Origin of the sequence: Janthinobacterium sp. JC611 (genome assembly GCF_018682595.1) — a bacterium.
Classification (GTDB): Bacteria; Pseudomonadota; Gammaproteobacteria; order Burkholderiales; family Burkholderiaceae_D; genus Janthinobacterium.
The window spans coordinates 57672-109030 of sequence record NZ_JAFLJN010000017.1 but is presented as its reverse complement, the minus strand read 5'-3'; the positions used below and the strand labels follow the sequence as shown (position 1 = coordinate 109030).

The 51359-nt window shown below is 64.6% G+C and carries 32 protein-coding genes (1 of these 32 only partly in view); 19 read left to right on the top strand and 13 right to left on the bottom strand.

Annotation, left to right across the window (positions count from 1 at the left end; all coding sequences use genetic code 11):
* Positions 1–179: 179 nt before the first annotated feature.
* Positions 180–1682, bottom strand: coding sequence for a D-alanyl-D-alanine carboxypeptidase/D-alanyl-D-alanine endopeptidase (gene dacB, locus J0O65_RS12460; protein WP_215407152.1), 1503 nt, complete (start codon positions 1680–1682; stop codon positions 180–182).
* A gap of 8 nt (positions 1683–1690) precedes the next feature.
* The gene (locus tag J0O65_RS12455) at positions 1691–2929 is read right to left on the bottom strand and encodes a spore maturation protein (protein ID WP_034753725.1); all 1239 of its coding nucleotides are present in this window, start codon (positions 2927–2929) and stop codon (positions 1691–1693) included.
* 213 nt (positions 2930–3142) lie between these two features.
* Between J0O65_RS12455 and J0O65_RS12450 the strand changes: the two genes are divergently transcribed.
* The 4 genes from J0O65_RS12450 to J0O65_RS12435 all read left to right on the top strand — a co-directional run bounded on the left by J0O65_RS12450 (position 3143) and on the right by J0O65_RS12435 (position 10121).
* Complete coding sequence (locus J0O65_RS12450; RefSeq protein WP_215407150.1) at positions 3143–4948, top strand: ABC transporter substrate-binding protein; 1806 nt, start codon at positions 3143–3145, stop codon at positions 4946–4948.
* Between the two features lie 218 nt (positions 4949–5166).
* The gene (locus J0O65_RS12445; RefSeq protein ID WP_353056189.1) at positions 5167–7959 is read left to right on the top strand and encodes a TonB-dependent receptor; all 2793 of its coding nucleotides are present in this window, start codon (positions 5167–5169) and stop codon (positions 7957–7959) included.
* An 88-nt stretch (positions 7960–8047) separates the two neighbouring features.
* A complete protein-coding gene (locus tag J0O65_RS12440) occupies positions 8048–9127 on the top strand; it encodes a S66 peptidase family protein (protein ID WP_215407148.1) in 1080 nt (359 codons plus the stop codon).
* Positions 9128–9200: 73 nt separating this feature from the next.
* A complete protein-coding gene (locus tag J0O65_RS12435) occupies positions 9201–10121 on the top strand; it encodes a YihY/virulence factor BrkB family protein (RefSeq protein ID WP_251373707.1) in 921 nt (306 codons plus the stop codon).
* Between the two features lie 377 nt (positions 10122–10498).
* Here J0O65_RS12435 and J0O65_RS12430 read toward each other — a convergent pair whose 3' ends face one another.
* The 6 genes from J0O65_RS12430 to J0O65_RS12405 form a co-directional block, all read right to left on the bottom strand.
* The gene (locus J0O65_RS12430; RefSeq protein ID WP_215407146.1) at positions 10499–11626 is read right to left on the bottom strand and encodes an acyl-CoA dehydrogenase family protein; all 1128 of its coding nucleotides are present in this window, start codon (positions 11624–11626) and stop codon (positions 10499–10501) included.
* 39 nt (positions 11627–11665) lie between these two features.
* A complete protein-coding gene (locus J0O65_RS12425) occupies positions 11666–12334 on the bottom strand; it encodes an SDR family oxidoreductase (protein WP_215407144.1) in 669 nt (222 codons plus the stop codon).
* A 74-nt stretch (positions 12335–12408) separates the two neighbouring features.
* Positions 12409–13605, bottom strand: a complete 1197-nt coding sequence (locus tag J0O65_RS12420) for an acetyl-CoA C-acyltransferase (protein ID WP_215407142.1) — start codon at positions 13603–13605, stop codon at positions 12409–12411.
* Positions 13602–15401 (bottom strand): bifunctional isocitrate dehydrogenase kinase/phosphatase, encoded by a 1800-nt coding sequence (gene aceK / locus J0O65_RS12415; RefSeq protein ID WP_215407140.1) that lies wholly within the window; start codon positions 15399–15401, stop codon positions 13602–13604. The genes J0O65_RS12420 and aceK overlap by 4 nt, the downstream gene beginning before the upstream one ends.
* Before the next feature lie 53 nt (positions 15402–15454).
* Positions 15455–16639: an isovaleryl-CoA dehydrogenase gene (locus tag J0O65_RS12410; RefSeq protein WP_215407138.1), complete on the bottom strand. Its 1185-nt coding sequence runs from the start codon at positions 16637–16639 to the stop codon at positions 15455–15457.
* Between the two features lie 122 nt (positions 16640–16761).
* Positions 16762–17166, bottom strand: coding sequence for a MerR family transcriptional regulator (locus J0O65_RS12405; protein WP_071074963.1), 405 nt, complete (start codon positions 17164–17166; stop codon positions 16762–16764).
* Between the two features lie 706 nt (positions 17167–17872).
* On the opposite strand from J0O65_RS12405, the gene J0O65_RS12400 reads away from it, so the two are divergent.
* Together J0O65_RS12400 and J0O65_RS12395 are read left to right on the top strand one after the other, a co-directional pair.
* Positions 17873–18280, top strand: coding sequence for a hypothetical protein (locus tag J0O65_RS12400; protein WP_034753756.1), 408 nt, complete (start codon positions 17873–17875; stop codon positions 18278–18280).
* Between the two features lie 89 nt (positions 18281–18369).
* Positions 18370–18696, top strand: a complete 327-nt coding sequence (locus tag J0O65_RS12395) for a hypothetical protein (protein ID WP_215407158.1) — start codon at positions 18370–18372, stop codon at positions 18694–18696.
* A 167-nt stretch (positions 18697–18863) separates the two neighbouring features.
* Here J0O65_RS12395 and J0O65_RS12390 read toward each other — a convergent pair whose 3' ends face one another.
* The 5 genes from J0O65_RS12390 to J0O65_RS12370 all read right to left on the bottom strand — a co-directional run bounded on the left by J0O65_RS12390 (position 18864) and on the right by J0O65_RS12370 (position 23177).
* Positions 18864–19478, bottom strand: coding sequence for a UbiX family flavin prenyltransferase (locus tag J0O65_RS12390; protein ID WP_215407136.1), 615 nt, complete (start codon positions 19476–19478; stop codon positions 18864–18866).
* Complete coding sequence (gene grxD, locus J0O65_RS12385) at positions 19471–19782, bottom strand: Grx4 family monothiol glutaredoxin (protein ID WP_034753766.1); 312 nt, start codon at positions 19780–19782, stop codon at positions 19471–19473. The genes J0O65_RS12390 and grxD overlap by 8 nt, the downstream gene beginning before the upstream one ends.
* Before the next feature lie 105 nt (positions 19783–19887).
* A complete protein-coding gene (locus tag J0O65_RS12380; RefSeq protein WP_251373705.1) occupies positions 19888–20364 on the bottom strand; it encodes a GNAT family N-acetyltransferase in 477 nt (158 codons plus the stop codon).
* A gap of 4 nt (positions 20365–20368) precedes the next feature.
* The gene (locus tag J0O65_RS12375; RefSeq protein ID WP_215407132.1) at positions 20369–22717 is read right to left on the bottom strand and encodes a Tex family protein; all 2349 of its coding nucleotides are present in this window, start codon (positions 22715–22717) and stop codon (positions 20369–20371) included.
* A gap of 94 nt (positions 22718–22811) precedes the next feature.
* The gene (locus J0O65_RS12370) at positions 22812–23177 is read right to left on the bottom strand and encodes a hypothetical protein (RefSeq protein ID WP_215407130.1); all 366 of its coding nucleotides are present in this window, start codon (positions 23175–23177) and stop codon (positions 22812–22814) included.
* A gap of 194 nt (positions 23178–23371) precedes the next feature.
* Here J0O65_RS12370 and J0O65_RS12365 point away from each other — a divergent pair, with 194 nt between their 5' ends.
* From J0O65_RS12365 to J0O65_RS12305, 13 genes are all read left to right on the top strand, one after another.
* Positions 23372–24097, top strand: coding sequence for a secretin and TonB N-terminal domain-containing protein (locus tag J0O65_RS12365; RefSeq protein WP_215407129.1), 726 nt, complete (start codon positions 23372–23374; stop codon positions 24095–24097).
* Positions 24098–24099: 2 nt separating this feature from the next.
* On the top strand, positions 24100–24657 hold the full coding sequence (locus J0O65_RS12360) for an RNA polymerase sigma factor (RefSeq protein WP_215407128.1): 558 nt from the start codon (positions 24100–24102) through the stop codon (positions 24655–24657).
* Positions 24650–25597 (top strand): FecR family protein, encoded by a 948-nt coding sequence (locus J0O65_RS12355; RefSeq protein WP_215407127.1) that lies wholly within the window; start codon positions 24650–24652, stop codon positions 25595–25597. The genes J0O65_RS12360 and J0O65_RS12355 overlap by 8 nt, the downstream gene beginning before the upstream one ends.
* 180 nt (positions 25598–25777) lie before the next feature.
* Complete coding sequence (locus J0O65_RS12350) at positions 25778–39427, top strand: filamentous hemagglutinin family protein (RefSeq protein ID WP_215407126.1); 13650 nt, start codon at positions 25778–25780, stop codon at positions 39425–39427.
* Between the two features lie 141 nt (positions 39428–39568).
* Positions 39569–41200, top strand: a complete 1632-nt coding sequence (locus J0O65_RS12345; protein ID WP_215407125.1) for a ShlB/FhaC/HecB family hemolysin secretion/activation protein — start codon at positions 39569–39571, stop codon at positions 41198–41200.
* A gap of 56 nt (positions 41201–41256) precedes the next feature.
* The gene (locus J0O65_RS12340) at positions 41257–43047 is read left to right on the top strand and encodes a DUF2341 domain-containing protein (RefSeq protein ID WP_215407124.1); all 1791 of its coding nucleotides are present in this window, start codon (positions 41257–41259) and stop codon (positions 43045–43047) included.
* A gap of 13 nt (positions 43048–43060) precedes the next feature.
* Positions 43061–43471, top strand: a complete 411-nt coding sequence (locus tag J0O65_RS12335) for an ExbD/TolR family protein (protein WP_034753784.1) — start codon at positions 43061–43063, stop codon at positions 43469–43471.
* A gap of 10 nt (positions 43472–43481) precedes the next feature.
* A complete protein-coding gene (locus J0O65_RS12330) occupies positions 43482–44198 on the top strand; it encodes an energy transducer TonB family protein (protein ID WP_353056188.1) in 717 nt (238 codons plus the stop codon).
* A 36-nt stretch (positions 44199–44234) separates the two neighbouring features.
* Entirely contained in the window at positions 44235–45968 is a 1734-nt protein-coding gene (locus J0O65_RS12325) for a putative porin (protein ID WP_215407123.1), read from the top strand.
* A gap of 9 nt (positions 45969–45977) precedes the next feature.
* Positions 45978–46664, top strand: a complete 687-nt coding sequence (locus tag J0O65_RS12320) for a hypothetical protein (protein WP_215407121.1) — start codon at positions 45978–45980, stop codon at positions 46662–46664.
* A gap of 29 nt (positions 46665–46693) precedes the next feature.
* A complete protein-coding gene (locus J0O65_RS12315) occupies positions 46694–47185 on the top strand; it encodes a YbjN domain-containing protein (protein ID WP_251373704.1) in 492 nt (163 codons plus the stop codon).
* Between the two features lie 209 nt (positions 47186–47394).
* Positions 47395–50499 (top strand): DEAD/DEAH box helicase, encoded by a 3105-nt coding sequence (locus tag J0O65_RS12310; RefSeq protein WP_215407117.1) that lies wholly within the window; start codon positions 47395–47397, stop codon positions 50497–50499.
* 49 nt (positions 50500–50548) lie between these two features.
* Positions 50549–51359: the 5' portion of a PAS domain-containing sensor histidine kinase gene (locus tag J0O65_RS12305; protein WP_215407115.1), read on the top strand. 317 nt of this gene lie beyond the right edge of the window; the window shows 811 of its 1128 coding nt (coding positions 1–811); the start codon lies at positions 50549–50551; its stop codon lies off the right edge, out of view.

Below are 51359 nucleotides of genomic sequence, written 5' to 3'. Positions count from 1 at the left end.
TTTGCGCCGATGATAGTGCTGCAACCAGTGTGAAAGTAGGTTATCGTCAGGCTTGTTATTCGCAGTAAGAGAAAAACCCGATCAGCGATGACCGGGTTTTTTTTCGTCTGCTGGTTTTGTCGGCAGACAGGCGAAAAAAAAGCAGCGCTGCGCGCTGCCTTTCTGTCTTTGCGCCCCTTTTATTGGCCAGCCACCACCGGCGTGACGCCGCTCCTGGCGACCCATTCGATCAGCGCATCGACGGCGGCGCGGCCATTGCCATTGCCCACCAGGTCGCTATTGATCATGGCGACCACCACACACAGCTGGTTATTGGCGTCGGGCACATAGCCGGCGATGGCCACCACATTCTTTAATGTGCCCGTCTTGATGCGGGCGCGCGCGGCGGCAGGACTGTTCAGCAGGCGCTTGCGCATGGTGCCGTCCAGCGCCACGATGGGCAGGCTGGACTGGAACTCGGGCGCCCACGGGCTTTGCTGCATCGCTTGCAAGACGCCTGCCAGTTGCGCCGGCGCAATCCGTCCCGTGCGCGACAAGCCTGAACCGTTGTCGACCAGCATGCCCTGGGTATCGATACGGTGCCGCTGGAACCATTCCTGGATCACTTGCCGTGCGCGCGTGGCCGTATCTTCCGGCGCCGCCATGGCGACGGGGCGGCTGCCCAGCCAGCCATCGCTTTGCAAGCTGCCCAGGCTCAGGAACAAGGTGCGGGCCAGGGTATTGTCGGACGTCTTGTTGATATCGCGCAGCACCTCCGGCAAGGCCCTGGCTACGTGGTCGGCCAGCATGCGCGTGCCGACCGGTTCGGCCGTCGGCGGCAAGCCCGTAAACGGTGCTTCGCGCACCGCGCCCGTGATTGTGCCGCCCAGGCGTTTCCAGGTGGCGCGGAACAAACGGTCCGCATAATCGTTGCGATCAAGCACATTGATACTGGTGGCCTTGCTGCAGTTTTGCGGGAAGGTGCCATGCAGGATCACCTGCAGCTTGCCGCTCGCATCGCGCCGGTATTCGGGCGGGCGCCAGCCGTCTTCCCAGCGGGCGCAGCTGCCCTTGACGAGTTTCATGTCGCTCGTGATGCTGACGTTCTCGAGCGGCGGCTGCATGAGGATGCTCAATTGCCGATCCGTCGAGTTCATGTTGATATCGAGCAGATTGGTGTTCAGCAATAAGGCATCGGGAATGACGTTGTAACGGAATTCGGCCGACTCGTCGAAGGGCGGCGCGCCGATGTCGGGCCGGGCCGGCTGGAACAGCTGGCGGTCGAGAATTAAATCTCCCTTGATCTTATGGATGCCCTGGGTGCGCAGGGTTTGCAGCATGTGCGCGAGCACGTCCGCATTGAAATCCGTGTCGGCGCCGCCGCGCAGGATCAAATCACCCTTCAGTACGCCATTGATGACGTCGGCGCTGGTGCGCAACTCCGTGCGGCCGCGGAAGATGGGACCGAGCTGCTCCAGGCCCACGGCCGTCGTTACCAGCTTCATGGTGGAGGCGGGCTGCATGCTGCGCTCGGCACCATGCGACAGCACGGTGGTGTTGCCGCGCAAAACGATGGCGCCCATGGCTTCGTCGGGAATATTCGCGCTGCGCAGCAGCAGGCTGACGGATTCGGGCAATTGCGCGTGGGCCGTCGACAGGCCGAGACCAGCCAACAGCGCAGCCATCAGGACAGGACGTAACATGGTGCTCCTTAGTGGAAAAAGACGTAGGCAACGAAGACGGCGGTGATCACGCCAGCCAGATCGGCGATCAGGCCGGCCGTGATGGCATAGCGCGTCTTGCGGATGCCGACGGAACCGAAATACAGGGCCACGATATAGAAGGTGGTGTCGGCCGAGCCCTGGAAGACGCAGGCCAGGCGGCCGACGAAGGAGTCGACGCCGTAGGTATTCATGGCGTCGATCATCATGGCTTTTGAGCCGGAACCGCTGAGCGGCTTCATCATTGCCGTCGGCAGGGCGGGCACGAAGTCCGTATTGATGCCCAGGTTGGCGAAGAACCAGTTCATGCCGCTCATCAGGAAATTGAATACGCCCGCGTTGCGGATCACGCTGATGGCCACCAGCATGCCGACCAGGTAGGGAATCACAGTGATCGAGGTCTGGATGCCGCCCTTCGCCCCCTCGATGAAGGCGTCATACACATTCACCTTCTTGCGCAGGGCGCCGATGATGAAGATGGCGATGACGCTGATCAACACCAGGTTGCTGACCACTTTGGAGACCAGTTCGATTTCCTGCTTCGTCAGGTATTGCGTGAAGTACCAGATCATGGCGACGATGGCGCTCGTCATGCCGCCCATCCAGCCCAGCACGACCCGGTTGAGCAAGTTGATGCGTTGCTTGATGGAGACCGTGATGATGCCGACCATGGTGGCCACATAGGTGGCGATCATGCACGGGATAAAGATGTCGGACGGATCGGCGGCGCCGAGGATCGAGCGCTGCGCCATGATGGCCAGCGGAATCAGGGTCAGGCCCGAGGTGTGCAGCACCAGGAACATGATCTGCGCATTCGTCGCCTCTTCCTTGTTCGGATTCAAGGTTTGCAGGCTCTCCATGGCTTTCAAGCCGAACGGCGTGGCCGCATTGTCCAGTCCCAGCAGGTTGGCCGAGAAATTCATCACCATGTGGCCCGTGGCCGGATGGTCTTTCGGAATTTCCGGGAAGATGCGCGAAAAGAAGGGCGCGATCACTTTCGCCAGCCAGCCGACGATGCCCGCCTTCTCGCCGATGTTCATGATACCCAGCCACAAGGTCATCACGCCGGCCAGCGGCAGGGCGATATCCATCACGCCCATGCGCGCCGTTTCGAACGTGCCATCGATGATGCGCTTGAAGATATCGGTATCGCCGAGAAACAGCCACTGCAGCACCGCAGCCAGGAAGCCAACGAGGAAAAAGCCGGACCAGATGTAATTAAGTGCCATATGCGATCAGTTCTGTGTGTCGGGAGTGAAAAATGTCTGCAAACAAAGTATAGGGGCAGCCCGATACGAGTTGATGAAAGAATGCAGCAATCGCATGCCAAAAAGTTATAAGCTGGCAGCCTGTTTTCATTGGCGCCCCGTCGCTTGCCCGCGTAGTGTGGGGGATGCCTGTCGCTTAGCGCCGTTCGTTACCTTGTCTGTACTGGATCACTGATGATGTTTTTACGCAAAACCGCCTGCGCCGCCGGCCTGGCTCTGTTGACGCTGTTCACTGTAGCGGCCCATGCCGCCACCGATGCCCGCGCGAACAAGACCCTGCACTTGTTTTTGAGTACCAGCGAGACGGGCCTGGACCCGGCCGTGGCGTCGGACCTGGCCAGCCTGAACTTGATGGAAAACATCTTTGACCCGCTGCTGCGCTATGACTACCTGGCGCGCCCCGTGCAATTGCAGGGCAATACGGCGCGCGGCATGCCGACGGTCGAAGATGGCGGCCGCACGTATATCTTTCAGATACAGCCCGGTATTTTCTTCACACCCGATCCCGCCTTCAAGGGCAAGCCGCGCGAAGTGACGGCGCAGGATTATGTGTACAGCCTGACGCGGCTGTACGACCCGGCGCTGAAGTCGCCGTGGTTGTTCTTGTTGGAAGATAAGCTCGTCGGCGATGCCGCCCTGAAAAGCCGTTTCAGCTACGACACGCCGATCGCCGGCTTGCAGGCGCTGGACAAATACACCTTGCGCATCCGCCTGAACGGCGTCGACCCGAACTTCCTGTTTTACCTGGCCATGCCGGCGACAGCCGTGGTGGCGCGCGAAGTGGCCGAAGCGTATGCGGCGCCGGGGCAGATCGGCAATCACCCTGTGGGCACGGGGCCGTTCCTCGTCAAGGAGTGGAAGCGCAGCGACAAGATCGTGCTGCAGGCCAATCCGACTTTCCGTCCCACCGTGTTCCATACGGAAGCCAAGGCGCTGGCCGCCTTGCCGGTTGACGCGCGCGCCATCGCCACCGCGCTGGAAGGCCAGCGCTTGCCCCTGGTCGAGCGCATCGAGGTGCGCATCGTCGAGGAGTATCAATCGCGCATGCTGGGCTTTTTGAAGGGCGAATTCGATTACCTGGAGCAAGTGCCCGAATCGATGACGGATATGGTGCTGGAAAACGGCGCCCTGAAACCGGCGCTGGCCGCCAAGGGCTTGCAACTGACGCGCTTTCCCGTGCTGCAGACGTATTACATGTGGATGAACATGGACGACCCCGTGCTGGGCGGCTATACGAAAGACAGGCTGGCCCTGCGGCGCGCCATCGCCCTCAGCTACAACAGCCGCGAAGATATCGCCTTGCTGAAAAAAGGCCTGGCCTTGCCGGCGCAGTCACCGCTGCCGCCGAATGTGCTCGGTTACGACAAGAGCTATCGCAGTCCCGTCGGCTACGATCCCGCGCTGGCGCGCGCCTTGCTGGAGCGCTTCGGCTACAAGGCGGGCGTTGACGGTTTCCGCACACAGCCCGATGGCACGCCCCTGATCCTGACCATGCATACGGAACCGAGCACGGTGGGGCGCCTGCGCGATGAATTATGGCGCCGCAACCTGAACGCCATCGGCTTGCGCGTGGAGTTTAAAAGCGACAAGAAGACGGAAATCATCAAGGCTTCGCGCCTGGGCAAGGTGCAGATGTTCGAGACCAACTGGATCGCCGACTTCCCCGACGGCGATAACTTTATGCAATTGTTGTATGGCGGCAACGTTGGCCGCGCCAACTATGCCCGCTTCAACTTGCCCGATTACAATAAACGCTATGAGGAGGCGCGCCTGCTATCCGATACGCCGCGCCGACGCAGTCTGTACTTCGACCTGTTTCAGCTGATCCACGCTTACACGCCGTGGGTGCTGCTGACGCATCCCATCTCTGCCGACCTGCAGCAACCGTGGCTAAAAAACTACAGGCGCCACCCCGTGGAATTCACGTCCTGGCGCTACCTGGACGTCGATCCCGCCAAGGGGCGCCCCGCAGGCAAGTGACCACGCCGCTGAAAAGGGCATTCATTCCAAAAAGTTATGGTTAGGAAAGCATTTTTCATTGGCTGGGCCCGGATGCATCGCGCTACTCTGAAAATGAAAACAAATAAAGTCATGCGCAAATGTCATAAAAAAATGTACCGCGAGACAGACAGCTGCGACGTGAAAAAACAGCCTGACTTGATAACTCAAGTTTCGATTGCCCAACAAGGAGAAGACCTGTGAAATTGAAGAAGCTAGCGCAGTTGGTGGCATTGATGGGGGTGGTGGGGCCGGTGATGGCACAGGAAGCGGCGGCGCCAGCGATGCAACGGGTTGAAGTGACGGGCAGCAGCATCAAGCGCGTGGCCAAGGAAGGTGCGCTGCCGGTGCAAGTCATCTCGTTTGACCAGATCGAAAAGCAGGGCATCACGACGACCGAACAGCTGGTGCGCACCCTGTCGGCGAACGGTACGGGCGCCGATAACATGACTTCCGGCAATAACGTGTTTGGCGCCGATGCCGACCGGGTCAGCGGCGGCGCCTCGTTCGCCTCGCTGCGCGGCCTGGGACCGTCGAGCACCCTGGTGCTGCTGAACGGTCGCCGCATCGCCACGCACGGCGCCAGCGGCAAGTCGGTCGACCTGAACTCGATCCCGCTGGGCGCGATTTCGCGCGTGGAAATCCTCAAGGATGGCGCCTCGGCCATCTACGGCACGGACGCCATCGGCGGCGTGATCAATTTCATTCTGAAAACCAATTACAGCGGCGTGGAAGCGTCCGTCTCGACCAACGACACGCAGGCCGGCGGCGGCGCCACGCGCCGCGCTTCCCTGCTGGCCGGCACGGGTTCGCTGGACACGGACCGCTACAACATCATGGCCAGCCTGACCGTCGACAAGGCGCAGCAGCTCAATGGCCGCGACCGCTCCTTCGTCAACGGCTACCAGCCGGGCCGCGGCCTGTCGCCCGATACCACGGGCACGCCGTTTGCCAACCAGATGTCGGGGCCGGACACGGCACTGCAAATCCCCAATCCTGATCCGAAAAAACCAGGGACGTTTATTGGCGGTTACACCTTGCCTGGCGACCCGACGGTGTATTTGCAAGCCAATCCCCTGAGCTTCCAGGGCAAGTGCGACAGCATCGCCGGCATGTCGCAGTATCAGACGGAACTGTGGAAAGACGTGACCTCACCGCGCAGCACCACGCATTCGTGTGCGTATGACTACGGCGCCGACTATGTGCTGCAATTCCCTGTGGAACGGGTCAATTTCCTGTCGCGCGGCACCTTCAAGCTGGCGCCCGACCACCGCATGTTTGTCGAAGTGCTCGGTTCGCGCACCAAGGCCACGGCGATCCTGACGCCGATGCAGGTGCAGACGAGCATTGCCAACAAGGCCGTGTATCCGGTGGGCGGCGCGTATTACCAGGATTTGTCGGCCTACATCCCCACGTTCGACAAGAGCAAGCCGATTTCCTACAAATGGCGCGCCAATGACGTGGGCAACCGCACGCAGGAAAATACCACCGACAATGCCCGCGTGCTGGTGGGCTTTGAGGGGAACTTCGGCAAGTGGGATTACAAGGCCGGCATTTCGCGCGCCGAAAGCAGCACCAAGACCAAGCTGACGGATGGCTATTCCTATACGGACAAGCTGTACGCGGCGCTGGCCAGCGGCATCATCAATCCGTGGGTGGGCGCCGGCCAGAGCCAGACGGAAGCGGCCAAGCAATTGATCGAATCGACCAAGTTCCGTGGCGACTTCCAGCACGGCAAGACGACCCTGACGCAGATCGACGGTTCCGTTTCGGGCGAGCTGTTCCAGCTGCCGGCCGGTGCGCTGGCCATGGCGGCCGGCTTTGACTTGCGCCGCGAAGGCTACAGCTTTGGACAGGACGTCGACGCCACGCAGATCCTGCTGGCGCCGGGCAATGCCGCATTGAAAGATGCCAGCCGTACCGTCAAGGCCGTGTATGCGGAATTGCTGGTGCCGGTCACGAAGGACCTGGAAATGCAGCTGGCCATCCGCCGCGACGATTACAGCCTGGTGGGCGCGACGACGAATCCGAAGGTGGCCTTCCGCTACCAGCCGACCGACTTCCTGCTGTTCCGCGGTTCGGCCAGCAAGGGTTTTCTCGCGCCTAGCTTCCAGCAGCTGTATTCCGGTTCGCTGAGCCAGGAATTGCCGAACGGCGTGGTCGACCAGGAAGGTTGCGCCAAGCATCCGGGCGTGCCCGAATATTGCGCCATCGACCGCCTCGACTACAAGACGGGCGGCAATACCAACTTGAAACCGGAAACGTCGAAGCAAGGCAGCGTCGGTTTTGTCATCGAACCGGTGAAGGGCTATTCGGCTTCGTTCGACTACTGGGCCATCAATACCAAGGACCGCATCCTGAACCGCACGCCGCAAATCGTGCTGGCCAACTATCAGGCGCTGAACCAGTACATCCACCGCAATCCGGACGGCACCATCGACTACGTGCAGGCGGGCTGGATCAATGCGGCAGGCAGCCGCGTGCGCGGCCTCGACGTGGGCTTGCGCGGCGAAGGCAAGGTCCAGGACGTGAAATGGACGGCGACCCTGGACGGCACGTATATGGACAGCTTCAAGTTTGCGGAATATCAAGGCCAGGAATACCAGGAGCTGGTCGGCAAGTTTTATACGCGCGATCTGTACCTGCGCTGGAAACACAATGCCAGCTTCGGCGTGTCGCGCGGCGACTGGAGCGGCTTGCTGATCCAGAGTTTCTCGTCGGGCTACAAGGACCAGTTGCCGAACGGCGGCAAGGGCGCGCCGCCACCTGGCTTCAAGCCGGACGTGTCCAGCTACACCACGTATAACTTGTCTGGCACGTACACGGGCTTCAAAAATACCACCATCACCGTGGGTATCCAGAACCTGTTCGACCGCGATCCGCCGTTCACCGCGCACAACGTGGATGAAGTGGTGGGCGCCGGCTGGGACCCGCGCGTGGCCGACCCGCGCGGCCGTTCGCTGTCGTTCCAGCTGAAGTACAAGTTCATGTAAGGCAACCATGCCGGCGGTGATCCCGCCAGCATGCTAACCTCGTGCGGCGGCGCCTGGCGTCGCCGTTTTTATTCCAGGAAAGGGCCGCATGTCCAGTCAGACCAATCTCAGCCGGCGCCGCTTCGGCGGCTTGCTGGCCGCCACTGTGGGGGCGGCAGGCACACCGGCATGGGCGGCGGCCGCGCAAGGGAAGGGCAAACGCATGCAACAGCAACACGCATTGATCAAACCGGCGCGCCTGCGCCAGGGCGACTTGGTCGCCATCATCGCGCCGGGCGGTTTTACGGATGACGACGCCATCGCCAAGGCCCAGCGCAATATCGAATCGCTGGGTTTGCGCGCCAGCCTGGGCAGCAACATTCGCGCCGTGCATGGCAACTATGCGGGCACGGTGCAGCAGCGCCTCGACGACTTGCACGCGGCTTTTTCCGACCCGGAAGTCAAGGCCATCTGGGCCATCCGTGGCGGTTCCGGCTGCATCTCGCTGCTGGCGCTGCTCGACTATGCCTTGATCCGGCGCCATCCGAAGGTGCTGATCGGCTATTCCGACATCACGGCCCTGCACCTGGCCATCGCCAGCCAGACCGGGCTGGTGACCTTCCACGGCCCCGTGGCTTCATCGACGTTTTCCGATTACACGGTGACGCAGCTGCAAAACGTGCTGATGACGCCGCAAGACAGTTACACGATCCCGATGGCGCTGGAGAATCACCGCCGCGCGCAGACGCAGCCGAATTTCGCCATCCGCACCGTGCATGGCGGCCAGGCGACGGGACGCTTGACGGGCGGCAACCTGTGCATGGTCAGCGCGCTGGCCGGCACGCCGTATGCGGCCGATTTTCGCGAACACATCCTGTTCCTTGAAGAAATCAACGAAGTGCCCTACCGCATCGACCGCATGCTGTGCCAGCTCGACCTGTCCATCGGTTTCAAGCACGCGGCGGCGTTGATGCTGGGCATCTTCGAGCATTGCGAGGCGGCCGAGGGCGATACGGCGCTGAGCCTGGACGAAACCCTGAACCAGCATCTGCAGCCATTGCAGGTGCCGGCCGTCAGCGGCTATTCGTTCGGCCACATCCGCCACCAGTTCACGATACCGATGGGCATCCTCGCCACGCTCGATGCGGACCGGCAAACCTTGACCTTGCTGGAAGCTGCCGTCAGCTAGTCTGTTCGTTCGCGCACGGCACAGTACGGGGATAGTCAGTATGCTAGGGGGATGTGCGGCAAGGCATCGGGCCATGCCGACATCCTTGAACGGTTTGCTCATGATCAACCGCCGCGCCAGCGCCTACATTTTGAGCCACCCGCTGGCCTTCGCGCTGCAGGTGCTGAAGGGATTCCGCGCCAACCAGGGATTGCTGCTGGCGGGCGCCGTCGCGTATTACTCGCTGCTCTCCATCGTGCCCCTGCTGATGCTGGTGGTGGTGGCCCTGTCGCACGTGATCGCGCAGGACGAATTGCTGCAAACAATCGGCCATTACCTGGAATGGCTGGTGCCGGGGCAATCGAAGGCCATCGTGGGCGAGATCGCGCATTTCCTCGACAACCGGGGCGTGATCGGCTGGCTCTTGCTGCTGACCATGCTGTTTTTCAGCTCCTTGGCGTTTACCGTGCTGGAAAACGCCATGAGCGTGATTTTCATCCACCGCGTGGCCATCCGCCGCCGCCATTTCCTCATTTCCGCCGTGCTGCCGTATTGCTACATCCTGTGCCTGGGCGTGGGCATCTTGCTGATCACCCTGGTGGCGGGCGGCTTGCAGGTGATGGGCGAGGAAAGCGTGCGTTTCCTGCGCCACGACTGGGGCCTGGAAGGCGTCTCCGGCGTGCTGCTGTATTTGCTGGGGCTGGCGGGAGAAATTCTTGTACTGAGCTCGATCTACCTGGTCATGCCGGTCGGAAGGCTGTCGATCACGCATGCGCTGATCGGCGGCGTGACGGCGGCCCTGCTGTGGGAAATCGCCCGCCATGTGCTGGTCTGGTATTTTTCCACCTTGTCGCAGGTGAATATCGTGTATGGCTCGATGACGACGGCCATCGTCGTCATGTTCAGCCTGGAAATCGGCGCCACCCTGCTGCTGCTGGGCGCGCAAGTGATTTCCGAATACGAAAGGGTGGCCCGTGGCGGCGCGGAAGACAAGCCACTGGCGCTAAGGACTTGATTTAAAAAGGTTGTTGCAATGCACAAAAAGCTGTGCTATACTCTGTTCAGTGATTGAGATTCGCTTGCGAATAGTCTCACTATCCAGGCTCAGCGCGGCGACCGACAGGTGTAATGTCGATGGCGTGACAGTGCGAAAGCGTGGATTTTGTAATTCCGGATACGATGGTCGATTTACACTTGGAGTCACCATGCAGATAGCATGGGAGTCCGAAAATCAGGAGGCACTTTGCAGATAGCACTGGCGTCCATGACACGATTAAAGCATTGGTAATACATTGGAACGAAGCCCGCGACCGCGGGCTTTTTTTTCGTCCATCGTTGGCAGTCGCTCGGGGTCAGACCCGGCGGGTCTGACCCCAGCATTTGCCGTGGGGTTTATAAAGCCCGCGCAATCAAAATCTTCTGGATATCGCTGGTCCCCTCATAAATCTGGCACACGCGCACGTCGCGGTAGATGCGCTCGACGGGGAAGTCGGACACATAACCGTAGCCGCCGTGCACCTGAATGGCGTCCGAGCACACTTTTTCCGCCATTTCCGACGCGAACAGCTTGGCCATGGCCGCTTCCTTCAGGCAGGGCAAGCCCGCATCCTTCATGGCCGCCGCGTGGCGTATCAGCTGGCGCGCCGCCTCGATCTGCGTGGCCATGTCGGCCAGGCGGAATTGCACGGCCTGGTGCTCATAGATGGGTTTGCCGAAGCTTTCGCGCTCGCGCGCATAGCCCAAGGCCGCCTCATACGCGGCGCGCGCCATGCCCACGGCTTGCGAGGCGATGCCGATGCGTCCCCCTTCCAGGCCGGACAGGGCGATCTTGTAGCCTTGTCCTTCCTCGCCGATCAGGTTTTCCGCGGGGATGCGGCAGTTGTCGAACAGGATCTGCGCCGTGTCCGACGAGTGCTGCCCCATCTTCTGTTCCAGTCCCGCCACGATGTAGCCGGGCGTGTTCGTCGGCACCCAGAAGGCGCTGATGCCGCGCTTGCCGGCCGCCTTGTCGGTGACGGCCATGACGATGGCCACGTCCGCATATTTTCCGCTGGTAATGAATTGCTTCGTGCCGTTGATCACGTAGTCATTGCCGTCGAGGGTGGCCGTCGTGCGCAGGGCCGAGGCGTCGCTGCCCGTGTGCGGTTCCGTCAGGCAAAATGCCCCCAACATCGTGCCTTGCGCCAGCGGGCGCAGCCACTTTTCCTGTTGCGCGTCGTTCGCATACATCATGGCGATGCTGCACACGGGGCAATTGTTGACGGAGATGATGGTCGACGTGCCGCCATCGCCGGCGGCGATTTCTTCCAGCACCAGGGCCAGGGATACGTAGTCGAGGCCGGCGCCACCGAGCGCTTCCGGCACGGCCACGCCAAAGGCGCCCAGGGCGGCCAGCTCCTGCAATTCTTCCTTGGGGAAATGATGTTCCTTGTCCCAGCGGGCCGCGTTGGGCGCCAGGCGCTCGCGCGAAAAACTACGCAGCGCTTCCTGGATCATGGTCTGTTCTTCATTGAGTATCATGGGACGTCGTCTCGTTTGTTTTTATGGTGTGTGGGGGAATTACCAGGCGATGGGCTTGCCATCGTAGTTGCGGAACACGGCTTTGTCCGTGGCCGGCAGGCTGGCCAGGGTGGCGCGGATGCCGGCGGCGCTTTCCTCAGGCGAAATATCGGCGCCGGCGCCGCCCATGTCCGTGCGCACCCAGCCCGGGTGGAAAGCAACGCAGCTGACGCCTTGCGGGCCATGCACGAGGGCCGTGTCGATCAGCACGGAATTCAGGGCCGCCTTGCTGGCGCGGTACAGCGAACCGCTGGGATTGCCGCGCTCGCTCAGGGAACCCATGTGCGAAGACAGCACGGCGAGTTTACCCTTGGCATTGGCCACCAGCGGCGCCAGGATCGGCAGCAGCCGCATGGCCGCCAGCACGTTGGTGTGCATGACGAGGTCGAAATCGGCTTGCGCGGGGAAACCGTCGTGGCGGGGGCCGTACACGCCCGCGTTGAGGATGGCCACGTCGAGTTTTTCATCGTCGAGCTTCCAGCCCAGGCCGGCGCAGCCTTCCACGTCCGTCACGTCGAGCTGGTGCGCTTCCGCGCCCAGTTGCTTGAGCTCTGCACAAGCGTCCGGTGTGCGCGCCGTGGCGATGACGCGCCAGCCATCGTGGCGGTATTTACGGACGAGCTCGTGGCCGATGCCGCGCGAGGCGCCGATGATCAATGCGGTAGGCATATGTGTTCTCCCTGAAAATAAAATGAAAGGGCGCGCACCGTGAACCGCGGTGCGCGCCCGTGCTCAGGAAGAGCTTATACCAGTTCGATCGCCATCGCCGTCGCTTCGCCGCCGCCGATGCACAGGGCAGCCACGCCGCGCTTGCCGCCGGTTTTCTTCAAGGCGCCCAGCAGGGTGACGATGATGCGTGCGCCCGAGGCGCCGATCGGGTGGCCCAGCGCGCACGCGCCGCCGTGGATGTTGATCTTGCTGTGCGGAATGTCGAGGTCGTGCATGGCGGCCATGGGCACGGCCGCGAACGCTTCATTGATCTCGAACAAGTCGACATTGCTGCTGCTCCAGCCCGTCTTGGCGTAGAGTTTTTTCACCGCGCCGATGGGGGCCGTGGTGAACTCGTTCGGCGCCTGCGCATGCGTGGCGTGGCCGTGGATTTTCGCGATGACGGTGCAGCCCAGCTTTTTCGCCGTCGATTCGCGCATCAGCACGAGGGCTGCCGCGCCATCGTTGATCGACGAGGACGAGGCGGCCGTGATGGTGCCATCTTTCTTGAAGGCGGCCTTCAAGGTGGGGATTTTTTCCAGGCGGGCCTTTTGCGGGCCTTCGTCGAGGCTGACGACGGTGTCGCCGCCGCGGCCGGAGACGGTCACGGGCGCGATTTCCCATTCGAAACTGCCATCCTTGGTGGCCGCTTGCGCCCGTTTGACGGATTCGATGGCGAAGGCATCCTGCGCTTCGCGCGTGAAGGCGTACTGGCTGGCGCACTCTTCGGCAAACGTGCCCATCGAGCGGGCATTGCCCTTTTCATCGCGGCTGTAGGCGTCTTCCAGGCCGTCCATCATCATGTGGTCATAGATCATGCCGTGGCCGATGCGGTAGCCGCCGCGCGCCTTCGGCACCAGGTAGGGAGCGTTGGTCATCGATTCCATGCCGCCCGCCACCACCACGTCGGCGCTGCCGGCGAGCAGGGTGTCATGCGCGAACATGGTCGTCTGCATGGCCGAGCCGCACATTTTCGACAGGGTCACGGCGCCCGTGGAATCGGGCAAGCCAGCCTTGCGCAAGGCTTGGCGGGCGGGCGCCTGGCCTTGGCCAGCCATCAGGCAATTGCCGAAATACACGTGTTCAACGGCGTCCGGCGCCACGCCGGCCCGTTCGACGGCGGCGCGAATGGCCACGGCGCCCAGGTCGCTGGCGGTGACGTTGGCAAAGTCGCCCTGGAAGGCGCCCATGGGGGTGCGCGCGGCACCGACGATTACGACTGGATCATTCATGTTGGATCTCCGGTTAAGGGTGGGGATGGTGACTGCATACAAAAACGCAGGTGCTGCGGATAAGGGAAGACGTCCTCGATATGGCCGTCTTCGATGCGCTGCTTGCGCGCCTGCCAATATTGCGCCGTCAGCAGGTCGGCATGGTGCTGCATGAAATAGCGGCGGATGCGGGGATTGCCCAGCAGGAAGGTGCCGAATTGTTCGGGAAACACATCGTGCTTGCCGATGGGATACCACGGTTCGGCCGACATTTCTTCCTCCTCCGTGCGCGCCTCGGGGATGACGCGGAACTGGCAATCGGTGATGTACTCGATTTCATCGTAATCGTAAAAAACGACACGCTGATGACGGGTCACGCCAAAGTTTTTGTACAGCATGTCGCCCGGAAAAATATTCGCCGCCACCAGTTCCTTGATGGCGTTGCCGTACTCGACGATGGCGTGTTCGACCAGGTCATCGCGGCCTTCCTTCTCGGCATTGCTCAGCCACATGTTCAGCGGCACCATGCGCCGCTCGATGTACAGGTGGCGGATGATGATCTGCTCGTGGTCTTCCTCGATCAGCGAGGGCGCGAACTGTTTCAGTTCGGCCAGCAATTCCGCGGCAAAACGGGCGCGGGGAAAGGCCACGTTGGAATACTCGAGCGTGTCGGCCATGCGGCCCACGCGGTCGTGGTGCTTCACCAGCAAATACTTTTGCTGGACTTGCGCGCGCGTCGTTTCCTTGGGCGGCGGGAAAAAATCCTTGATCACCTTGAAGACATAGGGGAACGACGGCAGGGCAAACACCAGCATCACCAGGCCGCGGATGCCGGGCGCGCTTTCGAAGTGGTCCGACGAGTGTTTCAAGTGCTGCAGGTAGTCGCGGTAAAACAGCGTCTTGCCCTGTTTTTGCAGGCCCAGTATCGTATAAATTTCACTGCGCGGTTTGCGCGGCAGCAAGCTGCGCAGGAATTGCACATACGCCGACGGCACTTCCATATCGACCAGGAAATAGGCGCGCGTAAATGAAAACAGCACGGCAATCTGCTGCTGCTCGAACAGTACCGTGTCGAGCACCAGCTCGCCGTGACGGTTGTGCAGGATGGGCACGACAAACGGGTATTCGCGGTTGCCGTTGATGCCCTTGCCGACCAGGTAGGCGCCCTTGTTGCGGTAGAACAAACTGGTCAAGACCTGAATCTGGTGGTTCGGCTCCAGCCGGTCGCCGCCGAACAGCTGCTGCAGCCGCGCTTCCACCTGGGCCACGTCGCGTTCCAGGTTGGCAAATGCGCAGTCCAGCTGGAAGTGCGTCAACATGCGCGTCAGGGTGTGGCGCAAGCCATCCTGGCCGGGGTAATACACGCGGTAGGTGGGCACCGGCTCTTGCGTTTCGATATATTCCGTGGAAACGACGGGGCGCACGAAAATATAGTCGTTATTGAAATACGTGCGGTGCAGGATGTTGCAGCAGACGGAATTGAAGAAGGTTTCCGCCAGTTCCGGCTGCTTATGTTCCGTCAACATGCCGATGTAGTGCAGCTTGAGTTCGCGCCACACTTCGTCGCTCAACTCCGACTCTTCATACTCATCTTCGAGCATCTGCACGCATTCCTGCACGCGCTTGTCATAGAAATCGATGCGTTCGCGGGCCGCCGTCTGTGCCGCGGACCAGGCGCCTTGCTCGAAATACCGCTTGGCGTGCTGGCTGGTTGCGCGGAACAGGCGGTAATGCTTGTCGAAGCCGTCGCGGATGGTGCGCGCGATATCGAATGCAATCTGCGAAGAGAGCAATTTGGGGAAGGCAATGTGCGTCATATCTGTGCTCGCATGAATGGCTCATCACCCAGTCGATAATCGCGCGCCCGTGCTTACTTGGTTTCCGCAAACAGTTCGCGGCCTATCAGCATGCGGCGGATCTCGCTGGTCCCGGCGCCGATTTCGTACAGCTTGGCATCGCGCCACAGGCGGCCGGCCGGATACTCGTTGATGTAGCCGTTGCCGCCCAGGGCCTGGATCGCTTCGCCCGCCATCCAGGTCGCCTTCTCCGCACTATACAGAATGGCGCCGGCCGCATCCTTGCGCAACTGGCGCACGGCTTCCGGCGTGGTGGCGCGGTCGCAAGCCTGGCCCACCGCATACACATAGGCCTTGCACGCCATCATGGTCGAATACATATCGGCCAGTTTGCCCTGCATTAACTGGAATTCGCCGATGGGCTGGCCGAATTGCTTGCGGTCATGCACGTAGGGTACGACCAGGTCCATGCAGGCCTGCATGATGCCCAGCGGGCCGCCGGACAGCACGGTGCGCTCGAAATCGAGGCCCGACATCAGCACGTTGACGCCCTTGCCCAAGCCGCCGAGCACGTTTTCGGCCGGCACTTCGCAATCCTGGAACACCAGTTCGCCCGTGTGCGAGCCGCGCATGCCCAGCTTGTCGAGCTTTTGCGCGATGGAAAAGCCCTTGAAATTCTTTTCGATCAGGAACGCCGTCATGCCGCGCGGGCCCGCTTCCAGATCGTTCTTGGCGTACACCACCAGCACGTCCGCGTCGGGGCCGTTGGTGATCCACATCTTGGTGCCGTTCAAGACCCAGCGGTCACCCTTGAAGTCGGCGCGCAGCTTCATGCTGACGACGTCCGAGCCCGCGTTCGGTTCCGACATGGCCAGGGCGCCGATGTGTTCGCCCGTGATCAGCTTCGGCAGGTATTTGGCTTTTTGCTCGGCCGTGCCGTTGCGCTTGATCTGGTTCACGCACAGGTTCGAGTGGGCACCATAGGACAGGCCGACGGAGGCCGAGGCGCGCGAGATCTCTTCCATGGCGATGATGTGCGCCAGGTAACCCATGCCGGCGCCGCCGTATTCCTCGCTGACGGTGATGCCGAGCAAGCCCATGTCGCCCATCTTGCGCCACAGGTCCATGGGGAACTGGTCGGTGCGGTCGATTTCGGCCGCGCGCGGCGCGATTTCGGCGGCCGCGAATTGTTGGATCGCTACTCTTAGCGAGGCGATGTCTTCGCCGTGGTCAAAGGTCAAGCCTGGGAGATGGAGCATGTCGTCCTCGTCGTTATAAGTGTGGCGGTCATGGATGCCGGGTCAGTAAAGCTATGATACTCAGTTGTGACGTTTACGTAAACGTCAAGCGATGCGCGCGGCAAGCGCCGCCGTATCGATGCCTAGTTGGTTTGCGCCTGATCAAGGTTCAAGTCCGCCAGCATGCGCGCGCAAGCGTCTTCATGCGCGCTGATTTCCGCCAGCGCCATTTCGATATCGATGCGCTGCTGTTCCAGGGTTTGCCGGTGCTGCGCCAGCACGCCCAGGAAGCGGTCCATCTGCGCGCGCGTATCTTTCGGCGACTCGTACATGTCGACCAGGCTCTTGATTTCCGACAGTGCCAGGCCCAGGCGCTTGCCGCGCAGGGTCAGTTTCAATCGGGTGCGGTCGCGCGGCGTGTAGACGCGGCTGCGCCCGCCGGCGCCTTCACGTTTCGGGCTGAGCAAGCCCTGGTCTTCATAGAAACGGATGGCGCGCGCCGTGATGTCGAATTCCCGCGCCAGTTCGGTAATGGTATAGGTCGTCATGGGTGCGGGCGGTGTCGGTTGCATGGGTGGTCGTCAGATGGGGGGCGAGGCAATGGTGGCAAAGTGCCGTTTACGTCAACGTCAACACTATTGTAGCGTGCCCTGCCCGTGCTGCAACAAAGAAAAAAGCAGGCGTGAGCAAGGGGATTTGGCGAATAAGGCAACAATTACTGAAAATAAATTGATTCTTCTTGCGCAAACGCGCTTAAGATCGAGAGTTGGTGGCCAAGATGACACCAAAAAGAGCTTTCCTGGCATAACGGCGACATTTTTTTCGCTGTGATGGCAGTAAAATTTTTGGAACGCAGATTCTTTCCAGTAGGCACGATCAAAAAACAACGTTTCACGGTGCGCACGTCGCATAGATCGTTTCTATATTGAAAACAAAATGGCCCTTCTGAAAACTTTGTCTACAAGAAATTGTATGGCATGGGCATTGCGCGTATCGTTGGAGGAGGGCATTATCCGATACCGTATGTTGTAATGCCAAACCGAGGCTTTGAATCGTGCTGCAGTGCGAAAATCAAGGCTAGCCGCGAATTTGACCCGAAGCCACACAGAATCGCAAGAGAAAATTCGGCCCACTTTTTGACTTGAAAAGCCCGGCCAGAGTGTTAATTGTTAATTTATACTCTTTTCAAATGTAACAATCTGTATGGTCATTCAAGAAACTGACTTTCATGTTACAACATGAAATAGTACACCTATGAATTCTTCTAACGAACGCGAAAGCTTCAGCCAGCGACTTCAGTTGGCTCTCAAAAACGCCCATTACTCTCCAGACAGCCCGACCAGACTGGCCCGGGAATTCAATATCCGTTTCGACGGGCGCCCGATTACCGTGCATGCAGCTAGGAAATGGTTAGTAGGTGAAGCAATTCCCACGCAAGAGAAATTGCGCATGATTGCCCAATGGTTGGGCGTTCCGGCGGAATGGTTGCGTTTTGGCGGCCCGGAAAGCGCCACGCCAAACGGCGAAGCGGGCAGCGCTTTATCGCGGTTTGAGTCCGCCGATGTGAAATTAATTGCCGATTTGCAAAGATTAGATGAACATCATCGTCAAATCGCGCGAGAATTTATTCGCATGCTGGTGCGCGTCAACTACCAAAAGTAAGCATCCAGGCCTTCCCCGGCCGGCGCCGTCCGCCTTTCGCTGGCGGTGCTTCCCCCGTCCTTTTATTTGCGCAGCGTCATACTGGAGACATGATTTTGCCGCACAATAAGACCTCGCATGTTGCGCTGCAGCGGGATTATTTGAGAATAATCCCGCACGCAGCGGCGCAGCGGCCAATACCAGCGCATAATCACATCGGAAGCAGCCAGTTCATCCACTACGGAGCCGAGCATTTGAGCCGTCTTATGAAAAGTAACTACAGCAATACCGCGCAGCTGAAGGACTTGATGACCGTGCCCCCCATGACTGCCGCGCAACATGCGGAAGTGATGCGCAAACGGATCGCCCACCGCAGGATGGTTGAAGAAGCCAGGGATTTGAAGCAGGCCAGTGCCGTTCAGTTCGAAAAACGCTGAGTGGTGGATGCCTGACCAAAGCTGTTGCGCGTCGGCATAGCTAGCCTGCGATGCTCACCGGCTCGGCGCCCCCGTGCTTCTGCACGGTTGCGCTTCTCGACTAGCTCTTCCTTCCGCTCGCTACGCTTTTGTCAGGCATCGTGATGCCAGTTAATTCGTGACGCCAACTAGAGGATAGGGGTGTCGCCAGCGGACTTCAAACCATTCCACCGCGGTGCCAGGCTGTGCTCGATGCCGAGCAGGTCGATGACGCGCGCCACCGTATGGTCGACCATCTGCGCGATGCTCTGCGGGTGGTGATAAAAGCTGGGCAAGGGCGGGAAGATGATGCCGCCCATTTCCGTGACGGCCGTCATGTTGCGCAGGTGCGCCAGGTTGAACGGCGTTTCGCGCACCATCAGGATCAGGCGGCGGCGCTCCTTGAGCACCACGTCGGCCGCCCGCGTGATCAAATTATCCGACAAGCCATGCGCCACGGCCGCCAGGGTCTTCATCGAGCACGGCGCGACGACCATGCCATCCGACTGAAACGAGCCGCTGGCGATGCTTGCGCCGATGTCGCGCAGCTTGTGCACCACGTGCGCCTGCGCTTCGATGTCCTTGCGCCCCACGCCCGTTTCCTGGTGCAGGGTCAATACGGCGGCATCGGACAGGACCAGATGCGTCTCGACGCCGGGGATGGCGGCGAGCAATTGCAGCAGCCGCAAGCCATACACGGCGCCCGTGGCGCCCGTGATGGCCACGACGATACGGCGCGGCCGCGCAAGTGGACTATCAGGCATCGAGCAGGGACTTCAGTTCGCCCGATTCAAACATTTCATTCATGATATCGGAACCACCGATGAACTCGCCTTTGACATACAGCTGCGGAATGGTTGGCCAGTTCGAGTAATCCTTGATGCCCTGGCGCACTTCCGGGTCATCCAGCACGTTGACAGTGGCGATGTTTTCCACGCCGCACGCTTTCAGGATCTGGATGGCGCGGCCGGAAAAGCCGCACTGCGGGAACTGGGCCGTGCCCTTCATGAACAGCACGACTGGCGTGTTCGTCACGGTTTCTTTGATCCAGGTTTGTACGTCGCTCATAGCTGCCTCTGATGGGTAAATAAATAGATGCCGTCATTTTATAAGAAAACGCCGGCACGGGTATGCGCTCAGGTCATAAATCGGGCAAGTCAGCCACGTTGGCGTTTATAACTGCTTGCCCAGGCACACCGATTGTGCCGCGCCCACGTATTTGCCCCAGGCTACGACGGGTGTATAGCCGTGTTTGGCATAAAAGGCCACCGCGCGGGCATTCGCCACGCGGGTGGACAGGTACAGGGCCTGGTAGCCATGCACGCGCGCCTGCGCTTCCACATGGGCCAGCAAGGCCGCGCCCACGCCCAGGCCACCTTGGCCCGGGCGCGCATACATGCGCTTGAGCTCTGCCGTGGCGCTGTCCGGCTCGCCCAGCGGCCGCAGGGCGGCGCAGCCCAGCAGTTCACCGGTGCCGTCGCGGGCAATATAAAAGCCGCCGCGCGGCGTGGCCGCCTCGGCATCGAACGAGGAGCGGCCGCTGTCGCCGTTGATGCGCAGCAACGCTTCCGACAATGCATCGAGCAGCGACTGCGCATCCGGGCTGGCCGCGTCCGCCGCCAGGATGACAAGGTCCTGCCCGGTGGCCAAGGGCTTAGCCGCGCAGCTTGGCGAATGCGGCGGCCATGCTGCCTGCCGGTTCGGGCGCATTGCGCGATTGCGACTGGTGCTGGGCCATGCTGCGGCGGTCGTTGCGGTCGCCACGCTGCTCGGGTTTGCTGCCGGCCTGCGGCGCGCTGTCCGTCAAGCGCATGGTCAGCGCGATGCGCTTGCGCTTTTCATCGACTTCCAGCACTTTGACGCGCACCACTTGTCCCGCTTTCACCACCGTGTGCGGGTCCTTGACGAAGGTGTTCGACAGGGCCGAGATGTGCACGAGGCCATCCTGGTGCACGCCGATGTCGACGAAGGCGCCAAAGGCGGCCACGTTGGTGACCACGCCTTCGAGAATCATGTCCGGGCGCAAGTCGCGGATTTCTTCCACGCCTTCCTTGAAGGTGGCGGTGGTGAATTCCGGACGCGGGTCGCGGCCCGGCTTTTCCAGTTCCTTCAAGATGTCGGAAATGGTTGGCACGCCAAACGTGTCATCCGCATATTTTGCCGGGCTCAAGGTTTTCAGCAGGGCCGTTTCGCCGATGACGGCCTTGATATCCTTCTTGATATCGGCCAGGATCTTTTCCACCAGCGGGTACGATTCCGGGTGGACGGCCGAGGCGTCCAGCGGGTTGTCTCCGCCCATCACGCGCAAAAAGCCCGCCGCCTGTTCGTACGTTTTATCGCCCAGGCGCGGCACGGCCTTCAAGGCCGCGCGCGAGGTGAAGGCGCCCTTCATGTCGCGGTAGGTGACGATGCTTTGCGCCACGCTGGCCGACAGGCCGGAGACGCGCGCCAGCAGCGGCGCCGACGCCGTGTTCACGTCCACGCCCACGGCGTTCACGCAATCTTCCACCACGGCATCGAGCGAGCGGGCCAGCTGGCTTTGGCTCACGTCATGCTGGTACTGGCCCACGCCGATCGATTTCGGGTCGATCTTCACCAGTTCGGCCAGCGGGTCTTGCAGGCGGCGGGCGATCGAGACGGCGCCGCGCAGCGACACGTCCATGTCCGGCAACTCTTTCGAGGCGAATTCGGACGCCGAATACACTGACGCGCCCGCTTCCGAGACGACGATCTTCGTCATCTTCGCTTCCGGGTGTTGCTTGATCAAATCCTGCGCCAGTTTATCCGTCTCGCGCGAGGCGGTGCCGTTGCCGATGGAAATGAGCGACACATTGTGCTTGGCGGCAAGACGGCCCAGGGTGTGCAAGGAACCATCCCAGTCGTTTTTCGGCTGGTGCGGGTAGATCACGGCCGTGTCGACCACTTTACCGGTGGCATCGACCACGGCGACCTTGACGCCCGTGCGCAGGCCAGGATCGAGGCCCATGGTGGCGCGCTGGCCGGCCGGCGCGGCCAGCAGCAGCGCCTTCAGATTGGTGGCGAACACATTGATGGCGTCGAGTTCCGAACGTTCGCGCAGCGCGCCCATCAGTTCCGTTTCCAGGTGCATGAAGCTTTTCACGCGCCAGGTCCAGCGCGCCGTATCGGCCAGCCATTTGTCGGCCGGACGGCCCTGTTGCTTGATGCCGAAGCGGGCGGCGATGCGGCCTTCGCACGGATTGTGCGGCGCATCCCACTTCGGTTTTTCCGCTTCCGTGTCCAGGCGCAGGGTGACGTCGAGGATGCCTTCGCGGCGGCCGCGCAGCAGCGCCAGCGCGCGGTGCGAGGGGACGGTGGAAATGGTTTCCGAGTAATCGAAATAATCGGCGAATTTTTCGCCTTCGTCCTGCTTGCCTTCCACCACTTTCGATTCGACGATACCGTGTTCCTGCACGTATTCGCGCAGGGTTTGCAGCAAGGTCGCGTCTTCGGCGAAACGCTCCATCAGGATCTGGCGCGCGCCATCGAGGGCCGCCTTGGTGTCGGCCACGCCCGGGTTGTTGCCGTCGGCACTAGTAAACGCTTCGCGCAGGAACTTGCCCGCTTCCATTTCCGGCGTCAGTTCCGGGTTCTCCAGCAAGCCGTCGGCCAGCGGCATCAGGCCCGCTTCGATGGCGATCTGCGCCTTCGTGCGGCGCTTCTGTTTGTACGGCAAATACAGGTCTTCCAGGCGCGTCTTGTCTTCCGCGTGCATGACGGCGTCGAGCAGCTCGGGCGTCATCTTGTTCTGTTCCGTGATCGACGCCACGATGGCGGCACGCCGCTCTTCCAGTTCGCGCAGGTAGCGCAAACGCTCTTCGAGCAGGCGCAACTGGATATCGTCGAGGCCGCCGGTCGCTTCCTTGCGGTAACGGGCGATGAAGGGCACGGTGGCGCCTTCGTCGAGCAGTTCGATGGCGGCGGCAACCTGCACCGGTTTGGCGGCAAGTTCAAGGGCAAGACGTTGTTCGATAGTGGGCAGCATGGTTGTTTCCAGAGCGATCAAGCCTGGAATGATACGCAATCGGCGCGATTGCGCAATCTTGACAGCGCAAATGGACTGTGCGTTGACAACGGCGTCAACGGGGCGGCAGCAGCGGGCTGGCGGGCGGCGGCGGCGCCGGTCTCTGCGGCGTGACGGATTTGCCAAAGGCATTGCCCATGCGGTGTTCGAGGGCGGCGCGGTTGTACAGGCCCAGCTGGTTCGACGGGCGCTGCACGATCGCTTCCGCGCCGGACAGGGCCGGCGGCTGGCGGTTTAATGTGTTGCTTTCTGGTAATAACTTTTCATTCAAGCAAGACATCGATGGCGCGCGCTGGCCATTCGCTTCCACTTCCACACAGCCATTCCGCGGCGCGGCGGCCTGCACGACGACGGTGTGCTCGTCCGCCTGCGCGGGCAGGGCGGCGCAGGCCAGCAGCAACAGTGATAACAGGCGCGCCATGGCGGCTCCCGGAGCGGTGAACAGGCTGCCAGCATAGCAAGGTCATGTGTCGCGGCGATGACAAGCACGCGTGCCCGCGCATGCGCCATGTCATGCAGTTGTCATTTTACGAAGCTACCATCTTGCCATTCTGCAGACAACATTGCAGTCAAGACACTTCATAAGCAGGCTCTTTTCGTTGATTTCCCTGGAAAATGACACGAACCCACCGCCGCACCGCAACGGGCAATGCCCTGGCCTTGTCCGCTTGTTTGCTGATGACATTGATGACCTTCGTGCGGCCGGCCGCGGGCGCGGACGGTGCTGACCCCGGCGCGCACGCGACCCTGCGCTTCGACTTGCCCGCCCAGCCGCTCGACGCGGCCCTGGTGGCGTTTGGCGAAGTGACCGGGTATTCCGTGCTCGTCAGCAGCCAGCTGGCGGCCGGGAGAGTGGCGGCCCCCGTGCGTGGCGACTACACGCCGGCCGAGGCGCTGCAGCGCTTGCTCGTCGGCACCCAATTGGGGGCGCGCTTCAGCGGCAGCAATGCGTTCACCTTGCTGGCGCTGGCCGACGCCCCCGTGGCGCCGGCGCCCGTGCCGGCCGGGGCCGCTCTTGCCGCGCCACCGTTGCAGGGGTATGCGGCCATCCTGCAGCGTTCGCTCACGCGCGCCCTGTGCCGCTTGCATCCGGACGCGTTCGGCCGCTACCGCCTGGCCTTCCAGTTGTGGCTCGATGAGCGGGGCAAGGTGCGCGCCGTGCATGTGCTCGAAGCGAGCGGCGTGGAACAGCGCGACCGCGCCGTGCTGCAGCGCCTGCGCAGCCTGCTGATGGATGGCGCGCCGCCTGCCGGCTTGCCGCAGCCGCTGACGATTTTACTGACGCCGCGGCCCGACCCGGGCGCCGATTGCGCGCCCTACCTCCCGGCCGGGGCGCCCTGAGCATGTCGGAATTACTCAAAACCACCTTGCGCAAGTTGTTCCTGGAACGCTACGGACAGTTTCGCCGCCACTTGCAGCGCCGCCTGGGCTCGGAAGACCTGGCCAACGACGCGCTGCATGAAACGTATTTGCGCGTGGAACGGATGACCGCGCCCGAGGCGATCAGCTACCCGTCCGCCTACCTGATGCGCATCGCCATCAACATTGCGGAAGATCAACGCCGCGACAATGCGCGCCTGCTCAGCCTGCCCGACATCGACGAGTTGTACGAGATGGCCGATGAATTGGCCGACCCGGCCCGTACCTACAGCGCGCGCGCCGAACTGGACGAACTGGAGCGGGCCTTGCAGGAGTTGCCGAAACGCCGGCGCGCCATCGTCATCGCCGCCCGCGTCGACCAGTTGCCGCACCGCGACATCGCCGAGCGCTTCGGCATTTCCGCCCGCACGGTGGAGAAGGAATTGCGCGCCGGACTCGAACATTGCTGCGAGCGCATGGGACGCGATTTCATCCAGCGCTTCGGTCCCGGCGCGGGAAAAACGTCTAAACATCATGATTGAACAAGCGGAAGACGACATGGGTGTCATCCAGAAGGAAGCGCAGGCGTGGGTCGTGCGCCTGGCCTCGGGCCAGGTCAGCGAGCGCGATGCGCAAGTGTTTCGCCACTGGTGCGCGCGCAGCCGCGCCCACGCGACGGCATTTGCCGAGGCGCGCGCCGTGTGGGGCGCCATGGCGCCGGCCGCGCGCGCCGTCCGGCGGGCGCAGGCGCCCGTCAACATGGCGCGGCGCGCCTGGCTCGGTGGCGCCGTGGCGGCCTCGCTGGGCTTGCTGGTGCTGCGCCCGCCCACGGACCTGTGGCCGGCCGTGGCCGGCCTGGGCGCCGACTATGCCACCGGCACGGGCGAGCAGCGCGAAGTGGCGCTCGACGGCGGCGTGCTGGTGCAGATGAATACGCAGACGCGCCTCGACGCGGCACCGCCGCAGGACGGCGCCACGGCGCTGGTGCTGCTGGCGGGCGAGGCGGAATTCCAGGCCGGCGTGCGCGGCGCGGCGCGCGTGCGCGTGCAGGCGGGCGACGGCAGCGTGTCGGCCGGCAGCGCGCGTTTCAATATCCGCCTGTTCGGCCAGGAAGTGTGCGTGACGTGCCTGGCGGGCCGCCTGCGCGTGGCGCAGGCCGGCAACGATGCGGAGCTGGCGGCCGGCCAGCAGCTGCGCTACCGGCCTGAGCATTTCGGCATCGCCCGCGCGGTGATAAAAAGCGACGTCAGCGCGTGGCGCCAGCGCCTGCTGGTATTCAAGCAAAGCACCCTGGCCGAGGTGGTGGACGAGGTGAACCGCTACCGTCCCGGCAAGCTGATCCTCAATGGCGACGCCTTGAAACTCACGCGCGTGCAGGCCAGCTTTTCGCTCGACCGCCTCGATGACGTGATCGCCCTGATCCAGGATGCGTATGGCGCGCGCGTGACGCGGTTGCCGGGCGGCATCGTGCTGTTCGGCTAGCGATGCACGCCGATGGCATGCCGCCAATTATGACATTTTCATGACCTTTTGCAGTCCCGGACCTTGTTCCCTGTCAATGCTGCTGGAAGCCGCGAATCAGTGCCTGCCGCCCGCCCCGTGCGTGCCGCGCGCCGCCTCGCGATATCGGTCAGCAACGGAACATGAAAAGGGAATGTCGCCATGCAGCGAAGCAAGTCGGTCACGAAACACGCATCCTCCTCCGCCATGGCGGGCAACCGGACCGGTCTCCCGGTGCGCCTGAAACCGCTGGCGCTGGCCATCGCCATGCTGCTGCAGGCGGGCGGCGCGCAGGCGCAGCAGCCGTTCAGCGGCGCCTGGTTTGCCGGCAAGGGCGCGCAGCAGGGGACGGCCGCCAGCACGGGACGCTTGCCGAATGGCCAGCCGGCCACGTCGCTGAACAATCCTTTGCTGCAGCAGCAGAAGGCGGAAGGCAAGCTGCAGCAATCGCTGAATAACCTGTTGCTGGCCGCGCGCGGCATCGCCGCCGAGCAGGCGGTGCAGGCAGCCGCGCGCCAGGCGGCGCTGGCGGCGGGCGGCGCTCCCGATGGCCTGGTCAAGGGCGGCTTGCAGGTCGACAGCAACAGCCTGACGGCTGGCTGGCTCAATGCCCAGGGACCGGTGCAGACCCAGGCCGACGGCAAGACCGTCGTGAAGGTCGTGCAGACGGACGACAAGGCGATACTGAACTGGGAAAGCTTTAACGTCGGCAAGAACACCACCTTGCAATTCGACCAGAAATCGAACTGGTCCGTATTGAACCGGGTGAATGATCCGCTGGCGCGCCCCAGCCAGATCCAGGGCCAGATCAAGGCCGACGGCACGGTGATGATCGTCAACCGCAACGGCATCGTGTTTACGGGCAGCAGCCAGGTCGATACGCGCAATCTGGCGGCCGCCGCCATGGGCATGAGCGACAGCCAGTTCAAGAGCGGCCTGTACGGCAAGGCGCAGGGCACGGGCGCCGTGCCGACCTTTGCGAATGACTTGTTGCTGGAGCAGAATACCTTCAAGCATGGCAAGGCCGAGGCCGATGTCGTCGTCGCCGCCGGCGCGCGCATCGACACGCGCAAGCCGCAGACGGTGACGGAAGGCGGCGGCTATGTGCTGCTGGCCGGCCGCGGCGTCGACAACGCGGGCGCCATCACCACGCCGAACGGCCAGACCACGCTGGCCGCCGGCGACGCCATCGTCGTGCGCCCGGGCCAGGGCACGGACAAGAACCAGTATTCGAGCACGCGCGGCAATGAAGTCGGGATGCTGCGCGCGGCCGGCAGCGACGCCGGCGCCGTCGTCAACAGCGGCTTGATCCAGTCGGCCGGCGGCGACATCACGCTGAGCGGCAACACGCTGCGCCAGGACGGCGTGCTGCTGTCGAGCACCTCCGTCAACGGCCGCGGCGCCATCCACCTGGCGGCGGCGGGCGACGACGCCAAGGTCACCATGGGACGCGGCAGCGTCAGCGCCATTTTGATCGACGACAACGGCGCCACGGCGCTCGATGTGCAGCGCGACACCCTGCTGAAAGACACGGGCAAGGGAACGGACACGCCGCTGGACCGGCGCGACCAGTCGCTGGTGCGCATCGTGTCCGCCGGCAACGTGGAGTTCGAAGGCGATTCGCTGACCCTCGCCACGGGCGGCCAGGTGCTGGTCGACGCGGCCCGCCGCAGCCACGTGGCGCGCGACGCCGCCATCGACGTCTCCGGCGCCGTCGGCGTGAAGGTCGACATGAGCAGCAACAATGTGCTGATCAACGTGCAGGGCAACGAGCAGCGCGACGCGCCCGGCAGCCGCGACGCCAAATACCTGAACAACAGCGATGTGTGGGTCGACCGCCGCGACCTGGTGCTGGTGCCGGCCGGCACGAATGGCTATGCCACGGACCGCTGGTACACGGCCGGCGGCTTGCTGGAAGTGAGTGGCTACCTGAACACCAGCGGCCACGGCATCGGTGAATGGGCGGCACAGGGCGGCACCGTCGGCTTTGGCGGCGGCGAAGTGGTGACGCAGGCCGGCTCGCGCATCAACATCGCCGGCGGCTCGCTGGACGTGCAGACGGGCATGGTCAAGCAGACGTGGCTGAAGGGCGCCGATGGCGCGATGTATAAACTGAGCACGGCGCCGGGCGACAACCTGTACACGGGCTTGTACCGCGGCTATGAAAGCACGCATGCGCGCTGGGGCGCGAACACGACGGAAACCTACGCGAATGCCCTGATCGGCCCGCGCGAACGCCTGGAAAACGGCTATACGGTGGGCCGCGATGCGGGCCGCCTGATCGTTTCCACGGGCGCGGCCGTGCTGGAAGGCGATATCGACACGTCCGTGTTCCAGGGCGAGCGCCAGCAGCGCAAGCGCGACGACGGCGTGGATGGCTACAAGCAGGCGCAGACGTCGGCGGCGCGCGCCGGTCAATTGATCGTCGGCAAAATGACGCCCGTCTTCGATACCAAGACGGGCCAGTTGCGCGACAGCCCGCAAGCCGTGCTGGACAAGGTACAAATCGGCAAGGTGGCCGGCATCGCCGATGGCCAGTTGCTGGATGCCGCCTTGCCGGCCGCGCGCAGCCAGACCTTGCAGCTCGACGCCGATTGGCTCAACGGGCTGGAATTGGGCGCGCTCAATATCTATGCCTACGACAAGCTCGACGTCAATGCCGACGTGCGCGTGGCCGATGGCGGCGACATCGCCCTGCACGCCACCGACGTGGCGCTGAAAGCGAACGTGAGCGCGCGCGGCGGCAGCATCGCCGCCGGCGACATCGTCTCGCGCTACCTGGCGAACGCGGGCGCGGTATGGGCCGAAGGCAAGCTGGTGCCGGACATCCGTCCCACGGGAACGGCCGGCGTGCGCGTGGCGCCCGGCGTGCGTCTCGATGCGCGCGGCGTGTGGAGCAACCTGGAACTCGATCCGGGCGCCGTCGCCGGTTTGCCGTATGTGAATGGCGGCAAGGTCAGCCTGAAAAGCTCGGGCGGCATCGACCTGACGCGCGGCAGCGTCATCGACGTCTCGTCCGGCGCGGCCCTGATGGGCAATGGCAGCCTGCAGGGCGGGCGCGGCGGCGACATCACCCTGGCGGTCGATCTGCCGACGGAGAAGGCGCCGACGGGCGCCATGCTCAAGCTCGACGGCGAATTGCGCGGCCATGGCGTGAAAGGCGGCGGACGCCTGGTGATCGACAGCGGCGCGGCCGTCAGCATCGGCGGCACGCTGCTCGACGGCGACGTGTTGCCAGGTGGTAGCAGTTCGCCGCTGGCCCTGCGCCTGGCCGATGAATTCCTGATCGCCAAGGGCGAGAAGATTCCCTTCGATTTCGCGCTCAGCACCAGCTTGATCAAGCCGGGCCAGAGCCTGGACAAGCCCGTGACGGTGGACGTGTCGGCGCAGAAACCGCTGGTGCTGGGGGCCGATCTGCTGGTGCCGCCGGGCGCCTCTGTCGTCACCGCCGGCGGCACATCGGTCTGGGGCGGCTCCATCGCTCCGGCCGGTAGCGTGTTGACGGCCATCAATGGCCTGCCTGCCGGTTTCGTGGTCTCGGCGGCGGTCTTTCCGAACGGTTTGCCGATCCAGCCGGTGACGACGCAGTATGCGGCTGGCAGCATCGCGAGCGACGACTTGCGCGCGCCGCGCGGCATGCGCTTGCCGGCCGGCGTCACGTTGGGACGCGACGTTGCCGTGCAGCCCATGCTGGCGCTGGACGCCAGCCTGTTCCAGAGCGGTTTTGCCGACTACGCCATCACGGGCCGCGATGGCGTCGTGGTGGTCAAGGATGCGCATATCGACGTCACCATGCCCGTGCTGCGTTTCAATCCCGCCGCGGGCCATACGGTGGCGGGCGGCACCGATCCGGGCGCCGCGCTGGAACTGTGGACGCCGGAGCTGTACCAGGAAGATGCGCGCAAGGCCCGTCTGACGCAGCGCGCCGGCGCCAACCTGTCGCTGACGGCCGGCAGCCCGCACGTGAAGGGCGCCCTGGCGGTGGCCCAGGGCGCCGTCATCCAGGTCGATCCTGGCCGCCAGATCAACCTGACGGGCAACGACCAGATCACCGTCGATGGGCGGCTCGACGCCTGGGGCGGCAAGATCGCCATCCTGCCCGGCACGTTTGGCACGGGCAATGATGTGGACTTGCCGAACGGTAAGGGACAAGCGACGTCGATCTGGATCGGCGACAAGGCCGTGCTGGACGTGGCGGGGCGCGCCACGGTCGCCACCGACATGCGCGGCGGCCGTTATGGCCGCGCGGACCAGGGCGGCAGCATCGAAATCGGCGCCCGCTACAAGGCTGACGCCGCCAGCGTCGACGCGGCCGACGCCTTTGTCGTCGTGCGTCCGGGCGCCCTGCTCGACGCCAGCGGCGCGCAAGCCGCACTGGACTTGCCGAACCAGGGCGCCGTCAACGTGGCCGGCAACGGCGGCTTGATTGCGCTCAGTTCGTACAACGGCATCTTTGCCGACGGCACCCTGCGCGCCGCGGCCGGTGGCGCCGGTGCGGCCGGCGGCACCTTGGCGTTGGCGCTGGACACCCCCAATTACGGCAAGGTCGACCGCTATAACTTGCAAGGCGGCAACGTAGACAACGTGGTGCGCGTGCCGCGCGAAATGCTGCTGGCGCAGGTGCAGGGCGAGAGCGCCTTGCCCGTCGACCTGCGCGCCGGCCAGCAGGATGCGGCGCTGCGCTACGGCAGCGCGCGCCTGGGCGTCGATCGCGTGCAGGCGGGCGGCTTCGACAACCTGGCCCTGCATGTGAATGGCATGCTCGGTTTTGACGGCGACGTCAAGCTGTCGCTGGGCCAGAGCCTGCGCCTGAGCGCCACCTCGCTGGGGCTGGCGCAGCAGCCTTTGCCCGATGGCCAGGAGAAGCCGACCAGCCTTGCCAGCCAGGTGCATCTGACGGCGCCGTATGTGCGCCTGGGCACGGCCGTGCGTGCGCAGAAGGATGACCACATCGTGCCGAATGCCGTGAAAGGCTCGAAAAACCTGGGCGCGGGACGCGGCATGCTGGGCGTGCCGCTGGTGGCCGAGGATTCCCTGCTGCAGATCGATGCGGGCATGCTCGACATCGCGGGCGAGGTCAACATGGGCACGCGCGGCACCATCGCGCAGAGCAGCGGCGCCGACCTGGTGGTCGAGCGCGATGCCTTCGAGCAGCTGACCCTGAACAGCCGCGGCGACATGCGCCTGTCGAACAGCGCCGCCCTGTACCAGCCGGGCAATGCCACCCTGGCGGCCGCGCAAATCTACCCGGCCACGGGCGACAGCGGCATGGTCACGGTGGGCCAGAAGAGCGCCATCGACGAGTACGGCATCATCCGCGTCACGCTCGATCCGCTGCGCACGCTCGATATCGGGCGCAGCGCCGGCAGCGCCACGCCGAACCAGCCGTTCTCCGTGTTTGGCAGCCTGAGCCTGGTCGCCCCCACGATCAACCAGCATGGCGTGCTGCGCGCGCCGCTGGGCCAGATCAAGCTGGGCGCCGAAGGCTATGAAGCCAATACGGGCCATGTCAATCTGTTGCCAGGCAGCCTGACGTCCGTCAGCGCGAAAGGCTTGACGATGCCGTACGGCGGCACGCTCGATGGCCTCAGCTACCTGTATGACGGCAACGACGTCGTGTTCAAGGGCGTGGGCAACGGCCCCGAGATTGCCTTGACGGGCGCCGCCATCGACGTGCAGGCCGGCGCCGTGCTCGACCTGTCGGGCGGCGGCACCTTGACGGGCGCGGCCTTCCTGGCCGGACGCGGCGGCTCCACCGATGCGCGCCTCAACCCGCTGGTGCAGATGAAGCCGAACGGCGGCTTCACCCTGCCCGGCCTGAACACCAATCCCGTGTACGCCATCATTCCCGGCGTACAGCCGGACGTGGCGCCTTTGACGGCCGAGCAAGGCGCGGGCAAGCCCGCCGTGGGACGCCAGATCACCATAGCCGCGGGCGTGCCCGGCCTGGCGGCCGGCACCTACACCTTGCTGCCATCGACTTTCGCCCTGCTGCCCGGTGCATTCCGCGTGGAACTGAATGGCCTGGCCGGCGCCGTCGAGACAGGCGGCACGATCGCCATGCGCAATGGCTCGTTTGCCACGGCGGCGCAGACGGGCGTGGCGGGCACGGCGTTCCGCGACGCGGTGGCGCAGCAAGCCATCCTGACGCCGGCCGACGTGTTGCGCAGCTATTCGCAATACAATGAAACGGGCTATGCCGCCTTCGCCGTGGCGCAGGCCACGCGCGACGGCGTGCCGCGCGCCATGCTCGAACGCGACGCCAAGGGCGTGCGGCTGCAACTGATCGCTCCGTCCCTGCACAGCGTCGAGAACAACCATACGCCATTGATGATGGATGGCAGCACCCTTTACGCGCCGGCCGAGGGCGGTTTCGGCGGCTCCCTGCTGCTGGGCACGGGAACCCATGCATCGACGCGCTACGAAGTGCTGGCCGACGGCACGGCGCCGCTGGCCGATTTCGATGGCGTCTCCGTGCATGCGTCGCAGATCAATGCCTTCGGCGCCCAGCGCGTGGGCATCGGCGGCTTGCCGCGCGTGACCTACAGCGATTTCGCCACGGGCAGCAACCAGCGCGCCAATATCGCCGCCATCAACGAATCGGCGGGCGGCATCGTGCTGCGCGACGGCGCCGTGCTGAAGGCGGCCGAAGTGTTCCTGGTGACGGCGAGAAAAGACGACGGCATCATCCTCGAGCAGGGTTCCGGCATCAATACGCTGGGCCGCGGCAAGGCGGCCTGGGACTCGCGCGACGGCTATGTGTACCAGCCGATGGGCAGCGTGCTGGCCGTCTCGAACGGCTGGCTGGACATGCTGCCGGCCGCCGCGCCATCGTCCGAATCGTATGGCCCCGGCATCATCGACATCGGCGCCTGCAGGAAGGCGGACGGCGCCTGCGGCGGCGGCACCTCGCTGTATTCCGAGGGCACCATCGCCGCCGTGACGGAGCGCGCGTTTACGCTGCGCGACAACGTGCGCTACGGCACGCGCAACCTGGTGCTGGCGATGGGGGCGATCAATGTCGGCAGCGAGGCCTCGCTGGCGGACGCCAGCGCCCGCGGCGCCCTGCCGGACGGCCTGGCGCTGAACCAGGGCGTGCTCGACCGCCTGCTGCGCGGCGACACCAGCACGGGCGCACCGGCGCTGGAAAGCCTGGGCTTGACGGCGCGCAACTCCTTCAACTTCTATGATTCGTCGCAGCTGTCGACCATCGATGCGGCCACGGGCAAGTCGTCGCTGTCGCGCCTGGTGCTCAATACGCCGGCCATCTACGGCTATGGCGGCGCGGACGCGCTGGCGCGCATCCACACGGACACCCTCGTATGGCAGGGCGCGACGAACGCGCCCGGCGCCGTGGTGGCGAATGGCCCCGGCACGGGCAGCGGCCGCCTGCAGGTCGATGCCAAGCGCATCGAGTTCGGCTTCACGCCGGACAGCCGTCCCGACACCATCCACAAGCTGGACCGCCTGGTGCTGGGCTTCGGCCAGGTGGCGCTGAACGCCAGCGAACAGCTGACGGCCAACAACAAGGGCAGCCTGTCCGTCTACCAGTCGCAAAGCGCGTGGGATACGGCCACCAATGGCTACCGCTACAGCGGCGGCGATTTGCTGATCAATACGCCGCTGCTGACGGGCGCGGCCGGCTCCGTCAACCGCATCACGGCGGGCGGCGACCTGAAGGTGAGCGCACCGGCAGGCGCGGCCGCCGCCACGCCGACGAATGCGGCGCTGGCCGGCGCCCTGGGCGCCGAAGTGGCGCTGAGCGGCAACAATGTCAGCGTGGATACGTCGGTGGTCTTGCCAAGCGGAAAATTGACCCTGTCGGCCGAGCGCGATGTGCTGCTGGGCGACAAGGCCAAGCTGGACCTGGCGGGCCGCAAGATCGATTTCTACGACACCAGCAAGTACAGCTGGGGCGGCGATGTGATCCTCGACAGCCGCGAAGGCGATGTGCGCCAGGCCGCCGCCTCCGTGATCGACGTGTCTGCCGTGAACAACCGCGCCGGCAAGCTGAGCGCGACAGCCACCGGTGACGCTGCCGGCAGCGTCGATTTGCGCGGCACCTTGCTGGGCGGCGCCAGCGGCAGCTATGACGCGGGCGGCACTCAGGTAGGCTACGCGGCCGGCGGCGTGGACATCCGCGCCCAGCATGTCGGCGACTTCGCCGGCCTGAACCAGCGTTTGAACACGGGCAAGGTGTACGGCAGCCGCAGCTTCCAGCTCAAGCAGGGCAATTTGACCATCGGCGACGAGCTCAAGGCGCGCGAAGTGAGCGTCTCCGTCGACGGCGGCAGCCTGACGGTGCATGGCCGCATCGACGCCAGCGGCGAACAGGTGGGCAGCATCCGCCTGGCCGGCCGCGACGGCGTCACCATCCAGTCCGGCGCCGTGCTCGATGCGCACGGCACGCTGCTGCGCACGGACAGCTATGGCCAGGTGATCGAGGCGCCGAACCGCGCCGTGATCGAACTGGCATCGCCTGGCGGCCGCCTGACCCTGGAAAACGGCGCGCGCTTCGACCTGCGCAGCGGCGAGGCAGGCAAAGGCGGCGGCAACTACGGCAGCATCGACCTGAACGCGCGCCGCCTCGGCGGCGCCACGGGCGACGATATCGACATCGATGCGGCCGGCGCACTGAACATCGCCGGCGCGCGCACCGTCAACGTCAACGCCTTCTGGCAGTACAAGGATGCCCCGGCTGGCGCCGGCAAGGATGCGGACGGCCGCAGCTACCAGAGCATCAACCAGGCTTACCTGGACGAGAAGCACGGGGACAGCCAGGCCTTCATGGTCAATGCGCTGGCGAACGGCAACTTGATGAACAACAAATTGCGCGGCTTGCGCGGCGATGCGAACGCCTTCCACCTGCGTCCCGGCGTCGAGATCGTCAGCGCCACGCCGGGCGGCGACCTGCATGTCGATGGCGACATCGACCTGTCCGGCCACCGCTACGACGGCGTCAATCCGCTGGCGCGCCTGAGCGGCGTGTACGGCTCGGGCGAGGCCGGTGCGCTGGTGCTGCGCGCCGGTGGCAAGCTCAGCGTCTTTGGCAGCATCACCGATGGTTTCGATACCCGCACCCTGCCCGTCACGGTCGATGACAAGGGCTGGCAGCTGGTGAAAGGCCGGCTGCCGTGGGGCGGCGAGGTCGTCGTGCCCGCCGCGAACCTGGTGACCCTGGCCGAGGACACGTATTTCAAATCGGGCACGAGCGTCAATTTCGCCGTGCCGATGAAAGCCATGGAGCTGCGCAGCGGCACCTTGCTGGCGGCGCGCGCCACCTTGACGGCGGAGTTGAACTTGCCAGCAGGCAGCGTGCTGGGCGGCGCCGTGCGCAATGCCGACGGCAGCGTGCTGTACGCGGCCGGCACCGTCTTGCCCAAGGCGCTGACCTTATCGAGCGGCATGCAGCTCGATGCCGGCCTGCGCCTGCCCGGCGCCGCCAAGGTGGCGGCCATGGTGTGGCCGGCGAACGTGGCCTTGCCCTTCCCGGAAGGCCAACCGCGCGACACGGGCGATAGCGTCAATGCCATCAATGGCGTGGTGCTGGCCTCCGCGCTGGCGCTGGACAAGGGCAGCGTGCTGCCAGCCGGCACGCTGGTCAAGCTGCCTGGCGACGCGACCATGGTGGCGCTGCGCAGCGAGGATGGCAGCGGCAGCCAGGGCCGCAACCTGGCGCTGGCGCCCATGCTGGCCCAGGGTTCGCAAGCGTGGTCGCTGCGCCTGGTGGGCGGCGCCGATACGGCCGCGGCCGATACGCGCGCGCTGCGGCCGCATGCGAAGGACGCCCATCTGATGCTGGCCGATACGCATTACGGCATGGGGGAAAAGACGTCGGTCAAGCCGGGTACGGGTTTGCCGGGCAAATATATCTTCAGTGAACAAGCCATCAGCGAGGGCATGCCGGAAGGCGAGGTTGATATCGAGACGTGGTTTGGCAGCGAAGAGATCATGCTGGAGTACTATGCCCATTATGTGATCAAGGTGGCGGACGGCACGCCGCCCGAATATGTGACCAATGTGGAACCGGCGCGCCAGCCCCTGTTCAGTGTGCTGCGCACGGGCACGGGCGACCTCGACTTGCTGGCCGCGGGCGACTTCGACATGCGTTCGCTGTATGGCGTCTATACGGCGGGCACGCAGTCGGCCTCGCCGCTGGTCGATGGCAAGGATCTGTTCAACTTGCCGCGCGGCCTGAACGCCAAGGGCCAGCTGCTCGGCGCCCTGGGCGACAAGCTGACGCGCTTCGTCGATGGCGGCAGCGAGAGCCTGTACCGCGCCTGGTATCCCGAGCACGGCGGCAATCTGCTGCTGCGCGCCCAGGGCGACGTCAAGGGCGATACCCTGGGCACCTCCACGCAACGCCGCGAAGATGCCATCGGCTTCCTCAACGCGCAGCAGGACACCAGCGATATCGGCAGCTGGCTGTGGCGCCAGGGCAGCGGCAGCACGGGCGCGGGCGTGCCGACGGCGTGGTGGGTCAATTTCGGCACCTACGTCGCGCGCCCCGAAGGCGGCGACCTGTTTGCCGGCTTGCCGGTCGTGTCGGGCTTTACGGGCATCGGCACCCTGGGCGGCGGCAATGTGCTGCTGCAGGCGGGCGGCGACGCCGGCATGCTGACCTCGCGTGCCGACCCGGCCGGCGAATTCGCGCCGCGCAGCCAGGGCCTGAACGTGGCCGTGGGCAGCACGGGCAGGGTGACGCCGGACGGCAAGCTGCTGCTGACGGGCGGGGGCGACCTCGACATCCGCATCGGCGGCGGCCTCAATCCGGTCGCCGCGGTGCGCAGTTTCGACCGCAACGGCGACTTCGCGAATGTCGATACGCGCTTCGAGCGCCAGTATCCCACGCTCAACAGTACCTTCACCAACCTGCGTGGCGCGCTGCGCATGGAGGCGGGCGCCGTGGGCGGCGTCGAACTGCGTTTCGACCGCGCCGATCCGACGGAATCGCGGCCGTACGAAACCTATACGGCGGGCACGGCGATTGCCAGCGGCGGACCTGTCCTGGTGCCGGGCGACAGCGGCGTGCGCATCGATGCGCGCGGCGACCTGGTGCTGGGCGGCACGGCCGATGCGGGCCGCGTGAAGCAGCTGGGCAACGGTTCGCCGTTTAACTACCAGGGCGTGGCGCGCACCGGCGAAGGCTGGAGCTGGTTCTCGCTGTGGACGCCGGCCACCGCCATCGACCTGTTCAGCGCGGGCGGCAACTTGACGCCCACCTCGTCCTGGATCAATTCGACGCTCGGCGACAACCACGCGCCGACGGATGCACGCTTCGTCATGCCGTCCGTGCTGCGCGCCGTGGCCGCCAGCGGCAGCTTGTACTACGGCAATGCCAGCCTGGGCAGGTTGGGCGAGAACGGCAAGGTCGACATGCCGCAAAACGGCGTGATCCTGGCGCCGTCGCCGGTGGCGCCGCAATTTGTCAAGACGGGCACGGGCCAGCTGGAAATGCTGGCCGCCGATTCCATCCATGCGGCCGGCTATCCGATCACCCCATCGGGCGCCGACCCGCGCCTGCTGCCGAACCCGTTCAATCCGGGCTTCGTCGGCGCCCTCGATAAAGTCTGGTACGGCCTGCTGCCGCTGCACAACGTCAGCGCGAATGCGCTGGCGCCCGGCGCGCTGAAATGGTTCGGCTCGACCCCGAACGGTGCCAGCGATGCCGGGCAACAACTGTATCCGCTGTTCAGCATGACGCCGCCGACGGTGTCCGACTATGTGCCGGCAGGCCAGCTGCCCGCGCGTTTCTATGCCAGCAGCGGCGACATCGTCGGTCTGCGCACGGGCGGTATCGTGTACCGGGGCAACCTGAAGGGCGTCAGCGGCGCCCTGGGCCTGTGGTACGAGGGCGGCGGCGCCGTGGCCGTGCGTGCCGGACGCGACATCGTCAACTCGGGCACGCCGCTCGGCAGCGTCGAGGGCGTGCCGGAAGGCGCGGCCGGATGGACCAGCCAGGGCTTTGTCGGCCGGCCGGACTATCCGGACAAGCCGGTCGTCACCGGCAGCTCGACGGCGCGCGGCAACCTGTTCGTGCACCGCCATGCCGATGACGTTTCCGTCGTCAGCGCCGGGCGCGATATCCGCTACAGCACCTTCTATGTGGCGGGGCCGGGCCAGCTCAATGTGAGCGCCGGACGCGACCTGTACATGGCCGACAAGGGCGAGCTGCGCAGCCTCGGTTCCATCGTCAGCACCGGTCCCGGCGAGCGCGGCAATGGCGCCGGCATCGCCGTGGCCGCCGGCGTGGGGCGCAACGGCCCCGACTATGCGGCCTTCGCGGCGCGCTACCTGGACCCGGCCAAGCTGGCCGACCCGGGCCGGCCGCTGGCCGACCAGGCCGGCAGCGCCGTGTATGTCTACGGCGGCAAGCTGACCCTGGCCGACTGGCTGCGCGGCCAGTTCGGCTACAAAGGCGACGAGGCGGGCGCGACCGCCTTCCTCGGCACGAAGCAGGCGGAACTGGAAAAAGCCGGCCAGCAAACGGGCGGCGTGCGGCGCGACCTGGCGCGCGAATACGCGCAGGTCAGCCAGCTGCACCTGGTGAACTGGCTGACGACGCGCTTTGGCGGCGACAGCGGCCTGGGCATTCGCTATGACCCGGCCACCGATGCGCGCAGCTTCTTTGCCGCCTTGCCGAAGGAACAGCAGCAGGTGTACCTGAGCAATGTCTACTTTGCCGAGCTGAAGGCGGCCGGGCGCGAGTACAACGATCCGGACGGCGTGCGCCGCGGCAGCTACCTGCGCGGCCGCGAAGCCATCGCCACCCTCTTCCCGGCGCAGGACAAGGCGGGCAAGAAAATCGAGTACAAGGGCGACCTGACGATGTTCAGCAGCGCGCTGTACACGGTCAACGACTACGACGGCATCTATACCAAGCGGCCGCTGGCGGGCGTGCGCTACCTGAGCCCGCAGGAGTGGGCCGAGGCGGGGCGTCCGACCGTCAACGTGCCGCACGTGATCGTCAACGATGCGGGCATCCACACGGATTTCGGCGGCGACATCGGCATCACGGTGCCGGGCGGCCGCGCGCTGATCGGCGTCGACGGCGGCTATGCGCCGGGCGAAGGCTCGGGCGTGCTGACGCAGGGACAGGGCGACATCCAGATGTATGCGAAAGACAGCATCCTGCTGGGCCAGAGCCGCATCTTCACCACCTTCGGCGGCAACATCCTGGCCTGGTCGGCCACGGGCGACATCAATGCGGGCCGCGGCACCAAGTCCACCGTCGTCTACACGCCGCAGCGCCGCGCCTACGACAGCATCGGCCTCGTCAGCCTGTCGCCGAGCACGCCGACGACGGGCGCCGGCATCGCCACCCTGAACCCGATCCCGGAGGTGCCGCCCGGCGACATCGACCTGATCGCCCCGCTGGGCAGCATCGACGCGGGCGAGGCGGGCATCCGCGTCTCGGGCAACGTCAACCTGGCGGCCTTGCAGGTGGTCAACGCGGAAAACATCCAGGTACAGGGCAAGGCCACGGGCGTGCCAACCATCGCCTCGGTGAACGTGGGCGCACTGAGCAATGCCAGCGCGGCCGCCTCGCAAGCCGTGACGGCGGCGCAGGACGTGCTGCAGCGCGAACGGGCCGCCACGCGTCAGGCGCAGCCGTCGCTGTTCACGGTGAAGGTGCTGGGCTTTGGCAACGAGCAGGCGGACGAAGCCGGTGTTGGCAAGCACCAGGGCGGTGAACCGCAGGCGTCCAGCTATCAGCCGGCCGGCGTGGTGCAGGTGCTGGGGGCGGGGCCGTTGACGGCGCCGCAGCTGCAGGCGCTCACGCCGAACGAGCGGCGCGGCCTGCAACCGTGAGTTTTATGAACATTTGATGACATTCGGCAGTCGCCGCGCGCGGCGGCTGTCTAGGCATCAGTAGAGCAGCATTAGCAACAAAAAAACGCCGGCCCAGCGCCGCAACACAGGGCAACCGTTTGATTTTAAGGTGAATGGAAGATGCGTGAGATGACAAAACAGGGCAAGGGGGCGGCACCCGCGGCACCCGCGACCGCCTTGACGATGCTGTGCCTGGCCATGCTGGCGCCGCCCGGCATGGCGCGCGCGCAGGACGCGCTCCCGGTGGCCGTGGCCGCGCCGGAACGGCAGGTGACGATCGAGGAATACCTGGTGCGCGGCAATACCGTGCTCGATGCGCGTGCCATCGAAGAGGCGGTGACGCCCTTCCTGGGGCCGGGCCGCACCCTGAAGGACGTGGAAAGGGCGCGCGACGCCCTCGTTGCTGCCTATCAAGCGCGCGGCTACCAGTCCGTCTATGTGGACTTGCCGGAGCAGCAGGTGGAGCAGGGCGTGGTGGTGCTGCAGGTGAGCGAAACGAAGGTGGGACGCTTGCGCGTGGTCGGTGCGCAATACAACTCGCCGCTCGACGTGCGCCAGCAAGTGCCGGCCCTGACGGAAGGCAAGGTGCCCGACTTTACGCAGGCGCAAGTGGAACTGACGGCCTTGAACCGCGGACCCAAGCGCCAGGTGATGCCGCTGGTCAAGCAGGGCAGCTTGCCCGGCACCATGGACGTGGACTTGAAAGTGGACGACAGCAGCCCGTGGCGCGCCAGCGTGGGCTTGAACAACGATTACAGCGCCGATACCAAAAAATTGCGCACCAGTATGTCGGTCGGTCACGACAACCTGTGGCAGATGGGGCATAGCGCCAGCATCAGCTTTTTCGGCACGCCGGGCGACCTGAACCAGACCAAGGTGTGGTCCGCCTCGTACGTGGCGCCCATCGGCACGCAGGGCTGGAGCGTGGAAGCGACCGGCTACCAGTCGAACAGCAACGTGGCCAGCACGGGCGGCACCAGCGTGCTGGGCAAGGGCCACGCGCTGGGCATGAAAGTCAACTACACGGTGCCCAACAGCGGCATCTGGTGGCACAGCTTTTCTGCCGGTATCGATTTCAAGGATAACCAGGAAGCCTTGAAGCTCAATGGTACGGGCAGCAATATTCCGCTCAAGTACGTGCCCCTGAGCGTGTCGTACAACGGCTTTGCGCAGACGGACGCGGCGACGTACGGCCTGGGCCTGTCGCTGGTGGCCGGCACGCGCGCTTCGTTCGGCTACGGCAGCGACAGCGCCGCCTACGACAACAAGCGCTACAAGGCCTCGCCCAGCTTCCTCGTGTTGAAGGGCGACGCCAACGCCACCTACACCCTGGGCAGCGGCGCGCAGCTGCACGGGCGCATGTCGGGCCAATTGGCCGACGCGGCGCTCGTGTCGGGCGAGCAGATGGCCGCCGGCGGCGCCAATTCCGTGCGCGGCTACCTGTCGGCCGAAGCGACGGGAGATTACGGCATTTCCGGCACCGTCGAATGGCGCACGCCCCAGCTGACGTATTTCAGCCGCCTGGAAAACTGGCGCCTGTTTGCCTTCGCCGATGGCGCGCGCCTGCGCCTGCGCGATCCGATGATCGAGCAGAAAGACCTGTTCGGCCTGGCGTCCGTGGGCGTGGGCAGCAGCTTCCAGTTCCTGCGCTACCTGAATGGCCGCATCGATTTCGCTTACCCGCTGCGCGATGGCCCGCGCACGCACAAACACGTGCGCCGCATCAATTTCAACCTGTCTGCCAGCTACTGACGGGCCAGCTCACCAGCACCGCACTTTTTTAGACTTTTCTTCGGAGAATCACTGTCATGCAACGTTTTCGACGTCTCTTATTCCTGCTCACGATCCTGGGCACGCTCGTTCCCGGCCTGGCGCATGCCTGGTGGCAGCCCGACTGGGCTTACCGCAAACCCGTCACCGTCGATGCCGGCCCGAAGGCGGGCGCCGTGGGCGGCGATCCCGGCCGCATTCCCGTGCTGCTGCGCTTGCATTCGGGTAACTTCAACTTCGAAGGCGTCAGCGACAACGGCGCCGACCTGCGCTTCGTGGCGGGCGACGACAAGACGGTGCTGAACCACCAGATCGAACAGTTCAACCCACTGCTGGGCATCGCCCTGATCTGGGTCGACGTGCCGGCCCTGACGGCCGGCACGCCGCAGCAGCTGTGGATGTACTACGGCAATCCGAAGGCGCCCGCCTCCGGCAATGGCCAGCGCACCTTCGACCCCGATTACAGCCTGGTGTACCACTTCAGCGAGCCAGGCGTGCCCTCGCGCGACAGCACCGCCTACGGCAACCATGCCCAGACGGCCGTGCCGGCGCTGGACGGTGCCGTCATCGGCGCCGGCGCCCGCCTGGGCACGGCGCCATTGATGCTGCCCGCCTCGCCTTCGCTGGCGCTGGCCGCCGGCGCGCCGTTCACCTTTTCCGCCTGGGTGCGTCCCGACAACCTGGGCCCGCAGCAAGTGCTGTATGCGCGCCGCGAAGGCGCCAATGAATTGCTGATCGGCGTCGACCAGGGCGTGCCCTTCGTGCAGGTGAATGGCCAGCGCAGCAAGCCGGGCCAGCCGATCCAGGCCGCGCAATGGTCGCACCTGGCCGTCAAGGCCGACAAGGCCAACGTGGCCCTGTACGTGGGCGGCCGTCCCGCCGTCTCGCTGGCCACCGCGCTGCCGGCATTCACCAGCGCCGCTTCGGTGGGCGCCGATGCGCCGCCGGTCGCCACCGGCGCCGCCACCCTGAACAACTTCACGGGCGCCATCGACGAGCTGCGCCTGTCGCGCACGGCCCGTCCCGACGCCCTGTTGCTGGCCGATGCCGTCTCGCAAGGTTCCGAATCGCGCCTGGCCGTGTTTGGCGCCGATGAACAGCAGGCCGGCAAGAGCCATTTCGGCTTCATCATCGCCGCCATGCCGCTCGACGCGTGGATCGTCGTCGGCGTGCTGGGCCTGATGATGGTCTTGTCGTGGATCATCATGATCGGCAAGGGCCGCAGCTATGGCGCCATCTCGCGCGCGAATGCGCAATTCATGCAATCGTTCCACGAGGCGGCCGGCGCGCCGCTGGACCACCTGGCGCGCAACGGCAAGCTGAGCGCTTCCGTGAAGACGGATTCCTCGCTGTGGCGTTTGTATGACGTGGCCATCGACGAGATGCGCCGCCGCCACGACCGCGGCTACGACCTGAACGCCGTGTCGAACGCGACGATCGGCGCCATCCGCGCCGCCATGGATGGCGTGATGGTGCGCGAAAGCGAGCGCATGTCGAAACGCATGATCTGGCTCTCCACCACCATCGAAGGCGCGCCGTACGTCGGCCTGTTCGGCACCGTGATCGGCATCATGCTGGTGTTCGTCGTGGCGGCCATGGCCGGCGCCGTGGACATCAACTCGGTGGCGCCGGGCATGGCGGCAGCGCTGCTGTGTACGGCGGCCGGCCTGGGCGTGGCGATTCCCGCCCTGTTCGGCTACAACTGGCTGTCCTCGCGTTCGGACGCCATCGTCGCCGACATGGCCGTCTTCGTCGATGAATTCGCCACGCGCCTGGCTGAAGAGCAGGGCGACGGACGCCAGATGCGTCCCGTGCTGCAACAGGCGTGAGGGGCGCATAACCATGGCCACCTCCGCCAAGTTTACCCCCCGCAAGCGTAGCGGCGGCATCAACATCACGCCCTTCGTCGACGTGCTGCTGGTGGTGCTGGTGATCTTCATCCTGACCAGCAATGCCAGCATTCCCGGCATCAAGGTCGACCTGCCCAAGGCCAGCTCGGCCATGGCGCTGGAAAAACCGAAGACCAAGGCCATCACCATCGACAACGCGGGCCAGGTCTTCCTCGACGCCTATCCCGTCACCCTGCCCGAGCTGGAAGAGCGCCTGCGCACGGAAAAAGCCCTGACGCCCGACTTCCCCGTGATCGTGCGCGGCGATGCCGCCGTGCAATACGCGAAAGTGGTCGAAGTGCTGGACTTGCTGCGCCGGATCGACCTGAACCAGGTGGGCCTGGTGACCGGCAAGCCGGCATGAGGAGCGCAAGGTGAAGCGTGACGAGATGATGAAGATGGCCGCCGCGGAATCGTCGGGCGCGGCGCAGTGGTGGCGCCGCTGGGGCGGCGTGGCCGGCGGCGTGCTGCTGGCCGGCGCGCTGGCCGCGCTGGTCTGGTATTTGCTGTCGGACACGGCAGCCACCAAGCGCGAAGTGGCGGCACCGCCGATGCTGATGCTGCCACCGCCGCCGCCACCGCCGCCGGAACCGGAAAAACTGCCGGAACCGACACCGGACAAGGTGGTGCCGGAAGTGTCGGAGCCGGAACCGACGCCTGCCGACAAGCCCATGGATGACGCGCCGGAAAGCCCGTCGCCGGACAAGGGCGACCCCGTCACCATCGACGGCGCGGCGCAGGCCGGCAGCGACGCCTTCGGCATCCAGGCCGGACGCGGCGGCGGCATGACGGGCGGCGGCGGTGGCGGCGGCCTCGGCGCGGGATCGTATGGCCGCTATGTGGCCAATGCGCTGCAGCTGGCCTTTGCCCGCGACCCGCGCACGCGCCAGCTGGCATTCAGCGATATCCGCGTCGACCTGTGGCTCGATGCGGAAGGCAGGACGACGAAAGTGCAGCTGGTGCAAGGCACGGGCAATGCACAGACGGATGAGCAAGTGCTGGCCATGGTGCGCGACTTCCGCGCCGACGAGCGGCCGCCGGCGTCCCTGCGTTTCCCGGCCCGCGTGTCGATCAAGGGCCGCCGGCCATAGCGCTCCAATTCATATTAATTTTTTTCGAGAGAAACAATGAATTCCTTATTTTCTTCCCCACAGCGCCTGCGCCGCCTTCCGCTGGCGCTCGCTGCCCTGGCCCTGAGCGTGGCGGCAGGCGCCGTGCAAGCGCAAGCACCGGCCGACAGCACCATGGTCAAGCTGATCCGCGGCCTGATGCAGAGCGGCGCCCTGAACAAGGATGCCGGCGAAGCCTTGCTGGCGCAGGCGCAGAGCGAGGCGCTGGCCGCCGCGCAAGCCCGTCCTGCGGCAGCGCCGGCGGCCCTGGCGCAGGTGCAGCCGGGCGACGTGCGCGTGCCGTATATTTCGCAGACCGTGCGCGAGCAGATCCGCGACGAGATCAAGGGCCAAGTGCTGGCCGAAGCGAAGGCGGGCGGCTGGGCGGCGCCGAATGAGACACCGGCCTGGACCAAGCGCATCCGCGTCGAAGGCGATGTGCGCGCGCGCTACGAATCGCGCTATTACGACATGGCCAACAGCAATATCGAGATCGACTGGCGCTCGCTCAACAGCGGCAGTGGCTACGACGTCAATTCGAACACCAACCTGGCCCTGCCGGCGTTGCTGAACACGCGCGAAGACCGCAAGCATTTGCTGCGCGCCCGCGCCCGCCTGGGCATCCTGGCCGACATTTCCGACAGCACGCAAGCGGGCATCCGCCTGGCCAGCGGCAACGACGACAGCCCGGTGTCCACCACGCAAACCCTCGGTGGCGGCCTGGGCAAGAAAAACATCTGGCTGGACCAGGCCTGGCTGTCCTACCAGCCCGCTGCCTGGCTGAAACTGACGGCGGGCCGCTTCGACAATCCCTTCGTTTCCGGCGACGAATTGTTTTCTAGCGAACTTAATTTCGACGGCATCGCCGCCAAGGTGCAGCAGCCGGTGGGCGCGGCCAAGGACGTCACCGTGTTCGGCACCCTGGGCCTGATTCCGCTCGAGTATTCGTCCGATAATGCGCCTAGCCGCAGCCAGGCAAAAATGTCCAGCGAAAACAAATGGCTGCTGGGCGCGCAAGTGGGCGCCGCGTGGAAGATCAATGGCGACCATCAGTTGCGCGGCGCGCTGGCTTACTACAACTTCCGCAACATCAGCGGCGAGTATTCGCAGCCGTGCGCGCTGTACGCGGGCGCCGATGGCTGCAGCACGGACTGGTCGCGTCCTTCGAGCATGCAAAAGGGCAATAGCTTGATGCTGTTGCGCAATATCGCCCTGAACCCGCTGGACCCGGCGAACACGCCGCAGCCGCAGTACGTGGGCCTGGCGTCGAAGTTCCGCCTGGCCAACCTGAATGCGCGCTGGGATAGCAGGGTGGCCGGCGGCACGGACTTGCGCATCGAAGGCGATTATGTGCGCAACATGGCCTACGACAAGAACGAAATGTGGGCGCGCGCCAAGGGCGGCATCATGAACAACTTCGGCGGCACGGGCGGTGTCTCGCAAGCCGATTTCAGGAGCGGCGGCAACGCCTACATGCTGCAGGCGACCCTGGGCAAGGCCAGCCCGGCGGCGCGCGGCGACTGGAACGTTTTGCTCGGCTACAAGCGCATCGAACCGGATGCCTTGCCTGACGCCTACAACGATTCCACCTTCCACCTGGGCGGCACGAATGCGCGCGGCTATTACCTGGGCGGCGCGTATGCGCTCGACAAGAATACCTGGCTCAATGGCCGCTGGACGTCGAGCCGCGAAGTGTTCGGTTCGGCGCTGTCGATCGACACCCTGCAAATCGAATTGAACGCGCGTTTTTAAGGAGCCATGATGTTGATATTCAACAAAACGCGCTTGCCGCTTCTGCTGCTGATGCTGCTGGCCGGCGCGGCCCAGGCGCAGGGACAAAAAGGCCAGAGCATGGAAGAGCGCCTGCGCGCCGAATTGCGCAATGTCACGGCGCAGCTGCAGCAGACGCGTGGCGAGCTGGAATTACTCAAAGCCAAGGGCGCGCCGGTGGCCACGGCCGCACCAGTCGCCGCGCCCGCCAGCGATGGCTTGAAAAAGGAACTTGCCCGCAGCCAGTCGCAACTGGCGCAGGAGCGCGCGCAGCGGGAAAAACTGGCTGCCGAGCAACAGCGCAGCGGCGCCGCCGCGCAAGAGGCGGCCGCCAGCCTGGCGCAATTGCGCCAGGCCAGCGAACAGCTGGCCGCGACGGGCAAGCAACTGGCAGCGGAGCGCGCGCGCCTCGATGGCGAAGTGGCGTCGCAGCGGGGCGCCCTGGCGCGCTGCGAAAGCAAGAATTCCCAGCTGTATGCGGCCGGGCAGGAAATCCTGCAAGCGTACGAGTCGCTGAATGTGCTGGACGTCATGAAGGCGCGCCAGCCGTTCGCCGCGCAAAGCAGAGTGAAACTCGAGCAAATCGCGCAGCAGTACGGCGACCAGCTGTACCAGGGCCGCTTTGATGCGCGTCAAACCAGTGACACGCCGGCCGCTCCCGCGCCGGCCCCCCAATAATTTTACTTTTTGAAATGAATGGAATGACGATGGAACACACGAATATCGACTTGCTGACCACCCTGAATGCGGAACAAACGGCCGAGGCCATCAAGGCGGCCGGCTGCGCCGTGACCAGCATCGAACACGACGGCGTCGTGCGCCTGCATAGCGCCAGCCACGGCATCGGCTTTCAGGTGCTGTGGGGCAACGAAGCGTCGCCTGGCCAGTATGCGGACCTGACCCTGAGCTGCCCGCTGCGCGTACAGGGCGGCGACCTGCCGGCCGGCTTGCTGGCCGAATGGCACCGCAGCAAGCGCTTCGCCCGCGTGGCCCAGCATGGCGATTTTGTCGTGCTGGAAATGGATGTGCTGGTCGCCGGTGGCGTCAGCCGCGAGTACCTGAATATCAATCTGCAACTGTGGACGCAGATGATGGGCCAGTTCTTCTTGTTTTTGCGCAACTTTACGCCGGCCGATACGAGTACCGCACCGGTGGTCGAGGCCGCCAGCGTGGCGGAAGAAGAAACTGTGCCGGCCTGACAAGCGGGCCAACGGCGGTGAAAAAAGGCCCATGACGGGCCTTTTTTGCCGTCTGCGGGGCCCAAGTGTCGTATTAAATACTTATTTTTTAGGCATCGCGCATGAAAACTGCTCAAAGAGCGTGTGTGAATCAAGCCAGCAACGCCTGTATGGCGGATAATATTGCCTGTTGCCGATTTGGATACGACCTTTACACAAAAATGCGCCCCATGGATTTTACCCGCGACGAAACCAGTGAAACCCCAGTTGCCCCGGCCAGCGCGCCGGGAGCGCCTTTGCCGTATGCCGTCGCCACCTGGCTGCAGCGGGTGGAGGCTGCCGCCCATCCGAAGGCCGTGCTGACGATAGCCGAGCCGGATCCCAAACTCAACGCGCATCGTTTGATCTACGTGCTGGCGCCCACCAGCGGTGGCCGCCACGTGGCCCTGTGCCTGTACAAGGCGCGGCTGCGGCCGAACGGCGACGTGGCGGCGGCATCCCCCATCAGCGAAATCTTTTCCCTGCTGTCGGCGCCGCCCACGTTCCTGACGCCGGCCGACGAAGACCTCGTGCGTTTCTTCGTGGCCATGCGCAGCGGGCAGAATTCGCAGACGGGCAGCGCCACGGAGCCGAAGGGCAAGGTGGGCGCGGCCCTGCTGAAAATGCTGGCCGAGCAGGATAAACTGTTGTGGGCCAATTCCTGGGCCGATGTCGGCAATGGCCTCGTGTATCCGTTGAAGGAAGGTCCCGTGCGTCCCGCGCGCCTGTTCTGGCGCGACGAAGGCAAGACCATGCGCCTGGGCTGGCAAGTGGACCCGCCGGAAGGCGCGAAGCACCATGGCGCCGATCAGATCGACTACATGCTGCCCACCGATCCGCCGTGGTACATCGACAACCTGTCGTGCGGCGTGCTGGAACTGAACCAGGGCGGCTCCGACATTTCCCTCGCCGATCTGCAGGCGCTGGTGGCGCAGGCGCCGCCGCTGAACGCGAACGACAAGGTGCGCGTATCGCAACTGCTGCTGGCGCAAGGCTTGCAGCACTTGATGCCGCTGCCGCAACCGTTGCCGCAGCGCTTGCGCAAGGACGTGCCGGCGCAACCGGTCTTGCTGTTGGATAGCGCCATGCTGGCCGACGGCAGCCTGCAGCGCTGGAGCGATTTCGCCGTGCTGTCCTACGACTACGATGGCGAGCGCGTCTCGTTCGACCCGTCGCAGCGCGTGGTGCGGCAAGTGGGCGAGGTGACGGAAATTATCCAGAGAAACACGGTCGACGAGGCGCGTGCGCTGGCCACCTTGGCCGAGCTGCAATTCAAGAAGCCGGGTTCCGCCCCCTTGAGCGGCTTGAAGGGGGCCTTGCTGCTGCCGTCCCAGGCCGAGTGGCTGCGTTTTGCCGAGTCCGGCATCGACGCCTTGCTGGAGCAGGGCTGGATCGTGGAAAAGACGGCCAAGTACCGCTATGACGTGAGCGACGTGGGCGACTGGTACGCGGAAATCGACGACCAGGACCCGGACAGCGGCAACGCCTGGTTCGAGTTGGAACTGGGCATCGTCGTCAACCATGAGCGCGTGCCGCTGCTGCCCGTGCTGGTGCAGCTGATCCGCAACGCGCCCAACGATTTCAACCCGAAAGTCATCGAAGCCCATGCGGACGATGACCAGATGCTGGCGACCTTGCCGGACGGTACGCGCGTGGCCCTGCCGTGGGGCCGGGTGCGCCCCATCCTCAACACGCTGGGGGAACTGTATTTCAGCGACAAGATCAAACATGCCGTGCGCATGTCGACCCTGGACGCGGCACGCCTGGAAGAGCTGGCGCGTGGCCTGCAGATGGAATGGACGGGCGGCGAGCAGCTGCGCGCCATGGGCCGCAAGCTGAGCCAGTTCGGTGCCGTGCAAAAAGTGGCGGCGCCAGCCGGCCTGCAGGCGACCCTGCGCGATTACCAGGCCGATGGCCTGGCATGGATGCAATTCCTGCGCGACCACGACCTGGCGGGGATTCTGGCCGATGACATGGGGTTAGGTAAAACCGTGCAAACCCTGGCGCATATCCTGGTGGAAAAGGAAGCGGGACGCCTCACGCATCCGGCCCTGGTGATCGCACCGACGAGTTTGATGGGCAACTGGCAGGACGAGGCGGCCAAGTTCGCGCCCAGCCTGAAAGTGCTGCTGTTGCAAGGCAAGGATCGCGCCCAGCAATTCGACCAGATCGACCAGTGCGACCTGGTGCTGACGACGTATGCGCTGTTGCCGCGCGACGAGGAAACCTTGCGCGAGCATGATTTCCACCTCGTCATCCTCGACGAATCGCACTACATCAAGAATACGCGCAGCAAGGCGGCGCAAAGCGCGGGCCTGCTGCGCGCGCGCCACCGCCTGTGCCTGTCCGGCACGCCGCTGGAAAATCACCTGGGCGAGCTATGGTCGCAATTCCACTTCCTGCTGCCGGGCTTGCTGGGCGACGAGAAGACCTTCAACACCCAGTTCCGCCATCCGATCGAGCGCCAGGACGACCCGCTGCGCCGCATGCTGCTGAACCGCCGCATCAAGCCCTTCCTGCTGCGCCGCACGAAGGACAATGTGGCCAAGGAGCTGCCGCCGAAGACGGAAATGGTGCGCAAGGTGGAATTGACGGGGCCGCAGCGCGACCTGTATGAAACCGTGCGCCTGGCGATGGATCAAAAAGTACGCGAAGAAATCGACAAGAAGGGCGTGGCGCGCAGCCAGATCGTCATCCTCGAAGCGCTGCTGAAACTGCGCCAGGTCTGCTGCGATCCGCGCCTCGTGAAGTCGCTACCGGCGAAAAAGCAGTCGGCCGGTTCGGCCAAGTTGCTCGACCTGATGCAGATGGTGGAAGATTTGCTCGACGAAGGGCGCAAGATTCTCGTCTTCTCGCAATTTACCAGCATGCTGGAATTGATCGAGGAAGAACTCGAATCGCGCGACATCCCGTATGCCTTGCTGACGGGCGAAACGAAGGATCGGGGCGCGCAAGTGGCGGCCTTCCAGCAGGGCGCCGTGCCCATCTTCCTGATCAGCCTGAAAGCGGGCGGCGTGGGCTTGAACCTGACGGCGGCCGACACCGTCATCCACTACGACCCGTGGTGGAATCCGGCGGCGGAAAACCAGGCCACGGACCGCGCCTGGCGCATCGGCCAGGACAAGCCCGTGTTCGTCTATAAATTGATCGCGAAGGGCACCCTGGAAGAAAAAATCCAGCTGCTGCAGCAAAAGAAATCGGAGCTGGCGCAATCGATCCTGGCCGAGGGCGAGTCGCAGAAGATGGCCCTCACGCAAGAAGACTTGCAGCAGATTTTCGCTCCGCTGGAAGATTGAGGGCGCGGCACGCTTATACTTGGCGATTCTTTCTTGCCAGGTATAAAGCATGCTGCCCTTCCTCCTTTTGCTGCTTGCCGGCGTCATCCTCATGGCGCTGCGCTTCGTCCAGCTGCGCCGCGCCCTGCTGCGCGCGCGGGCGGGCGAAGCGCAGTTCCGCCTGCTGGCCGAGCATGGCCGCGACGCGGCCTTCCTGCTCGACGCCACCACCCTTGAACTTCTATACATCAGCCCCGCCGCGCAGCGCCTGACGGGCCACGACCTGGCCGCCTTGCGCGAACACGCGGCGGTCCTGGCGGCGGACGTGCCGGCCCGGTTGCAGCGCTGGCGCGACGGCGACGCCAGCCGTTTGACCCTGTTGCGCGAAGTGGAATTGCCGCACGCCGACGGCCGCTTGCTGGCGCTGGAAATCCATTCCACTATCGTGCCGGCCGCGGCGGGACGAGGTATCACCGTGGTGGGCACCTTGCGCGACGTCAGCGCCGCCCACGCGCAGGAAGCGGAGCGGGAAAAGGAGCAGAAGCGCTTCGCCTCGATGCTGTCGCACGAATTCCGCACGCCACTGGCCACCATCGACGGCGCCATCCAGCGCCTCGTCTCGACGTCCACCGAGGCGGACGAGGCCACGCGCAAGCGCTACGTGAAAATCCAGACGGCCGTCGACCGCCTGTTGGGCATGATCGACGACTACCTGTCGCCCGAACGCATGGCGGCCATCGGCCGCGAGCGGGCCGCCGACGGCATCGCGCCGCTGGCCTTGCTGCAGCAGGCGGCCGCCACCGTGCCGGTCAGCCACCATGTGCAGCTGGAACTGGACGAGGACTTGCCGGCCAGGCTGCGCTGCGACGTGCCCGGCATGG

What these genes read in the sequence shown, in the direction of transcription:
- J0O65_RS12435 (WP_251373707.1), top strand. Translation starts at nt 9,201, where the DNA reads ATGCCGACATCCTTGAACGGTTTGCTCATGATCAACCGCCGCGCCAGC.
- J0O65_RS12320 (WP_215407121.1), top strand. Translation starts at nt 45,978, where the DNA reads ATGTTGATATTCAACAAAACGCGCTTGCCGCTTCTGCTGCTGATGCTG.
- J0O65_RS12350 (WP_215407126.1), top strand. Translation starts at nt 25,778, where the DNA reads ATGCAGCGAAGCAAGTCGGTCACGAAACACGCATCCTCCTCCGCCATG.
- J0O65_RS12315 (WP_251373704.1), top strand. Translation starts at nt 46,694, where the DNA reads ATGGAACACACGAATATCGACTTGCTGACCACCCTGAATGCGGAACAA.
- J0O65_RS12365 (WP_215407129.1), top strand. Translation starts at nt 23,372, where the DNA reads ATGACACGAACCCACCGCCGCACCGCAACGGGCAATGCCCTGGCCTTG.
- J0O65_RS12405 (WP_071074963.1), bottom strand. Translation starts at nt 17,166, where the DNA reads ATGACGACCTATACCATTACCGAACTGGCGCGGGAATTCGACATCACG.
- J0O65_RS12340 (WP_215407124.1), top strand. Translation starts at nt 41,257, where the DNA reads ATGCAACGTTTTCGACGTCTCTTATTCCTGCTCACGATCCTGGGCACG.
- aceK (WP_215407140.1), bottom strand. Translation starts at nt 15,401, where the DNA reads ATGACGCACATTGCCTTCCCCAAATTGCTCTCTTCGCAGATTGCATTC.
- J0O65_RS12375 (WP_215407132.1), bottom strand. Translation starts at nt 22,717, where the DNA reads ATGCTGCCCACTATCGAACAACGTCTTGCCCTTGAACTTGCCGCCAAA.
- J0O65_RS12355 (WP_215407127.1), top strand. Translation starts at nt 24,650, where the DNA reads ATGATTGAACAAGCGGAAGACGACATGGGTGTCATCCAGAAGGAAGCG.
- J0O65_RS12455 (WP_034753725.1), bottom strand. Translation starts at nt 2,929, where the DNA reads ATGGCACTTAATTACATCTGGTCCGGCTTTTTCCTCGTTGGCTTCCTG.
- grxD (WP_034753766.1), bottom strand. Translation starts at nt 19,782, where the DNA reads ATGAGCGACGTACAAACCTGGATCAAAGAAACCGTGACGAACACGCCA.
- J0O65_RS12310 (WP_215407117.1), top strand. Translation starts at nt 47,395, where the DNA reads ATGGATTTTACCCGCGACGAAACCAGTGAAACCCCAGTTGCCCCGGCC.
- J0O65_RS12360 (WP_215407128.1), top strand. Translation starts at nt 24,100, where the DNA reads ATGTCGGAATTACTCAAAACCACCTTGCGCAAGTTGTTCCTGGAACGC.
- J0O65_RS12430 (WP_215407146.1), bottom strand. Translation starts at nt 11,626, where the DNA reads ATGATACTCAATGAAGAACAGACCATGATCCAGGAAGCGCTGCGTAGT.
- J0O65_RS12345 (WP_215407125.1), top strand. Translation starts at nt 39,569, where the DNA reads ATGCGTGAGATGACAAAACAGGGCAAGGGGGCGGCACCCGCGGCACCC.
- J0O65_RS12370 (WP_215407130.1), bottom strand. Translation starts at nt 23,177, where the DNA reads ATGGCGCGCCTGTTATCACTGTTGCTGCTGGCCTGCGCCGCCCTGCCC.
- J0O65_RS12400 (WP_034753756.1), top strand. Translation starts at nt 17,873, where the DNA reads ATGAATTCTTCTAACGAACGCGAAAGCTTCAGCCAGCGACTTCAGTTG.
- J0O65_RS12395 (WP_215407158.1), top strand. Translation starts at nt 18,370, where the DNA reads ATGATTTTGCCGCACAATAAGACCTCGCATGTTGCGCTGCAGCGGGAT.
- dacB (WP_215407152.1), bottom strand. Translation starts at nt 1,682, where the DNA reads ATGTTACGTCCTGTCCTGATGGCTGCGCTGTTGGCTGGTCTCGGCCTG.
- J0O65_RS12410 (WP_215407138.1), bottom strand. Translation starts at nt 16,639, where the DNA reads ATGCTCCATCTCCCAGGCTTGACCTTTGACCACGGCGAAGACATCGCC.
- J0O65_RS12325 (WP_215407123.1), top strand. Translation starts at nt 44,235, where the DNA reads ATGAATTCCTTATTTTCTTCCCCACAGCGCCTGCGCCGCCTTCCGCTG.
- J0O65_RS12335 (WP_034753784.1), top strand. Translation starts at nt 43,061, where the DNA reads ATGGCCACCTCCGCCAAGTTTACCCCCCGCAAGCGTAGCGGCGGCATC.
- J0O65_RS12420 (WP_215407142.1), bottom strand. Translation starts at nt 13,605, where the DNA reads ATGAATGATCCAGTCGTAATCGTCGGTGCCGCGCGCACCCCCATGGGC.
- J0O65_RS12450 (WP_215407150.1), top strand. Translation starts at nt 3,143, where the DNA reads ATGATGTTTTTACGCAAAACCGCCTGCGCCGCCGGCCTGGCTCTGTTG.
- J0O65_RS12440 (WP_215407148.1), top strand. Translation starts at nt 8,048, where the DNA reads ATGTCCAGTCAGACCAATCTCAGCCGGCGCCGCTTCGGCGGCTTGCTG.
- J0O65_RS12390 (WP_215407136.1), bottom strand. Translation starts at nt 19,478, where the DNA reads ATGCCTGATAGTCCACTTGCGCGGCCGCGCCGTATCGTCGTGGCCATC.
- J0O65_RS12425 (WP_215407144.1), bottom strand. Translation starts at nt 12,334, where the DNA reads ATGCCTACCGCATTGATCATCGGCGCCTCGCGCGGCATCGGCCACGAG.